Consider the following 55,974-nt stretch of genomic DNA (forward strand, 5'->3'; position numbering starts at 1 on the left):
CGGGGTATCAACATATCTGGCGTTGATTTTTGGCACGCTGTTGAGTTCTCAAGGAACGGACGCTTCCTTTGTACTCACCCTCTCGGGCTTTCCTCCGGGCGCTTCCCTTCGGTCTTGCTGTCTTGCGTTTCCGACTCTATCAGACTCTTTCGTGTCCGATTTCCTCGGTGCTTTCCAGGTTCTCGCTTTCGCGTTTCCCTTTCCGGCGGTTCCGACTCTATCAGATCCTTTCGGGCCTGATTCCCAGTCAGGGGGTTTGTCGTCGCGGCTGTTGGGCCGTTCCGACGAGTGAGACTTTAGCGGAATCCCGAGCCCCGAGCTAATCGGGGCCGGCGTCCTTTCGAACGCCGATTCCTCATTTCGCAAACGCGCGCCAAAACAAGCCGACGAAGAGTCGACGTGCGTGGAGTGCTTGCTGCAGAATGACTGTCCGGGGACCGACCGGAGTCGGCGCTCACGTCGGACAGCCCGGAGAACATTACGGAGCGGGCAGGGGCGTGTCAACTTCACTCCGCGCTGCCCCCCGGGAGGCGTAGGCTGGATCCCATGACTACGCGTACGTGCACCCAGCTGTGGTGGGCCGCCTGACGGCGGCCGTACTCACGTATGTACTCAACGGCCGCCGCCTCGGCGGCCGTTCTTGTGTCTCCCTCCCGGAGAGCCGGCCGCCCGGTGCGGCGGCCTCGACCAGGAGGTGGAGAGATGACGCGCATCTTCAGCGGGGTCAAGCCGACCGGGCATCTGACGCTGGGGAACTATCTGGGGGCCGTGCGGCGGTGGGCCGACGTCGACCAGCGCCGGGCCGACGCGCTGTTCTGTGTCGTCGACCTGCACGCGCTCACGGTGGACCACGACCCGGCGCGGGTGCGGAGACTCAGCAGGCAGGCCGCGACGCTGCTGCTGGCGTCGGGACTGGATCCACGGCTGTGCACCGTGTTCGTGCAGAGCCATGTGGACGAGCATGCCCGGCTGTCGTATCTGCTGGAGTGCGTCGCGACCGACGGCGAGATGCGGCGGATGATCCAGTACAAGGAGAAGTCGGCGCGTGAGCGGGAGCGGGGCGGGAGCGTCCGGCTGTCGCTGCTGACGTATCCGGTGCTGATGGCGGCGGACATCCTCGCGTACGGGACCGACGAGGTGCCGGTCGGCGACGACCAGGCGCAGCACGTGGAACTGGCGCGGGATCTGGCGGTGCGGTTCAACCAGCGGTACGGGCACACGTTCGTGGTGCCGCGGGCCACCCGGCCCGCGGTTGCCGCGCGGGTCATGAACCTTCAGGAGCCCACGTCGAAGATGGGCAAGTCGGAGGACGTCGGGCCCGGGATCGTCTATCTGCTCGACGAGCCGGACGTGATCCGGAAGAAGGTCATGCGGGCGGTGACGGACAGCGGGCGGGACGTCGTCTACGACAGGGAGGCCGGCCCCGGGGTGGCCAATCTGCTGGAGATCCTGGCGGCCTGCGGCGGCGGGGACCCGGAGGCGCTGAGCGGTACGTACGCCTCGTACGGGGCTCTGAAGAAGGACGTCGCCGACGCGGTGGTCGAAGTGCTCCGGCCCGTGCAGCAGCGGCACAAGGAGCTGTGCGCCGATCCGGCGTACGTGGAGGACGTGCTGCGGCAGGGCGCGGAGAAGGCCAGGAAGACGGCGCGGCCGACGGTCGACGAGGCGTACGCCGCGATCGGGCTGCTGCCGGCGGGGTGAGCGGTGACGGGGAGCCGGGTGCGGCCCGGCCCCCCGGCCCCCGGCCCGCCGCCCCGGCGCGGCTCACGCACGGCCGGTGCTGCTAGCTGTTGCCGGAGGCGAGTTCGCGGCTGCGGTCGCGGGCCGCCTCCAGGGCGGCGATGAGCGCGGCCCGTACCCCGTGGTTCTCGAGTTCGCGGATGGCGTTGATCGTGGTGCCCGCGGGGGACGTGACGTTCTCGCGGAGCTTCACGGGGTGTTCGCCGCTGTCGCGGAGCATCACGGCGGCGCCGATCGCGGACTGGACGATGAGTTCGTGGGCCTTGTCGCGGGGCAGACCGAGCAGGATGCCCGCGTCCGTCATCGCCTCGACCAGGTAGAAGAAGTACGCGGGCCCCGATCCGGAGAGGGCGGTACAGGCGTCCTGCTGGGACTCGGGCACGCGGAGGGTCTTGCCGACGGCGCCGAAGATCTCCTCGGCGTGGGCGAGGTGGGCGCCGGTGGCGTGGCTGCCGGCGGAGATGACGGACATCGCCTCGTCCACGAGGGCGGGGGTGTTCGTCATGACCCGGACGACGGGGGTCCCCGGGGCGAGGCGCTCCTCGAAGTAGGAGGTCGGGATGCCCGCCGCACCGCTGATGATCAGGCGGTCGGTGGGGGTGTGGGGGACGAGCTCGTCGAGAAGGGTGCCCATGTCCTGCGGCTTGACGGTCAGGATCAGGGTGTCGGCGGTCTTGGCCGCCTCGGCGTTGGTCACCGGTGTGACGCCGTAGCGCTGCTGGAGTTCCTTGGCGCGCTCCGGGCGGCGGGCCGTGACCAGGAGGTCGGCGGGGGCCCAACCGGACCGAATCACTCCGCTGAGCAGGGCTTCGCCGATCTTGCCGGTGCCGAGGACTGCGACTTTCTGCGTCATGTGCGGGTGCCCTCCGAGAGATGCGTCGTCCGGGGTCCATCGTCGCACCGGGGGGTCCGGCGGGGCCGGGGTGTCCGCTGGATGAACGGTCACACCGGCCGGCGTCGGGTCAGACGGTGCGGCGGCGCAGGGTCGCGGCGCCCAGGGTGAGAACGAGGAGGGCGCATCCGGCGACGATCAGGACGTCGCGGACGAAGGTGCCGGTCATCTCGGTGTGCCTGAGGACCTCGTTCATGCCGTCGACGGCGTACGACATGGGCAGGACGTCGGAGATGGCCTCGAGGGCGGGGTGCATGTGGGAGCGGGCGGTGAACAGTCCGCACAGGAGGAGCTGGGGGAAGATCACCGCCGGCATGAACTGGACGGCCTGGAACTCGGAGGCCGCGAAGGCGGAGACGAAGAGGCCGAGGGCGGTGCCGAGCAGCGCGTCGAGGAGGGCGACCAGGAGCAGCAGCCAGGGTGAGCCGATGACGTCGAGCCCGAGGAACCAGACGGCGAGGCCCGTGGCGAACGCGGACTGGACGATGGCGAGGGCCCCGAAGGCGAGGGCGTACCCGGCGATGAGGTCGCCCTTGCCGAGGGGCATGGCGAGCAGGCGTTCGAGGGTGCCGGAGGTGCGCTCGCGCAAGGTCGCGATGGACGTGACCAGGAACATCGTGATCAGCGGGAAGATGCCGAGGAGCGACGCTCCGATGGAGTCGAAGGTGCGCGGGCTGCCGTCGAAGACGTAGCGGAGCAGCAGGAGCATCAGGCACGGGATGAGAAGCATCAGTGCGATGGTGCGCGGATCGTGGCGGAGCTGGCGCAGGACGCGGCTCGCGGTGGCGGTGGTCCGGGAGAGGTTCATCGGGCGTTCTCCTCGCGGGTCTCGTCCCCGGCGTTCCGTAGGCCGCCGGACTGCCCGGGGTCCTCGGCGCTTCCGGTGTTTCCGGTGCTTCCCCCACTTCCTGTGCTTCCGGCGGCCACCGCCTCGTCGACCAGGCGGAGGAAGGCGGCCTCGACGGTGTCCGAGCCGGTGCTGTCGCGCAGGGCGTCCGGGGTGTCGTCGGCGAGGATCCGGCCCTCGCGCATCAGGAGCAGGCGGTGGCAGCGCTCGGCCTCGTCCATGACGTGTGAGGAGACGAGGAGCGTGGCGCCACGGTCGGCCGCGATGGAGTGGAAGAGGTTCCACAGGTCGCGGCGGAGCACGGGGTCGAGACCGACGGTGGGTTCGTCGAGCACGAGCAGTTCGGGGCTGCCGAGCAGGGCGACGGCGAGGGAGACGCGGTTGCGCTGTCCGCCGGAGAGGTTGCCCGCGAGGGCGTCGGCGTGCGAGGTGAGGTCGACGTCGGCGATGGCCCGGGTGACGTGCTCGTGGCGGCGTCCGGCGGCTGCCCGGCCGGGGTCGAGGACGGCGGCGAAGTACTCCAGGTTCTGCCGGACGGACAGGTCGTCGTAGACGGAGGGGGCCTGGGTGACGTAGCCGATGCGCGAGCGGAGCGCGGGGTCGCCGGCGGGGCGGCCGAGGACTTCGAGGGTGCCCGAGACCTTGGCCTGGGTGCCGACGGTGGCGCGCATCAGGGTCGACTTGCCGCAGCCGGAGGGGCCGAGCAGGCCGGTGATCTGTCCGCGCGGGACGGCGAAGTCGAGGCCGCGCAGGACGGTGCGGTTGCCGCGTACGACGGTCAGGCCCTCGGCGCGTACGGCGGGGCCCCCGTCGGGTGAAGGGGCGCTTATATTCATCACGTGATGATTATGACTCCACCCGCGGGCCGTCCGTCAAGCCCGGTGGATCACGGCCTGCGGGCCACGACGAGGATCACGTCGTAGACCTCCTCCACGAGCCCGCCCGGGAAGGTCCCCAGGAGTTGGGCGCGCTCCTCGGCGACGAAGGCGGCCGTGCGCTCCTTGCCCGCGACGAGGAAGATCGAGTGGCTGGCGATGTTCGCGAGGTGGGTGTCGACGGGGACCGTGCGGCTCCAGCGCACCCGCCGTTCGGTGGGGTGGGGGACGTACGGGGCGCCGGCGAAGGCGAGTTCGGCCGGGGAGCGCGACGCGCCCTGCTTGCCGGTGTGCTCGCCGTCGAAGTGCCGGTTGACGCGCTCCGACTGGGCGGCGATCCAGGGGACGTCCATGGCGTCCGTGTTCCACCAGAGGGCGAGCGCGCCGCCCGGCCGCAGCACGCGCATCGTCTCCGGGACGGAGCGGGCGGGCTCGGTCCAGTGCCAGGCCTGCGCGTACGTGAGGAAGTCGGCGCTCGCGTCGGCCAGCGGGAGGCGGTCACCGCTGCCGCGCACGATCGGCACGCCCGGGAGGCTTCGGCGGAACTGGGCCGCCATGCCCTCGCCCGGCTCCACGGCGATCACCTCCGCGCCCCGCTCGCGCAGCAGAGCGGTCGCGATGCCCGTACCCGCGCCGACGTCGACGGCCCGGGCGCCGGTCAGCGGACGGCCGCCGAGTTCCTCGACGGCGTCGAAGAGGGCGGGCGGATAGGAGGGGCGGTTCGCGGCGTACTGGGCCGCGGCGGCGTTGAAGGAGTGGGCGCGGGCGGAGTGGGTGCGGGAGGAGTCGGCGTGAGGGGAGTCGGCGTGAGGGGAGTCGGTCGTCGTCATGCGCCCATGGTGGCGAGCGCGGGAGGCACGGACCAGGGGATAACGCACCGCGGCACGCGGCGCGCTCCCCTCAGCGCTTGCGGCGTTTGCGGGAGGGGTTCTTGGTGCGGCGGGACGTGCGGCGCTCGTGGTTCTCGCGGGCCACGCGGTACTCCTCGCGATGGAGCGCCTCCCCCGGGGCCTCGGTGAGGGAGCGGAAGAAGTACGCGAGGAGGGAGCCGATGAAGCCGATGGCCAGCAGGCCGCGCAGGGAAGCCTGCCGCTCGGGGTCGGGCCGCCTGCCGAACGAATCCCAGGTGTGGCGGAACGCGAGCGCGCTGCACACGGCGAACATCACCACGACCAACACCGCCACGGCGCTGCCGACGTCCGCGATCCGCAGCCCCTGGTAGGCGAAGCGGAGCACGAGGCAGGCGGCGGCCGCGGCGGCCAGTGAGCCCGCTGCGACGGCGGCCCGCCGGCCCGCGTAGCCCCCGTCGTGCTCCACCCAGGTCGTCCCGAAGAAGCGGATGGGCTCGGGCCGGGGGCCCGCCGGGGTCTCTGACGGGCGGCCCGCGGGGGTCTCGGACAGAGGGCTCGCGGGGGTCTCGGTCTCGTCGCTCACACGACGATTATCGCTCCGCGGCCCCCGCGCCCCGTATCCTCCGTGCCCCCCCCGTGCTCTCCGCGGTCGGCTCAGCCGCAGCGCGGGGCGATGTAGCCGTCGCTGCCCGTCTTCACGTAGGCGTCGGCGACGAACTTTCCGTTGGCGATGTTGTCCCAGATGTCCGACGTGCCGTAGGGGCCGCTCACGGACTCCCCCGGGCACTGGCACCTGACCGGGACGCTGGAGCCGGCGGGCAGGATGCCCAGGATCCTGTAGTGCGTCCCCGGGCCGCTGCGGATGTTGAGGCTGTAGCCCGGTGCCACCGGGTAGGTGCGGATGGCCGACGTGCTCAGGGACTCGGCGTCCGCCGTCTCCCCCGCCTCCGCGATCTCAATGTCCTCCGTGGCCATACCGGCCTCCCCCGTGATCGGTTCGCGTGATCGGTTCACGCCAAAATGTCGCTGGGCGCGCAGGCTAGCAAGCCGCAGGGGTTTCGCACTAAGCATCGACTAGGCTCTGCGCGTCGCGCATGGGGACGTTCACACGGGGGTGAGTGATGCCGCCACAGCGCAGCGCCGGTACGGACCCGGAAGCGGAACGACCGCGTTATGCCGGGCAGTACGTGCTGGAGGCCGAGCTGGGCTCCGGTGGCATGGGCATCGTGCATCTGGCCCGGTCGGCCTCGGGGCTGCGGCTCGCGGTCAAGGTCGTGCACGCCGAGCTGGCGCAGGACCCCGAGTTCAGAGGGCGGTTCCGGCAGGAGGTCGCTGCCGCGCGCCGGGTGAGCGGCGCCTTCACCGCACCCGTCGTGGACGCCGATCCCGAGGCCGCTCGCCCGTGGATGGCGACCCTGTTCATACCGGGCCCGACACTGGCCCAGCATGTGAAGCGGAACGGCGCCCTGCCCCCGGCGCGGCTGCGTCACCTGATGGCGGGGCTCGCCGAGGGGCTGCGCGACATACACCGCGTCGGTGTCGTGCACCGCGACCTCAAGCCGAGCAACGTCCTGCTGGCCGACGACGGGCCGAAAGTCATCGACTTCGGCATCTCGCGGCCCTCGGACAGTGAACTGCGCACGGAGACGGGGCGGTTGATCGGCACGCCGCCCTTCATGGCTCCGGAGCAGTTCCGCAGGCCGCGTCAGGTCGGTCCGGCGGCCGACGTCTTCGCGCTGGGTTCGGTGATCGTGCACGCCGCCACCGGCAGCGGGCCGTTCGACTCCGACAGTCCGTATCTGGTCGCCTATCAGGTCGTGCACGACGAGCCGGACTTGACAGGGGTGCCGGACGAGCTGGCCGATCTGGTGGCCCGCTGTCTGGCCAAGGAGCCCGAGGACCGGCCGACGCCGGACGAGGTGATGTCGGCGCTGCGGTCGGTGTCCGCCTCGTACGACACCCAGGCGTTCGTCCCGGCGCAGCGCGGTCCGGACGCTTCGGCGGCGCGGTCCGCGACGACGCACGTCTCGAAGCGGCGGGACGGTGGCCCCCACGAGCAGGACGGCGGCCGGGCCGACGGCGGTGACGGCGCGCACGAGAGCGGCCAGGACGGCGAGGGCGGCAAGGGCGGCGAGGGCGGCGAGGGCGGCAAGGGCGGCAAGGGCGGCGAGAACAGCGAGGACGGCGTGGACGGCGTGGACCCGTCGCCCGGTTCGCCCGCCGGGAGGACCCGTGGCCGGCGCCGCTGGGTCCCGGTCGCCACCGCCGTCGCGGTGCTCGCCCTGGGCGCGGGCGCGTTCGCCTCGTTCGGCGGGTCGCGGGGGCCCGCGCCGGAGCGGGGCTCCGCCCGGAGCGCGGCCGGTGTCTTCCGGCCGTGGGACGTCGCGCCGAGCGCGGCCGGTACGAAGGCCACCGGCCAGCCGCACTGCACGTACGCCTCCCGCGTCCTGTACTGCGCCCGGCCCGGGCTGCTGGCCGCCGCGGTCGATCCGGCCGACGGTGACGTGCTGTGGGCGCGGGGCGACGCGGGAGGCCGGGGCACGGACGTGACGGCCGCGCCGGTGCTGTCGGGCGGGCTCCTCCAGGTCGTCACCAGGGGCGGCAAGCGGCTGACAGCCCTGGAGCCCGGCACGGGCGCGACCCGGTGGAGCCGGGACATCGGCCGTTACGCGGGCCGTGTCGCCCATGCCGGCGGTGTCGTCCTGCTCACCGGCGCCGACTCCGAGGTCACCGCGCTGGACGCGCGGACGGGCGAGGAGAAGTGGCACCACGCGATCGACGGGCAGGCGCTGCCGAGCTTCTTCTCGTACGGCGACGGGCTCGCGTACGCCGTGGCCCCGGCCGGCGAGGGGACGCTGGTGACGGCGGTGGACCCGGAGACCGGGGGCACCCGGTGGCAGCGGCGGCTGGCGGGGACGCTGAGCATCCTCGGCGCCCACGACGGGATGGTCTGGTTCGGTTCGGCCGCCGCGGACACCTTCACCGAGGCGGTCGTGCGCTACGACGTCGCGCGGCGGGAGGCCCGTCGGGTGCCGCTGCGTTTCCCGCTTCCGGGGGCGCAGGCGGTGGTGCGCGGCGACACGGTGTACCTGCTGGCCGACGGAGGCGCGCTGGTGGCGGTGGACACCGGGAAGGCGGCGCAGACCTGGCGGGCGGAGACGTCCGTCGCCTGGGCGTCCGCGCCGGTGGCCGTGGGGCGGCGCCTGTATCTCGCGTCCGGGGACGGGCGTCTCCTGGCCGTCGACGCCGTCCACGGCGAGCTGCTGGGGCAGACGAAGGCGCGGCCGGGTGGCGGGCGGGGCTCGCTGGTCAACGCGCTTCCCGCGCCGGTCGCCGCCGGCGGGAAGGTCTACGCGTCCGCTCCCGACGGCACACTGTTCGCGGTCGACGCACGGCGGCCCGAGAGCTGGTGAACGGCTCCGGGCCGCCCCGGTGGTGAACGGCCGCGGGCCGCCCCCCGGTGGGGAGCGGCCCGCGGCCGGAGCGGCGTGATTCAGCCGAGCTTGGAGACGTCGCGGACGGCGCCCTTGTCCGCGCTGGTGGCCATCGCGGCGTAGGCGCGGAGGGCCGCCGAGACCTTGCGGTCGCGGGCGGCGGGGGCGTAGACGCCGTTCAGGGCCTCGCGGCGGGCGGCCAGCTCCTGCTCGCCGACGAGGAGCTCGATGGTGCGGCCCGGGATGTCGATGCGGATGCGGTCGCCGTCGCGGACGAGGGCGATCGTGCCGCCGGACGCCGCCTCCGGGGAGGCGTGGCCGATGGACAGGCCCGAGGTGCCGCCGGAGAAGCGGCCGTCGGTGACGAGCGCGCAGGTCTTGCCGAGGCCCCGGCCCTTGAGGAACGAGGTCGGGTAGAGCATCTCCTGCATTCCGGGGCCGCCCTTGGGACCCTCGTAGCGGATGACGACGACGTCGCCGTGCGTGATCCGCTTGTTGAGGATCTTCTCGACGGCCTCCTCCTGGGACTCGCAGACCACCGCGGGGCCCTCGAAGGTCCAGATGGACTCGTCGACGCCGGCCGTCTTCACGACGCAGCCGTCGACGGCGAGGTTGCCCTTGAGGACGGCGAGGCCGCCGTCCTTGGAGTAGGCGTGCTCCGCGGAGCGGATGCAGCCGCCCTCGGCGTCGTCGTCGAGCGCCTCCCAGCGCTCGGACTGGGAGAACGCCTCGGCGGAGCGCTTGCAGCCGGGCGCCGCGTGCCAGAGCTCGACCGCCTCGGGAGAGGGGGAGCCGGCCCGCACGTCCCAGGTCTTGAGCCAGTCCGCGAGGGACGGGCTGTGCACGGAGTGCACGTCCTCGTTGAGCAGGCCCGCGCGGTGCAGTTCGCCGAGAAGGGCGGGGATGCCGCCGGCGCGGTGCACGTCCTCCATGTAGTACGTGCGGTCCTTGGCGACGTTCGGGGCCACCTTGGCGAGGCAGGGCACGCGGCGGGAGACCTCGTTGATCTCGTCCAGGCCGAAGGGGACGCCCGCCTCCTGGGCGGCGGCCAGCAGGTGCAGGATCGTGTTGGTCGAGCCGCCCATCGCGATGTCCAGGGCCATGGCGTTCTCGAAGGCCGCGAGGGTGGCGATGTTGCGGGGCAGGACCGTCTCGTCGTCCTGCTCGTAGTAGCGCCGGGTGATGTCGACGACCGCGCGGGCCGCGTCCTCGTACAGTCCCTTGCGGGCGGTGTGCGTGGCGAGGACCGAGCCGTTGCCCGGCAGGGACAGGCCGATGGCCTCGGTCAGGCAGTTCATCGAGTTGGCGGTGAACATGCCGGAACAGCTGCCGCAGGTCGGGCAGGCGTTCTCCTCGATACGGAGGATGTCCTCGTCGGAGATCTTGTCGTTGACCGCGTCCGAGATCGCGTCGACCAGGTCGAGCGTGCGGACCGTGCCGTCGACGAGGGTCGCCCGGCCGGACTCCATCGGGCCGCCGGAGACGAAGACGGTCGGGATGTTCAGGCGCAGCGCCGCCATCAGCATGCCCGGGGTGATCTTGTCGCAGTTCGAGATGCAGATCAGGGCGTCGGCGCAGTGCGCCTCGACCATGTACTCGACGCTGTCGGCGATCAGGTCGCGGGAGGGCAGGCTGTACAGCATGCCGCCGTGGCCCATCGCGATGCCGTCGTCGACCGCGATCGTGTTGAACTCGCGCGGGATGGCCCCGGCGGCGGTGATGGCCTCGCTCACGATCCGGCCGACCGGCTGGAGGTGGGTGTGGCCGGGCACGAACTCCGTGAACGAGTTCGCCACCGCGATGATCGGCTTCCGCCCGATGTCCGCACCGGGTACACCGGAGGCGCGCATCAGGGCGCGGGCGCCCGCCATGTTGCGGCCGTGGGTGACTGTGCGGGACCTCAGCTCGGGCATCGTCGCTCGCTCCTTCGGAGAGTTGTGACTCCCGTCGAGCCTACGCCGGTGCTCCAGGATCCGGACAGGGTGTCCGGCATGCGGGACGCGTGTCTCGGTCAACGGCCGGTCGGCGGCCGGTCGGGTTCCGGTGGGCCGGCAGCCGACCGGCCCACGGCGTGTCGCGGCCCGGTCACCGGCCCCTCCGCACCCCTCAGTGGCCCGTCAGGTGGGCCTGGACGACGGGTGCCACCCGGCGGACGATCTGCTCGGGGTCCGCCGACGCCAGGGGCTCGACCTTGATCACGTACCGGAGCATCGCGATCCCGACGAGCTGGGCCGCCGCGAGCTCGGCGCGCAGCTCGCCGTCCGGGACGTCCAGTGCCCCGGCGATGCGGCGCAGCAGCTGGGCGGCGACGAGCCGGCGGAAGACGGCGGCTGCGGTCTCGTTGTTCACCGCCGAGCGGACGATCGCGAGCAGTGGCGTACGGGTCGCCGGGTTCTCCCAGATGCCGAGGATGAACCTGGTCAGGCGCTCGCCCACCCCGTCGAGCGGGCCCTCCTCGAGGGCGGCCGGGGCGTCCAGGGCGGGGGCGAAGGCGACCTCGATGGCCGCCTCGAAAACCTGCTCCTTGGTGCCGAAGTAGTGGTGCACCAGCGCGGAGTCGACCCCGGCGGTCTTGGCGATGCCGCGTACGGACGTCTTCTCGTAGCCCCGCTCGGAGAACTCCTCGCGGGCCGCCTCCAGGATGCGGTCCCGGGTGGCCGGGCCCGTCTCCGTCTGCGTGCGCGAGGGCCGTCCCCTGCGGCGGGGCGTGCGGGGCGCGGGAGCGGCCGCCGTCACGGGCGGCGCACCCGGGCCGCCGAGGCGAGGTGCAGCCGGGTGAAGGCCAGGGCCTCCGCGAGGTCGGCCTCTCGTTCGGCGCTGGACATGGCCCGGCGGGTGTTGACCTCGATGACGACGTGGCCGTCGAAGCCGGTGGCCGCGAGCCCCTCCAGCAGCTCGGCGCAGGGCTGCGTGCCCCGGCCGGGGACGAGGTGCTCGTCCTTGTTGGAGCCGTTGCCGTCGGCGAGGTGGATATGGCCGAGGCGGTCGCCCATGCGGCCGATCATGTCGAGTGCGTCCGTGCGGGCGGTCGCGGTGTGGCTGAGGTCCACCGTGAAGTGCCGGTAGTCCTCCTTGGTGACGTCCCAGTCCGGGGCGTACGCGAGCATCTCGCGGTCGCGGTAGCGCCAGGGGTACATGTTCTCGACCGCGAACCGCACGTCCGTCTCGTTCGCCATCCGCCAGATCCCGGCGACGAAGTCGCGCGCGTACTGGCGCTGCCAGCGGAACGGGGGGTGGACGACGACCGTGCCCGCGCCGAGCTTCTCGGCGGCCGCCTGGGCGCGCGTGAGCTTGGTCCACGGGTCGGTCGACCAGACGCGCTGGGTGATGAGCAGGCACGGGGCGTGCACGGCGAGGATCGGCATGCGGTGGTGGTCGCTGAGTCTGCGCAGCGCCTCGATGTCCTGGCTGACCGGGTCGGTCCACACCATGACCTCGACGCCGTCGTATCCGAGGCGCGCGGCGATCTCGAAGGCCGTCGCCGTCGACTCCGGGTACACGGACGCCGTGGACAGCGCGACCTTCGCATCCGGGATGCGCACGACTGGTTCTGCCACGAGGCACAGGGTATCTCCGGCGGGCCCGCGGTCCCCGGCACGGGGCCCCGGCGGGCGGGGCCGCGGGGTGCGGTCACGTCGTGGGCATGTGGTCCAGGCGGCGCAGGATCACGCCCTCTCTGAGGGCCCAGGGGCAGATCTCCACGGAATCGACGCCGAGCAGGTCCAGCGCGGCCTCCGCGACCAGCGCGCCCGCGAGGAGCTGGCCGGCGCGGCCCTCGGAGACCCCGGGGAGTTCGGCGCGTTCGGCGTGGGTCATCGCGGCGAGCCGGGGGACCCAGTCCTCCAGGGACTTCCGCTTGAGCTCGCGCAGGACGTAGGGGCCCTCGGTGGAACGCGCGGCGCCGGTGAGCCGGGCGAGCTGCCGGAAGGTCTTGGACGTGGCGACCACGTGGTCCGGCGCCCCGAACCGGGCGAACTCCCCGACCGTACGGGCGATCTCGGTCCGCACGTGGCGGCGCAGCGCCTTCACGTCGCCCGGGTCGGCGGGGTCGGTCGGCAGCCAGCCCGCCGTCAGCCGTCCGGCGCCCAGCGGCAGCGACACGGCGGCGTCCGGCTCCTCGTCCATCCCGTAGGCGACCTCCAGGGAGCCGCCGCCGATGTCCAGGACGAGCAGCCTCCCGGCCGACCAGCCGAACCAGCGGCGGGCGGCGAGGAACGTGAGGCGGGCCTCCTCCGGGCCGGCCAGCACCTGGAGCTCGACGCCGGTCCCCGCCTTGACCCGGGCCAGTACGTCGTCCGCGTTGCCCGCGTCGCGCACGGCCGAGGTGGCGAACGGCAGCAGTTCCTCGACGCCCTTGTCCTCGGCGGCCTCCAGCGCCTCCTGGACCACGGATATCAGTCTCTCGATCCCCTCGGGGCCGATCGCTCCGTCCGCGTCGAGGAGTTGGGCGAGCCGCAGCTCCACCTTGTGCGAGTGCGCGGGCAGCGGGCACGCGCCGGGGTGTGCGTCCACCACCAGCAGATGCACCGTGTTCGAACCCACATCGAGGACACCGAGTCTCATGCGGGAAAAGCTACTGCCCGGACGGCGTCTCCCGGGGGCCCGCCGGGAGTCTCGTCCCGGTCCGCGGCGGCCGTCCCCACCGTGGCCTCCGGCGACTTACCCTGGACGGGTGCCAAAGACGAAAAAGGCAAACCGGGACGAATTCGTCAAGTCGTCCGAGAGTTCTGCGCAGAAGGCCGTCACGCCCAAGAAGTACGAGAAGCCGGTGAAGCCGCGGAAGTCCCCGAAGCCCGACGACGAGAAGGGGCTCGACTTCGCCCGCGCCTGGGTGGAGTTCCCCGACCCCGCCGACGACGAGCAGGTCTTCCGCTGCGACCTGACCTGGCTGACCTCGCGCTGGAACTGCGTCTTCGGAAGCGGCTGCCAGGGCATCCAGGCGGGCCGGGCCGACGACGGCTGCTGCACGCTGGGCGCGCACTTCTCCGACGAGGACGACGAGAAGCGGGTCGCCGGCCATGTGGCGAGGCTCACGCCCGACATCTGGCAGCACCACGCCGTGGGCACGAAGACCGGCTGGGTCTCCGAGGACGAGGACGGCGAGCGGCAGACCCGCCCGTACAAGGGCTCGTGCATCTTCCAGAACCGTCCCGGTTTCGCGGGCGGCGCCGGGTGCTCGCTGCACATCCTCGCGCTGCGGGAGGGCCGCGAACCGCTGGAGACCAAGCCGGACGTCTGCTGGCAGCTTCCCGTGCGGCGGACGTACGAGTGGATCGACCGGCCCGACGACACCCGGGTGCTGCAGATCTCCATCGGCGAGTACGACCGCAGGGGATGGGGGCCCGGCGGCCACGACCTGCACTGGTGGTGCACCTCGGCGACCTCGGCGCACGGCGCCGGTGACCCGGTGTACGTCTCCTACCGGCCCGAGCTGGTCGAGCTGATGGGCAAGGAGGGGTACGACCGGCTGGCGGAGCTGTGCGAGGAGCGGCTGTCCTCGCAGCTGCCGCTGCTGGCCCCGCACCCCGCCGACCCGGTCGGCTGACACCGGGAGCGGGAGGGGAGCGGGAGCGGCAGGGGATTCAGGACGGGTCCGGGCCGCCCTGCGGCGGTGCGGAGGTTCCCGGGTCGGCCGGCGCCGGGTGCGAGGGGGTGGGGCCGGGTGTGGCCGGGCCGCCGGACGCCGGATCGGAGGCCGACGGGGTGGGACCGCTCGGGGTGGGGCGGGGTTCCGAGGGGGTGGGTGTGCCCGCCGTGGGGCGGGGTCCGGGGGCGGAGGGCCCGGCGTGCCCGTACCCGCGGATGGTGATCACGTCGTCCGTCGGCGCGACGCGCAGACGCGCGCTCCACGGGCCGGCCGGCTGGCGCAGATGGTCCACGTACACCTTCACGGTCAGGGAGTCGCCCGGCTTCAGGGTGCCCTGGGACCGGCTGAGGTAGAGCCAGTCCGCGCCGGTGCGCACCGACCAGCGGACCGGCGAACCGCCCGCCGCGGTCAGCGTGACGAGGGTGGTGTCCCCGGCGTTCCCGGCCGTCACCGACAACCGGCCCCTGCCCGCGGCGCCGACGACCTCCACGGAGACGTCGGCCCCGTGGGGGCCCTTGCCGAAGCGGGTGTCCGGCCGCGCGCTGGCGTTGCCCGCGTTCTCGTACCCGCCGGCCGGTTCGCCGTCGGCGCCGTCGGTCCCGTGCGCCTCGCTCGCGGTCACCGGGCGGCCGTCGGTGCCCTCGCCGGTGAGCGGAGCGCCGCGGTAGGCCGCCCAGAGGGCCAGTACGGGTGCCGCGACCACGGTGGCGACGACGGTCGTGGTGACGGCACGCGCGCGCAGCCGGTCGCGGCGCGCCGCCCGGTCCTTGGGGTCCATCGGGAAACCGCGCCGGTCGAACCGCGGGACGGCACCCCGCGCACGCGGGACGCACGCCATCGCGCCGTGCAGTGCCGCGCGCGGGGCCGCCAGCACGGGGAGCGCGGCGGGGGTGACGCTGGTGCCGGGCCAGCTGCCGGGGACGGCGCGCTCGGCGGTGCGGCGGCAGCGGGGGCAGTCGTCGACGTGCCGGACCAGTTCGCGGCGCAGGGCGGTGCTGAGGACGAGCTGGTGGTCGCCGGTGAGACGGGCCACGCTCGGGCAGGCGCCGGTCTCCACCACGGCGAGGGCGGCGCGGGTGCGCTCCACCTCGCAGGCGGCGGAGGCGAGGAGTTCGCGCGCGGCGGCCAGGGGCATGCCGAGGACGGCGGCGACCTCGTGGGCGGCGAGCTGGTGGCGCACGGCGAGTTCGAGCGCCTCGCGCTGCTCGGGGGTGGTGCCGGCGGCCTCCGGCCACGCGAGCAGGGCGAGTTCGCGGCGGCGCCGGTCCCGGACCTCCTCGGGGACCGGGGCGGCGCTCAGGGCCTGGGCCGCGCGGCGGTCGGCGGCGTGGGCCGCCGTGCGGGCGGCCGGACCACCGCGGACGCCCCGGGCGGCCTTCGCGCTCCTCGGGGCCGCGCGCCGGCCGTGCGCCGCCTGGCGGCCGCGTCGCGCCTCGGCGAGCCCGCGCAGACACGACCAGCGGGCCAGCGCGTACAGCCAGGCCCTGCGGTCGTCGTCGGCGTCCGGGCCGCGGCTGCCGCGCCGCTCGGCGAGGGACAGGGCGTCGCCGAGCGCGGCGGTCGCCGCCTCGTGGTCGCACAGGACGGACAGACAGTAGGTGAACAGCCCGTCGAGGTACGGCTCGTAGCACGCGGGAGGATGCTGGACCAGGGTGCCGGCCGACGCGCCGCGGGGCGCGGCCACCCGCTCGTGCGCGTCCGCGTGCGCCCGGTGTGCGCCGGTTGGGTGCGTGGAGGTCTGCGGACTGCTGCTCATCACCCGTGCGACCGTAGGCGCCCGACGGCGGCCCCTTCCCGCGCCTTGCGCACATTTAATCCATACGGGTGAAACGATCCCTCATACGGGGACAGCGGCCCCCGATTCCCTCGCCCTCACCCGCACCGGGGACGCTAAAGGGCAGGTCACAGGGGTGGAACGGCGCACCGGGGCCCGTTGTCGGCGGGCTCGGCTACGGTTTCACGCATGGCTGCCCGTACGAAGACCGCGAAGGACCGGCCGTCCTACCGCTGCACCGAGTGCGGCTGGCAGACGGCCAAGTGGCTCGGCCGCTGCCCCGAGTGCCAGGCCTGGGGGACGGTCGAGGAGTACGGCACGCCCGCGGTGCGGACCACCTCGCCGGGCCGCGTCACCACGTCGGCCGTGCCGATCGGCCAGGTCGACGGCCGTCAGGCGACCGCGCGGAGCACCGGCGTGCCCGAGCTGGACCGGGTCCTCGGCGGCGGGCTCGTACCGGGCGCCGTGGTGCTCGTCGCGGGCGAGCCGGGTGTGGGCAAGTCCACGCTGCTGCTCGACGTGGCCGCCAAGTCGGCGAGCGACGAGCACCGCACGCTGTACGTGACGGGTGAGGAGTCGGCGAGCCAGGTCCGGCTGCGCGCGGACCGCATCAAGGCGATCGACGACCACCTGTATCTGGCGGCCGAGACCGATCTGGCCGCCGTCCTCGGCCACTTGGACGCCGTGAAGCCGTCCCTGCTGATCCTCGACTCCGTGCAGACGGTGGCCTCCCCGGAGATCGACGGGGCCCCGGGCGGCATGGCGCAGGTCCGCGAGGTCGCCAGCGCCCTGATCCGGGCCTCCAAGGACCGCGGCATGTCCACGCTGCTCGTGGGCCACGTCACCAAGGACGGCGCGATCGCCGGCCCCCGGCTGCTGGAGCACCTCGTGGACGTGGTGCTCCACTTCGAGGGCGACCGGCACGCGCGCCTGCGGCTCGTGAGGGGCGTCAAGAACCGCTACGGGACGACGGACGAGGTCGGCTGCTTCGAGCTGCACGACGAGGGCATCACCGGCCTCGCCGACCCGTCGGGGCTCTTCCTCACCCGCCGTGCGGAGCCGGTGCCGGGGACCTGTCTGACCGTCACCCTGGAGGGCCGCCGTCCGCTGGTCGCCGAGGTGCAGGCGCTCACCGTCGACTCGCAGATCCCCTCGCCCCGGCGCACCACCTCCGGCCTGGAGACGTCCCGTGTCTCGATGATGCTGGCGGTGCTGGAGCAGCGGGGCCGGATCAGCGCCCTCGGGAAGCGGGACATCTACTCGGCGACGGTCGGCGGTGTGAAGCTCTCGGAGCCCGCGGCCGACCTCGCGATCGCGCTCGCCCTCGCCTCCGCCGCGAGTGACACCCCGCTCCCGAAGAACCTGGTCGCGATCGGCGAGGTGGGCCTGGCGGGCGAGGTCAGACGGGTCACCGGCGTGCAGCGCAGGCTCGCCGAGGCACACCGGCTGGGCTTCACGCACGCCCTCGTCCCCACCGATCCGGGCAAGGTCCCGTCCGGCATGAAGGTCCTGGAAGTGGCCGACATGGGGGACGCGCTGCGGATGCTGCCGAGGTCCCGTCGGCGAGAGGCCCCACGGGAGGCCGAGGAGCGCCGGTAGACTTTGCCCTGGTCTCGCCCATCCGTACGAAGCGGGGGCGCCCCAGAGAACCCGACCGGAGGAGTGCAGTGGCAGCCAACGACCGGGCGACAGCTCCCGGAAAATCCGGTGGGAGCTCCGGTGCCGACGGGCTGATGCGCGCCTCGCTGAGCGCCGTGGCACCCGGCACGGGGCTCCGGGACGGGCTCGAGCGGATCCTCCGCGGCAACACCGGCGGGCTCATCGTGCTCGGCTGGGACAAGACCGTCGAGTCGATGTGCACGGGCGGCTTCGTCCTGGACGTCGAGTTCACGGCGACCCGGCTGCGCGAGCTGTGCAAGCTCGACGGCGGCATCGTGCTCGACAAGGACATCACCAAGATCCTGCGGGCGGGCGTCCAGCTGGTGCCCGACCCGACGATCCCCACGGAGGAGACGGGCACCCGGCACCGTACGGCGGACCGCGTCAGCAAGCAGGTCGGCTTCCCGGTCGTCTCGGTCTCCCAGTCGATGCGCCTGATCGCCCTGTACGTGGACGGCCAGCGCCGCGTGCTGGAGGACTCCGCCGCGATCCTCTCCCGTGCCAACCAGGCCCTCGCCACCCTGGAGCGCTACAAGCTGCGCCTCGACGAGGTGGCGGGCACCCTCTCCGCGCTGGAGATCGAGGACCTGGTCACCGTCCGGGACGTGTCGGCGGTGGCGCAGCGCCTGGAGATGGTGCGCCGCATCGCGACCGAGATCGCCGAGTACGTCGTCGAGCTGGGCACCGACGGCCGGCTGCTGGCGCTCCAGCTCGACGAGCTGATCGCGGGCGTGGAGCCCGAGCGCGAGCTGGTCGTGCGGGACTACGTGCCCGAGCCGACCGCCAAGCGCTCCCGCACCGTCGACGAGGCGCTCTTCGAGCTGGACGCGCTGAGCCACGCGGAGCTGCTCGAAATGTCCACCGTCGCCAAAGCGTTGGGCTACACCGGCTCCCCCGAGGCACTCGACTCGGCCGTCTCCCCGCGCGGTTTCCGGCTGCTCGCGAAGGTGCCCCGGCTGCCCGGCGCGATCATCGACCGGCTCGTGGAGCACTTCGGCGGGCTGCAGAAGCTGCTCGCCGCCAGCGTCGACGACCTCCAGACCGTCGACGGGGTCGGCGAGGCGCGGGCCCGCAGCGTCCGCGAGGGCCTGTCGCGCCTCGCGGAGTCGTCGATCCTGGAGCGGTACGTCTAGGCCCTGTCTGACCATTCCCGTCTGCCGCGCGACGCCATGCACGCACTCTCGCCGCACCGGCCCCAGACCCGAGTACGTCCAGTACGAGGGCCTGGAGCCGGCACGCCGAGAGCACGCACCTGACGCCGCGCGGCCGCCCTTCGGGCGACGACGCGAAGGGTCAGACAGGTCCTAGGACCTTCTCGTTCGGATCGTGCGGGGTTCGCGGGGGCCGCCGGCCCCCGCGTCAGTCCTTCGCGAGGACGAACGACGTCCGGGCCTTGGCGAGTCCGGGCGCCTTCGCCTCCACCAGGTAGGTGCCCGCGCCCGCCGAACCCGCCGCGGGCGTGGCGCACTCGGGGGCGCTCGCCTTCCGGTCCCACTTCACCGTGTACGTCACGCGTCCGTCGGCCGGCACGCGCAGCAGCAGGCTGCCGGAGCCCTCGGGGCAGTCGTCCGAGGCCCAGATGTCCTCGTCGCTGCCGGCCTGGGTGATCGTCATGACGGCGTTCTCGGGGCCGAGGTCGACCTTGCAGTCGCTGCCGGAGGAGTTCTCGGCGATCAGCTCGAACTCGGGCCGCTCCCCGGGCGCGTACCTGTTGTGGACGCTGCGCAGGGTCAACGTGACCGCGCCGGACGTGCAGTCGGGGACCGCTGACCCGGCGGGGAGCCGTTCCGCGGAGCCCGCGTCGCCGACGACCCCGCTGCCCGTGCCGCCGGCCGAACCGCCGCCGGAGCCACCGGAGTCCCCCGCGCCGGAGCCCGGTCCCGTGCCCGAACCGGACCCCGTGCCGGTCCCGGAGTCGCCTCCGCCGCCCGACTCGTCGCGCCCGCCGGGGTGTTGGCTGATCGCGGGGCCGGAGCTGGAGGGTCCGGGAGTGATCGAGGGCGCGGGATTCTTCCCGTTCGCCCCGTTCCCGCCGCCCTTTCCTCCTCCGCCGGAGGTCACCACCCACACGACGACGAGCGCCAACAGGCCCAGCACGGACAGCAGAACGGCCCTCCGACGCCAGTAGATGGTGGAGGGAAGCGGCCCGACAGGATTGCGCAGAGATCCCACGGCCCAAACTCTACGAGAGATCCAGGCCATCACTCGCCCCACCCGCCGCCCTGTCCTCATCTTTTCCGGATCATCATTCCGGTCGGTCGTCGTCGGGCCCCCGTGAGCGGCGGACCGGACCCCCGGAATGCGCAGGATGTGACCATGGCCGTTCGTCGAGTACCGTCCGTCACCATGGACTCCGATCTCTACCGCGACATCAGCGATTTCGCCCACGGCACACCGACGTGGGTTCAGCACCTCGCCGAGGTGTGGACCGAGGCAGGACTGCTGCTGTTCGGTGTGCTCTTCGTCGCCGCGTGGTGGCGCGGCCGCCGGGGCGACACCCACGCGTTCGCGATCGCGGTCCTCGCCCCGCTCGCCACGGCGCTGGCGTACGTCGTCAGCGAGGGCCTCAAGTCCCTCATCGACGAGGAGCGCCCGTGCCGGGCCGTGGCCGGGGCCCCGAAGCCGCTCATCGAGTGCCCCGCGTACGGGGACTGGTCCTTCCCCAGCAACCACTCGACGATCGCGGGAGCCGGAGCGGTGGCCCTGCTGCTCGCCTGGCGGGGCCTTGGCCGGCTGACGGTGCCGATGGCGCTGCTCATGGCCTTCTCCCGGGTGTTCGTCGGTGTCCACTACCCGCACGACGTGGCCGCCGGTCTCCTGCTCGGCACGGTGATCGCCCTCGCGGTCGTGCGTCTGGGCACGCCGTCCGCGGCACGAGTGGCCGAGGCGATGCGGCAGTCCACGGCACTGAGCTGGTTCACGGGGCCCGGCCCCCGCCGTCACGCCGCCGCTCCCCGGCCGGGCCACGCCCCCGGCGCCTCCCCCGTCGCGGCTCCCGCCCCCTCCTCCGTGCCCCCGGCCTCCGCGCCTCCGGCCTCCGCGCCCCCGACCGCGCCCCGGCGCTGAGCACCCGGACGCCGGACCGCGGCGACCCGCCACCCCGGGGTGGGCGGTCTCGCCGCCCGTACGTGGCAGGATCGGAAGGGCCATGACTGCACCCACCAAGCCCACACCCCGCACCCCGTCCCACGCCCCCGGCGAGGACCTGCACACACCGGTCATCGCGTGGTTCGAGGCGAACGCCCGTGACCTGCCCTGGCGCCGGCCCGAGGCCGGCCCCTGGGGGGTGATGGTCAGTGAGTTCATGCTTCAGCAGACGCCGGTGAGCCGCGTGCTGCCCGTCTACGAGCAGTGGATCGCCCGCTGGCCCCGCCCCGCCGACCTGGCCGCGCAGGCGCCCGGCGAGGCGGTCCGCGCCTGGGGCCGCCTCGGCTACCCCCGCCGCGCGCTGCGGCTGCACGGCGCCGCGGTCGCCATAACGGAACGGCACGGCGGCGACGTACCGACCGAGCACGCGCAGCTGCTCGCGCTGCCCGGGATCGGCGAGTACACGGCCGCGGCGGTCGCCTCGTTCGCGTACGGGCAGCGGCACCCGGTGCTCGACACCAACGTGCGGCGGGTCCTCGCCCGCGCGGTCACCGGCGTCCAGTACCCGCCGAACGCCACCACGGCCGCCGAGCGCAGGCTCGCCCGCGAGCTGCTCCCCCACGAGGACGGCACGGCGTCCCGCTGGGCCGCCGCCTCCATGGAACTCGGCGCACTCGTCTGCACCGCGAAGAACGAGAACTGCGCGCGCTGCCCGATCGCGGCGCAGTGCGCCTGGCGGGCGGCCGGAAAGCCCGCGCACGACGGTCCGCCGCGGCGCGGGCAGACGTACGCGGGGACGGACCGGCAGGTGCGGGGGCGGCTGCTCGCCGTGCTGCGCGACGCGGTGGCTCCGGTTCCGCAGGGAGTGCTCGACCGGGTGTGGGACGAGCCCGTGCAGCGGGCCCGCGCGCTCGACGGTCTGGTGGCGGACGGGCTGGTGGAGCCGCTCGCCGGCGGGATGTACCGGCTGCCTGTCGCCTGACCTCCGGGGCGGGGGCGCGACGGTTTCCCGTTTCGCCCCTTTCCCCCCTTCTTGGGGGGCCGGATCTTAGCCGTCTCCTACTTTCGTTACACAACCGACGGACAGCCGAGTGTTTGTCGCAGGCTCGTTCGGACAGGGCCGTGACAACGCCTCCGTAGCTTCTTCTCAGGCAACGGACATGGAGGCGGTTGATCATGGCGCACGGTGAGGTGCTCGAGTTCGAGGAGTACGTCCGCACCCGGCAGGACGCGCTGCTGCGCAGCGCCCGCCGTCTCGTCCCCGACCCGGTCGACGCCCAGGATCTCCTGCAGACCGCGCTCGTACGGACGTACGGCCGCTGGGACGGCATAGCGGACAAGCGGCTGGCCGACGCGTATCTGCGCCGCGTCATGATCAACACGCGCACCGAGTGGTGGCGGGCCCGCAAGCTGGAGGAGGTCCCCACCGAGCAGCTCCCGGACGCGAGCGTCGACGACTCCACGGAGCAGCACGCGGACCGCGCTCTGCTGATGGACGTCATGAAGGTGCTGGCTCCGAAGCAGCGCAGTGTCGTGGTGCTGCGACACTGGGAGCAGATGTCCACGGAGGAGACGGCCGCGGCCCTCGGCATGTCGGCGGGTACGGTCAAGAGCACGCTGCACCGGGCGCTCGCCCGGCTCCGCGAGGAGCTGGAGAGCCGCGATCTGGACGCACGCGCGCTGGAGCGTGAGGAGCGGGAGCGTTGCGCGGCCTAGAAGCACGGGCCAGGCGGGGGATGAAGGCGGGGGGTTCGGCGCTGGCCGTGCTCGCCGCCGTCGGCCTTTCGGCGACCGCCTGCAGCACGGGGGGCACCGGCGCCCGGGACGAGGGACCGGCCCTGAGCGACACGGTGGCCGCCGGAGCCGCCACCCCGTCCTCCTCGCCCTCCCCCACCCGGCAGCCCGAGCGCGTCGACGCGGTCGAGCTCGTCCGCCGGGACCCGAAGGTCAGCGCGGAGGTCAAGCGCGACCTGAAGCCGTGCGTCGGAGACGAGTACCCGGTCGACGTGTCCTACGGCGACCTCACCGAGTCGTCCGCGAACGACATCGTGGTGAACGTGATGACCTGCGGAGACGCGGTCGGTATCGGCTCGTACGTCTACCGCGAGGAGGGCCACTCGTACCGGAGCGTGTTCCGGGCGGAGGTGCCCCCGGTGTACGCGGAGATCGACCGGGGCGACCTGGTGGTCACCCAGCAGCTGTACGACAAGGGCGACCCGGTGTCGTACCCGTCCAGCGAAGAGGTGATCACGTACGCCTGGTCGACCGGCCGGTTCACCGAGGTCTCCCGGATGCACCACGACTACAGCAACGCCGTGGGCGGCACCGCCGCGCCCACCACCGCGAACTGAGAGCAGAGGGATGGCAGAGCAGACCCACGTCCTCTTCGTCGAGGACGACGACGTCATCCGTGAGGCCACGCAGCTCGCCCTGGAGCGCGTCGGCTTCGCGGTGACCGCCATGCCCGACGGGCTGTCGGGTCTCGAGGCGTTCCGTGCGGACCGCCCGGACATCGCCCTGCTGGACGTCATGGTGCCCGGTCTCGACGGGGTGAGCCTGTGCCGCCGTATCCGCGACGAGTCCACCGTCCCGGTCATCATGCTGTCCGCGCGCGCCGACTCGATCGACGTGGTGCTGGGCCTGGAGGCGGGCGCCGACGACTACGTGACGAAGCCGTTCGACGGCGCCGTGCTCGTCGCCCGGATCCGTGCGGTGCTGCGGCGCTTCGGGCACGCGAGCGGTCCGGCGGGCCGGGGCGCGGCGGACGACGCCGCGGCCGGGGGCGGCGTGCTCTCGTTCGGCGACCTGGAGGTCGACACCGAGGGCATGGAGGTGCGGCGGGACGGCCGGCCGGTGTCGCTGACACCCACCGAGATGCGGCTGCTCCTGGAGTTCTCCTCGGCACCGGGTACGGTCCTGTCGCGCGACAAGCTGCTGGAGCGCGTGTGGGACTACGGCTGGGGCGGTGACACCCGCGTCGTCGACGTCCATGTGCAGCGGCTGCGCACGAAGATAGGCCAGGACCGCATCGAGACGGTCCGTGGCTTCGGCTACAAGTTGAAGGCCTGAGCGGGGACATGCGGGGGATCTTCCGACGCTTCACGCGGCGCGGCACGGACCTGAGGACCGGTATCCGCTGGAAGCTCAGCGCGGCGATCGCGCTGGTCGGCGCGCTGGTGGCGATCGCGCTGAGCCTGGTCGTGCACAACGCGGCACGGGTGTCCATGCTCGACAACTCGCGCGACCTCGCGGACGAGCGCATCCAGGTCGCCCAGCGCATGTTCGAGTCCGGCCGGACCCAGACCTTCGGGCTGAAGGTCGACGACCCGGCCCTTCCGCAGGACCTGCTGGCGAAGGTCTCGCAGGGGCGGCGGGCCACGTACGTCGCCGAGGGGCCGCAGGGCGTACCGGACATCTGGGCCGCCGTCCCGCTCAAGGACGGCAGGGTGCTGTCGCTGCGCACGCGGTTCACGGACCGCAGTTCGACCGTGATGAAGGACCTCGACCGGGCGCTGCTCATCGGTTCCATCGCGGTGGTGTTCGGCGGCTGCGCGCTCGGCGTGCTGATCGGCGGCCAGCTGTCGCGCCGGCTGCGCAAGGCGGCGGCCGCGGCGAACCAGGTGGCCAAGGGCGAGACCGAGGTACGGGTGCGGGACGCCATCGGCGGGGTCGTGCGGGACGAGACGGACGACCTGGCGCGGGCCGTGGACGCGATGGCGGACGCGCTCCAGGAGCGCATCGAGGCCGAGCGGCGGGTGACCGCGGACATCGCGCACGAGCTGCGCACCCCGGTGACCGGTCTGCTGACGGCGGCGGAACTGCTGCCGCCCGGCCGGCCGACGGAGCTGGTACGGGACCGGGCGCAGGCGATGCGCACGCTGGTGGAGGACGTCCTGGAGGTCGCGCGGCTCGACGGGGCGTCGGAGCGGGCCGAGTTGCAGGACATCATGCTCGGCGAGTTCGTCAGCCGCCGGGTGGCCGCGAAGGACCCGGACATCGAGGTGCTCGTGGTGCACGAGTCGGAGGTCACCACGGACCCCCGGCGCCTGGAGCGTGTCCTGTTCAACCTGCTCGCCAACGCGGCCCGGCACGGCAGGCCCCCGGTCCAGGTGAGTGTCGAGGGCCGGGTGATCCGGGTGCGCGACCACGGTCCCGGGTTCCCGGAGAAGCTGCTCCGGGAGGGGCCGAGCCGGTTCCGCACCGGCAGCAGCGACCGCGCGGGGCGCGGGCACGGGCTGGGGCTGACCATCGCGGCCGGGCAGGCCCGGGTGCTCGGCGCCCGGCTGACCTTCCGCAACGTACGCCCCGCCGGGGCGCCTGACGACGTGCCGGCGGAGGGCGCGGTCGCGGTCCTGTGGCTCCCGGAGCACGCCCCGACCAACACGGGCAGCTACCCGATGATCCCGCTGCCCCCGAAGTGAGCACGCGGGCGGACCCGGCCCGGACGTGAAAGGAGAGACCCCCCGGGGCGGACACTCCGGGGGGTCTCTCGGACCGAGGATCGGACGGGTCGGTCAGACGGCCTCTGCAACCGTGCGCCTCGCGTCCGCGGCGTCCCCAGCCGCTTCCTCGGCCGCGTCGTCGGCCCGCGTGTGCGGCGCCCGCTCCCGCAGTGCCCGCTCCCGCGGCGCCCGTTCGCGCCGGGCCTGCCGCGGTGGCGCCTACTCCTGCGGCGCCGGCTTCTGCGGACCCGCGCCCTTGAGCGGGACCTCCTTCACGAACACCGCGCCGGCCAGGGCGAGCACGGCGACGACCGAGCCCAGCAGGAACGCGGAGTGCGTACCGGAGGAGACCGCGTGCTGGTACGCCTCACGGGCCGCGTCGGGCAGCTTCGCCAGGCTGGCCGCGTCGAGCTGCGCGGACTGCTCGGTGACCTTCGAGCCGAGCGCACCGGCACGCTCGGACATCACGTCCTGCACGCGGTTGTTGAACAGCGCGCCCATGATCGCGACGCCGAAGGACGAGCCGAGCGTACGGAACAGGGTGGTCGACGAGGACGCGACGCCCATGTCCTTCATCTCGACACTGTTCTGCGCGACCAGCATCGTGATCTGCATCAGGCAGCCCATGCCCGCACCGAGGACCGCCATGTAGAGGCCCGAGGTCAGCCGGGTCGTCTCGGTGTCCATCTGGGAGAGCAGGAAGAGGCCGACCGTCATCAGCACGCTGCCGACGACGGGGAAGACCTTGTACTTGCCGCTGTTGGTGGTGACCCGGCCGGCGACCATCGAGACGACGAGCATCGCGCCGAGCATCGGCAGGAGCAGCAGACCCGAGTTGGTCGCGGAGGCTCCCTGCACGGACTGCTGGTACAGCGGGAGGAACAGCACGGCGCCGAACATCACGAAGCCGGTGATGAAGCCGATGACGGACATCAGCGTGAAGTTGCGGCTGCGGAAGATGTGCAGCGGCACGATGGGAGCGGCGGCCTTGGTCTGCCAGAAGACGAATCCGACGAGCGCGGCGACGCCGATCCCGATGAGCTCCATGATGACGGCCGAGCCCCAGGCGTACTCGGAGCCGCCCCAGGTGGTGACGAGCACGATGGAGGTGATGCCGAGCGTCAGCAGCGCGGCGCCCGGGTAGTCGATCCGGCCCTCGGCACGCTTCTTCGGCAGGTGCAGCACGGCCCCGACGGCGAGGAGCGCGACGATGCCGAGCGGCAGGTTGATGTAGAAGGACCAGCGCCAGCCCCAGTGGTCGGTGATGGTGCCGCCGACCAGCGGTCCGGCGATCATGGCGAGCGCCATCACGCCCGCGATCATGCCCTGGTACTTGCCGCGCTCGCGGGGCGGTATGAGGTCACCGATGATCGCCATGACGCCGACCATGAGACCGCCGGCGCCCAGGCCCTGGATGGCGCGGAAGCCGATGAGCTGGCCCATGTCCTGGGCCATGCCGCTGAGCGCGGAGCCGATCAGGAAGATGACGATCGACGTCATGAAGGCGCCCTTGCGCCCGTACATGTCGCCGACCTTGCCCCAGATGGGGGTGGAGGCGGCGGTGGCGAGGGTGTACGCGGTGACGACCCACGAGAGGTGTTCGAGTCCGCCGAGTTCACCGACGATCGTGGGCATCGCGGTGCCGACGATCATGTTGTCCAGCATCGCGAGAAGCATCGCGATCATGAGCGCGAGCAGGACGACCCGCACGCTCCGTGGTGGTTTCGCGGGCTGCTCCCCCGCCTGCACATCGGTCTCGGTGACCGTTTTGGTGTCCGCCATCGTTCCTACTCCCCGAAGTGCCCCTCGGCACATCCCCACTACTTACTTGCCGACCGGCAAGCTGACTACACTGAGCGAAGGTAGTCGCGGAACTAGCCGGGCGTCAAGTAAGTTTTCAGGGAGCGTGAGGAGTAAGAGGATGGGCTACACCATGGACGGCACCAAGCGACCGCGCCGCGGGGAGACCCGCCAGCGCATCCAGGACGTAGCCCTGGAACTCTTCTCCGAGCAGGGCTACGAGAAGACCTCCCTGCGTGAGATCGCCGAGCAGCTCGACGTCACGAAGGCGGCGCTCTACTACCACTTCAAGACCAAGGAAGAGATCCTCATCAGTCTCTTCCAGGACCTGACGCGGCCCATCGACGAGCTGATCGACTGGGGCAAGGAGCAGCCGCACACGCTGGGCACCAAGCAGGAGGTCCTGCGCCGTTACAGCGACGCGCTCACCGAGGCGGCGCCGCTCCTGCGCTTCATGCAGGAGAACCAGGCGACGGTGCGGGAGCTGAGCATCGGCGAGACGTTCAAGCACCGGATGCTCTCGATGATGGACATCATCAAGGACCCCCAGGCACCGCTGCCCGACCAGGTCCGCTGCATCAGCGCGCTCTTCACGATGCACGCCGGCATGTTCGTGCTCCGGGAAGTCGAAGGCGACCCCGAGGACAAGCGCAAGGCGGTCCTGGAGGTCGCGATCGATCTGGTGACCCAGGCGCACGGCGGCGAGGCGACGGTCTAGCCGGCCGTCGGTGGCGCGGCGAATCCGCGCAGGCGTGAGCCGGTCCACGGCGGCGCGGCCGGTACGCGCACGCGTGAGCCGGTCCGCCTGAGCGGACCGGCTCACGTCACCTCACGGCGTCACGTCACCTCACGGCGTCACGGCGCCCCGGGATCGTGCGGCGGAGGTCAGACCTTGACGCCCTTGGCGTGCAGGAAGGCGACCGGGTCGACGGCCGAGCCGTAGTTCGGGGTCGTACGGATCTCGAAGTGCAGGTGGGGACCGCTGGAGTTGCCGGTGTTGCCGGACAGCGCGATGTGCTGACCCGTGGCCACGACCTGGCCTATCCGCACGTCGATGCGCGACAGGTGGGCGTACTGCGAGTACGTGCCGTTGGCGTGCTTGATGACGATGGCGTTGCCGTACGCCGGACCGTCACCGGCGCCGTTGCCGCCGGCCTTGACGACGGTGCCGCCGTGCGTGGCGACGACGCTCGTGCCGATCGACACCGCGAAGTCCTGGCCGGAGTGCTTGTGCGACCACATGCCGCCGGCCTGGTTGAAGCTCGCGGAGAGCGCGTACTTCTTGACCGGGTCCACCCAGGAGGTGGCCTTCTTGGCCGCCTTCTTGGCGGTCGCCTGCTGAACCGCCTTCTTGGTCTGCGCGGCGCTCTTCGCCTTGGCCGCGGCCTTGGCCTGCACCTGGGCCTGCGTCTGCACGGCGTTGGCGGCCGTGTGGACCCCCGCCTCGACACTGGTGCCGGCGGCAGCCGCGACCCCGGTCCCCAGCACGGCCGAGGCACCCAGGCCGACGGCCAGGACGGTCGCACGTGCACGGAGCTGGGACGTACGGGAGTTAAGGGACGTGGTGCGCTTGAACATCAGTGACCTCATGGGGACGGGAACAAGGGAAACCATCCGGCGCGACAGTCACCCGCCGAATGGACTCTCCATTGGTAACCCGCCCCCCAGGTCATCCCAAAACGCCCCATCTACGAAGCCAAGCCGTAGGACGCCGCAAAACTTTACGAACCTTGACAGCCGGGACAGCAGCATCACCGCCTTCCGGACTTCACCTCCGAAATCACACCCAACCGCACATCGGAGGGCCGAATCCGGGCGAAAGGCTCCCTGAGCCCACGGTTCACCCGGCCCGGACAGGCGCCTTGCCACCACACGAGCCGAACGTCCGTTTTGTCCGTTGCGCCCGCTCCACTATTCCACCTAGTAAGGGGCGGAATGCCTGTGCCCCATGTCACCGGGGAGCCGCATTTCGGGGGGCCGGAATGTGACGGCGGCTACTCGGGGAATGTGACCGGGGCTACTCGGCGAATGCGGCGCATGTGACGGGGGCTACTCGAATTCCCCATTCCGGGGGTGCGCGAGGGGCGCACACGGCGCACGGGGGAGGGCATCGGGCCCTCGACAGTTACCCATCAGTAATCACTTCGTACCCCTCCGTCCACTCTCACCCGTGACCATGCAGTCGTCATGCACCCGACATGTGGTGCACCCCAGCTCTCCAAGGTGAGAGGACCCCCCATCCCATGACACGCACCTGGACGCGTCTCGCCGGTACGACCGCCGTCGCCACGGCCGCCCTCGTGGCCCTGGCCGCCCCGGCCACCGCGCAGACCACGACGGCCGCCCCCGCCGCGCCCGCGGTCACGGCCCGGGCGGCGGCCGCCGCGGACGTCGACTACGACACCTGGCAGAAGGACTGCCGGGCCGTGATGGCCGACGCCCTCCCCTACCTCCAGGCACGGATCGCCGACAAGCGTGACGGCGAGAAGCAGGCAGTCGTCCTCGACATCGACAACACGACGCTGGAGACCGATTTCGGCTTCAGCTACCCGCAGCCCGCGAACGCGCCCGTGCTCCAGGTCGCCCGCTACGCGCAGGAGCACGGCGTCGCCCTGTTCTTCGTGACCGCGCGCCCCGACATCATCAAGTCGGTGACCCGCTACAACCTCCAGCACGTCGGCTACGACGTCTCCGGGCTCCGCGTACGCGGCTTCCTCGACCTCTTCCGCGACGTGGCCGACTACAAGACCGCTCAGCGCGCCGACATCGAGTCGGACGGCTACACGATCATCGCGAACATCGGCAACAGCGCCACCGACCTCTCCGGTGGCCACGCCGAGAAGACGTACAAACTCCCGGACTACGACGGCCAGTTGTCCTGACCCCGGCGCCGGGAGAACCGGGGCCCCGGCCACCCCGCCCCCATTACGCTGAGCCGCGGGACACGGACTACGGGGGTGGCGGATGGATCCGGCGGTGCTCGGCACCAAGCTGGCGTCGAGCCTGATCGGGCCGGCGGTGCGCAAGCTCTTCGTACGGGAGGAACCGGGCGCGGGACTGACGGACAAGCCCGTCCGGCTGACCGCCCTGGTCTCCTTCCGCGGGGAGAAGCGGACCCTGGACGAGAAGGGGGTGCGCAGGCTCGCCGCCCATCTCGTCCGGCAGGCGGCCGGCTCCCCGGGCGAGCCGCCCTTCCCCGCCGACGAGGAGACGGCCGTCGGGGAGGCGTTGGCCCGCAAGCTGCTCGCCCTCGGCGACCTCGACATGGACGACGTCCAGGCCGTCCGCCTCGGTCACCGCGAGCTCGCCCGGCTGCTCCACACCGGCGCTCCCACCCCGGCGCACCTCTGCGCCGACTCCTCCTTCTTCCTCGACTCCGCCACCGAGTGGGCCTGCGTCCACATCCTCGACTTCTTCACCCGGCGCTCCACCTTCGTCGCCCGCACCCTGGTCGAGCAGACCCGGGGCCAGACCGAGCTGATCGCGAAGGTCGACGAACTGATCACGCGCAGCCCCCGCCCGGACGCACGCGACGCCGCCTTCGAGCGCCGCTACCTGCCGTACACGGCGAAGAAGCACGGCCGGCTCACCATCTACGGCATCGACCTCACCAACTCCCCCGGCAAGTGGCCGCTGGACGTGGCGTATCTGAGTCTGGAGGTGACGCGGGCGCGCGGGCCCGAGCCCGGAGACACCGGGAAGCCGATCGGTGTCGAGGAGGTGCTCGCCGGGCTGCGGAGGCTCACGGGCTACGAGGACGCCTACAGCGCACGCGCACCCCGCCCCGCCGACCAGGCCCTGGCCGACCACGACCGGATCCTGCTGCGCGGAGTGGCGGGCTCCGGCAAGACGACGCTCGTCCAGTGGCTCGCCGTCTCCGCCACGCGCGCGGAACCCGACGGGCCGATGGCGTACCTCCACGGCCGTGTCCCCTTCGTCCTGCCGCTTCGCTCCCTGACCCGGCACGGCGAGCGGCTGCCCGGCCCCGGCCGGTTCCTGGACGCTGCCGGCTGCCCGCTCACCGGGGCACAGCCGGAGGGCTGGGCGGACCGGGTGCTGTCCGCCGGCCGCGGCCTCGTCCTGGTCGACGGCATCGACGAGATCCCCGACGACGAGCGGAACCGGGCCCGCGCCTGGCTCGGCGACCTCATCGGTGCCTACCCCGGCAACCGCTGGCTCGTCACCTCCCGCCCCTCCGCCGTACGGGAGGGCTGGCTCGCCGACGAGGGCTTCACCGAACTGGTGCTGACCGCGATGAGCCCGTCCGGCGTGGCCGCGTTCATCCGCCGCTGGCACTCCGCCGCGCGCACCGGCGACCCGGAGGAAGAGACGGCGCTCGCCGCGTACGAGGAGCAGTTGCTCGAAGCCGTACGCGGCAAGGCGGACCTCGGGCGGCTCGCCACCAACCCGCTGATGTGCGGGCTCATCTGCGCACTGCACCGCGACCGCCGCGGCCATCTGCCGCACCGCCGCCACGAGTTGTACGAGGCCGGGCTCGCGATGCTGCTGACCCGCCGGGACCGCGAACGCGACATCACCGCGGGACGCCTCGCCGAGCTGGATCAGGGCCCGCAGATCCAGCTGCTGCAACGGCTGGCGTACTGGCTGATCCGCAACGGCCGTACGGAGCTGGACCGCGAGCGGGCCGAACGCATCGTCGGCGAGGCCCTCCCGTCCGTACCGGCCGCGGCGGCCCTCGGCGACGCGGCGACCGTCTTCCGCCATCTCCTGCTGCGCAGCGGGCTGTTGCGGGAACCGGCGCCGGGGACCGTCGACTTCGTCCACCGCACCTTCCAGGACTACCTGGGTGCCCGGGCCGCCGTGGAGGCCTGGGACATCGGGCTGCTCATCGAGCACGCGGCCGACGACCAGTGGGAGGACGTCATCCGGATGGCCGTCGCACACGCCCGCCCCCGGGAGCGCGCCGACATCCTCACCGAGCTGATCAGCGCGGGCGACCGGGCCGCCCGGGGGCCGCAACGCGACCGGGCCTTCCTCCTCGCGGCCGCGAGCCTGGAGCACGCCACGGAGCTGGACCCATCGGTGCGTGCGGCCGTGGAGCGCCGCACCGGCCTGCTGATCCCACCGCGCTCGGCCTCGGCGGCACGCGAACTGGCCACGGTGGGGCCCTTGATCCTCGACCTGCTGCCGGCCCCCCTGACCCTCCACCCCGACATGGCGGAGAGCGCCGTCATCGCTGCCTCGAACGTGGCGTCCGAGGCAGCGATCCCCTATCTCGCCCGATGTGCCCTTCATCCCTCGCTCAGGGTCCGCGCCCAGCTCGTCTGGGCCTGGAGGCGCTTCGACACCGACCGCTACGCCCGGGAGGTCATCGCCCGCGTCGACCCCGTGGGCCTGTATTTCACCACCTCCAGCCCCGAGCAGCTCAGAGCACTGCTCGCCCTGGGCGGACGTCCGTGGGTTGATCTGCGAGGTGACATGCCCCCGGAACTGCTGACGGAGTACGCGGTGAGGGCGACCGCGCGGCCCGAAGCACTGCGGGTGCGCGGCGCCGAGCGCCTGAGCGACCTCGCGTTCCTCACCGGCCTCACACAGCTTCAGTCCCTCATCGTCTCCAGGTGCCCGGAGCTCACCGATCTGTCGGCGCTCCGTGGACACGCCCTGCGAAGCGTGACGCTCGCCGGCCTGAGCCCCTCGGCGAACCTGGAGTTCCTCACCTCCCTGAACGAGTTGGCGGAGTTGACCCTCCTCCCGCACAAGGACGCGGAGTGGACCCTGGACGTCCTGCCGCCCCGGGCCCCGCTCACCGTGCTCGATCTCTTCGGCGGCCCCGGCCCCGGCCCCCGCGGGCTGCGGGGAATCAGCCGCTGGCCCCGGCTGGCCTCACTGGCCCTGGGCGAGCACAGCAGTCCCCGGTCGGCGGCCGAGTGGTCGGAGATCGCCCGTCTCCCGGCGCTGACCAGCCTCCGTGTGTCCTCCTCGGCCCTTTCCTCGTGCCCGGAGTCGGTGACGCTTTCCTCCGTCGAGGATCTGTCGTTGTCGGTGGAGGATCCTGTGGATCTGGGCCGGGTCGTGCGGATGTTCCCCCGAGTCACCACCCTGTTCGTCGACGGTGACACCGCGTACGAGCACCTCGATCTCTCGCCCCTCGCCGACCTCCCGAACCTTCGGAAGGTGGTCTACACCCCGAGGATTCTCCCCGCCCAGGGCGCCGGGCGACTCCCCGGTCACGTGCGCGTCGTCGAGTCGCACGACGCCACGTGACCACGCGAAAGGGGCTGCCCCGGGACCGGAGTCCCGGGGCAGCCCCTCACTGGTCGTATCCCCGGAGGGCTACGCCTCCTTGCTCAGGTTGGGACCGGCGCCGCCGGCCGCCTGCTCGATCGGGGGGACGTCGGGCAGCGCCGACTTCTCCTCGCCGCGGAAGGTGAAGGTCTTGGTCTCGCCCTCGCCCTCCGTGTCGACGACCACGATGTGGCCCGGACGCAGCTCGCTGAAGAGGATCTTCTCCGAGAGCGTGTCCTCGATCTCGCGCTGGATCGTCCGGCGCAGCGGCCGGGCGCCCAGGACCGGGTCGTAACCCTTCTTCGCGAGCAGCGACTTGGCGCTCGCGCTGAGCTCCAGGCCCATGTCGCGGTCCTTGAGCCGCTCGTCCACCTTGGCGACCATGAGGTCGACGATCTGGATGATGTCTTCCTCGGTGAGCTGGTGGAAGACCACCGTGTCGTCGACACGGTTCAGGAACTCCGGGCGGAAGTGCTGCTTCAGCTCGTCGTTGACCTTGGCCTTCATGCGCTCGTAGTTGGTCTTCACGTCACCCGTGGCCGCGAAGCCGAGGTTGAAGCCCTTGGAGATGTCCCGGGTGCCGAGGTTGGTCGTCATGATGATGACCGTGTTCTTGAAGTCCACGACCCGGCCCTGGGAGTCGGTCAGACGACCGTCCTCCAGGATCTGCAGCAGCGAGTTGAAGATGTCCGGGTGCGCCTTCTCGACCTCGTCGAACAGGACGACCGAGAACGGCTTGCGGCGGACCTTCTCCGTCAGCTGGCCGCCCTCTTCGTAACCCACGTAGCCGGGGGGCGAACCGAAGAGACGGGACACCGTGTGCTTCTCGCTGAACTCCGACATGTCGAGGGAGATCAGCGCGTCCTCGTCACCGAAGAGGAACTCGGCGAGGGTCTTCGACAGCTCGGTCTTACCGACACCCGACGGGCCCGCGAAGATGAACGAACCACCGGGGCGCTTCGGGTCCTTCAGACCGGCGCGCGTACGGCGGATCGCCTGCGAGAGCGCCTTGATGGCGTCCTTCTGGCCGATGACCCGCTTGTGCAGCTCGTCCTCCATGCGCAGCAGACGCGAGGACTCCTCCTCGGTCAGCTTGAAGACCGGGATGCCGGTGGCGGTCGCGAGGACCTCGGCGATCAGCTCGCCGTCGACCTCGGCGACGACGTCCATGTCGCCGGCCTTCCACTCCTTCTCCCGCTTGGCCTTGGCGGCCAGGAGCTGCTTCTCCTTGTCGCGCAGGGAGGCGGCCTTCTCGAAGTCCTGCGAGTCGATCGCGGACTCCTTGTCGCGGCGGACGCCGGCGATCTTCTCGTCGAACTCGCGGAGGTCCGGCGGCGCGGTCATCCGGCGGATGCGCATCCGCGATCCGGCCTCGTCGATCAGGTCGATCGCCTTGTCCGGCAGGAAGCGGTCCGAGATGTACCGGTCGGCGAGCGTCGCCGCCTGCACCAGGGCCTCGTCCGTGATCGAGACGCGGTGGTGCGCCTCGTACCGGTCGCGCAGGCCCTTGAGGATCTCGATCGTGTGGGGTAGGGAAGGCTCCGCCACCTGGATCGGCTGGAAGCGGCGCTCGAGGGCCGCGTCCTTCTCGAGGTGCTTGCGGTACTCGTCGAGCGTGGTGGCACCGATGGTCTGCAGCTCACCGCGGGCCAGCATCGGCTTCAGGATCGAGGCGGCGTCGATGGCGCCCTCGGCGGCACCCGCACCGACCAGCGTGTGCAGCTCGTCGATGAACAGGATGATGTCGCCGCGGGTGCGGATCTCCTTGAGCACCTTCTTCAGGCGCTCCTCGAAGTCACCGCGGTAGCGGGAGCCGGCGACCAGCGCGCCCAGGTCCAGGGTGTAGAGGTGCTTGTCCTTGAGGGTCTCGGGCACCTCGCCCTTGACGATGGCCTGCGCCAGGCCCTCGACGACGGCGGTCTTGCCGACGCCGGGCTCGCCGATGAGCACCGGGTTGTTCTTGGTGCGGCGGGACAGCACCTGCATGACCCGCTCGATCTCCTTCTCGCGACCGATGACCGGGTCGAGCTTGGACTCACGAGCGGCCTGGGTGAGGTTGCGGCCGAACTGGTCGAGGACCAGGGACGTGGAGGGGGTGCCCTCGGCAGGACCGCCGGCGGTGGCGGTCTCCTTGCCCTGGTAACCGGAGAGCAGCTGGATGACCTGCTGCCGCACCCGGTTGAGATCGGCGCCCAGCTTGACCAGGACCTGGGCGGCGACGCCCTCGCCCTCGCGGATCAGGCCGAGCAGGATGTGCTCCGTGCCGATGTAGTTGTGGCCCAGCTGAAGGGCCTCGCGGAGCGACAGCTCCAGGACCTTCTTGGCACGGGGGGTGAAGGGGATGTGGCCGGACGGGGCCTGCTGCCCCTGCCCGATGATCTCCTCCACCTGCTGGCGGACCGCCTCGAGCGAAATCCCGAGGCTCTCCAGGGCCTTAGCGGCGACACCCTCACCCTCGTGGATCAGGCCCAGGAGGATGTGCTCGGTGCCGATGTAGTTGTGGTTGAGCATCCGGGCTTCTTCCTGAGCCAGGACGACAACCCGCCGCGCGCGGTCGGTGAACCTCTCGAACATCGTTAATCGCTCCTCAGAGCGGTCAGGCAGTGAGGGGACGCTCCCCTCACTGTCCTTCCGCAGCTTAGTCCCGCAAGCGGGGACCGCTCATTCCAACTGCCGACACCGTCCTTGGCCTCCTGACCCCGAACGCCGACATCTGCTCCAACCCGATGGTGCGAGACGATGTTCCCGCAGGCCAGGCAGATACCCGCACCGGCTGTACGCCGATGGCGAACGTGAGATGCCCGATCCGTGCGTGTCGCCCCTCCCACTAGGGATGTCTTACCCGCGGGCACGGACACTCCATGCCGCGTGCCCCCCGTCCCTCCGCTACGGGCGAACAACCTTGCGCCGGTGAACGCCCCCGCGCGCCTCCGATTCCGGTACGCAGCGCACTCGGGACGCCACCCAGCGTAACCCCGGGGCCGTCGCGGTGGTTGCTCCTGGCATGACAGCCTCCGTCCCTCCCCCGCGCCGGCCCCCCTGCCCCGGGGAGCCCGCCGACGCCGGGCCGGCCGGTGCCGTCGATCCGGTGCGGCGCTGGTACGAGGAGGAGCTGGGCTGGGCGACCGCCCCGGGCGCTCCCGTACGCCTGCTGACGGGGCTGCGCTTCGACGTCCTGGACGTCCCGGAGCGGGCCGGCCGTGCCGCGCTGCGGCTGCTGGGGCCCGCGACCCCGGTGGCACTGCACGGGGACCGGATGCGGGTACTGGTGGCCGCGGGCGGCGCCGACGAGCTGCCGGGGCTGCTGGAGTGGCTGGAGTGGGGCACCCTCGCCGTGGATCTCAGGGCGATCGGCGCGGGCGGGCACATCGAGGCACCGCCGCCGGGGCCGGCCGCCGCGGGCCCGCTCCCGGGCCGGTCCGGTGATCAGGGGGCCGCCGTATGGCTGCGGCCCCCCGGGCCGGGACGCGAGGCCGAGGACTCGCTGCCGAGACTGTCGGCCGTCGGAGGCGCTGGAGGCGCCCCCGGTCTCGTACGGCTCGTGGACGCGCTGGCGACGCACTGCCACCGCGTCCGGCTGCTGCGCGCGTGCGCTCAGCCGTTGGCCTTCTCGTAGGCCTCGCGGATGGACGCGGGAACACGGCCACGGTCGTTGACCTCGTAACCGTTCTCCTTCGCCCAGGCACGGATCTGCGCGGTGTCCTGGCTGCCGCCGGAAGCGGCACGCGTCTTTCCTCGGCCTCCCGAAGCGCGGCCTCCGGTACGACGGCCACCCTTGACGTACGCGTCGAGAAGGCCACGGAGCTTGTCCGCATTGGCGGTCGTCAGATCGATTTCGTACGTCTTGCCGTCCAGCGCGAACGTCACGGTCTCGTCGGCCTCGCCACCGTCGAGGTCGTCGACAAGAAGGACCTGAACCTTCTGTGCCACCGGATTTCCTTTCATCGATAACTTCAGGGCCGTCCCGCGGCGCCCGCCGCCGTTTCGAGTCCCCTGTTATATGCAGTACTGCAGTACGTCGGAAAGCAAACCGCTTTTGCTGGAAAAACACAAACCCCTGGGGAAGACCGCACAGCGCGGGAAGACCGGAAACGTGCGCGTTTCGGACATAGGGAACCTGGGCAAGACGGCAGCAGCAAGACGATCCGCAAGACCGCTCGGCGGAATAGCCGCCGACGATCACAGATGGAGAAGCATCCGGCTGTTGCCCAAGGTGTTCGGTTTCACCCGTTCGAGACCCAGGAACTCCGCGACGCCCTCGTCATAGGAACGCAGCAGCTCGGTGTAGACATCCGTGTCGACGGGCGTCTCACCGATCTCCGTGAAGCCGTGCTTGGCGAAGAAGTCGACTTCGAAGGTCAGACAGAAAACCCGTCGAACGCCGAGCCAGCGCGCGGTGTCCAGCAACTTCCCGAGCAACTGGTGACCGACGCCCGCGCCCCTGACCGTGGGGTTCACCGCGAGCGTGCGGACTTCCGCCAGGTCCTCCCACATCACGTGCAGCGCGCCGCAGCCGACGACCTCGGCGTTGTCGTCGCGTTCGGCGACCCAGAACTCCTGGATGTCCTCGTAAAGCGTGACGGTCGCTTTGTCGAGCAGGATGCGGCGCCGGACGTACGAGTCGAGGAGCCGGCGCACGGCGGCGACATCGCTGGTCCTGGCCCGCCGGACCGTGATGGCTTTCGCGGTGACTTCCCGATCGTCCGCGGGACTCGCCGCCGGCTGCTGCGCGGGATGCTCTGCTGACATGAGCGGACGCTATCGCCCGCGGCCGTCCCCGGCGGAGGCGGGGTTCTCGCCCGGGTTCTCTCCCGGCCCCTGCACCATGCGTACGGCGTCACTCAGCGCGACGCGCTGTTCCTCGCTCATCATGCCGAAGAAGGCGACGAGAGCGGCCGCGGGGTTGTCGCTCTGCGACCAGGCTTCGTTCATCAGTGCGGCCGCGTACGCGGCACGCGTGGAGACCGCCTCATATCGATAGGCCCGGCCTTCGGCCTCTCGCCGCACCCAGCCCTTCTGATGGAGATTGTCCAAAACGGTCATCACCGTGGTGTACGCGATCGACCGTTCCCGCTGGAGGTCTTCCAGGACTTCTCGGACGGTCACCGGGCGGTTCCACTTCCACACCCGCGTCATGACCGCGTCTTCGAGTTCTCCCAATGGTCGAGGCACAGTTCATAACAATAGTGGAGAAGTCACCCACCGGCAGATGGACATGGCCCTCCTGTGCCATATGACAACAAAAAGGGCGTACGACTCGAAAAAATCATGAGTCGTACGCCGACACGAAGGGCTGAAGAGGGAGGGCACTGGAGGGCGGAACCGGAACCGCGGGGGCGTCCGGAGGGATCAGGCCTCGGGGCCGCGGGCGGCCCCCGGGCCGCCCTCCGCGCGCGCGAGGGCGGCGTCGACGACCGCGTCCTCCTTGGCCTTGTTGGCCCCCCCCTGGGTCTTCACGATCGTCACGATCAGCCCGACGAAGAACACGGCCATCACTACCGGGGGTACGAGCGCGGAGACGTAGTCCATGCCCCCAGGGTAGCCAGGCCGTGTCCGATGGGTCCCGGTCGGGTGGGTTGGTTCCGGAGGATCCGGCCGGGCCGGCCGGAGGGGGCGCGCCGGTCAGCCGGCCGCGAGCTGCTCCGGCGGGTTCGCCGGAGGTTCGGCAGGTTTGCGGCGGGGCGGGAAGACCTCGCCCGGGGTGGGGACGGGACGGCCCGGCCGCGGGGCGTCCGCCGGGGGCTTGGGCGGCGCGGGGGCGGGCCGCTCGTCCGGCCGGTCCGCCGGCTTCTCGGCGGGCTGCCGGGACGGGCGCCCCGCAGGGGTGTCCGCCGCGTCCGCCACGGGCATCCGTGCCGACGCCGCTCCCGGCCCCGGATCACGCGCGGGTCCCGGCTCGCCGGGCCGCTCGTGGCTCCCGTCGGGCCGCACGGGGCGCACCGGCCGCACCGGGCGGACGGCGGGGCCGCGGCCGTCCTCCGAACGGCCGCCGGGGAGGGCCGTGAGGCGGGCGCGGGCCGCCGGGACGACGGGCGAGGTGCGGCGGGCCGGGGGCAGCCGTACGTCCTCGTCGGCGGCGGGCGGGCCGCAGCGGCCCAGCAGGGCGGCCGCCGCCGGGTTGCCGCGCAGCGCGCGCAGGGCGGCGAGGTCGTCGGGGTGTGCCGGGAGGCCCGCGCCGAGGGCCTCCTCCAGCAGCGTGAGGTAGCCGCTGAGGGTGCCCGGCAGGGCGGCCCGGTAGCGAGCGAGGTCGGCCAGCAGAAAGGCCCTGAGCCTGGCCCCCTCGCGGGCCGCCTCGTCGACGGACTCGGCGAGCCGGAGACAGTCCTGGACGTCCTCGGCGGAGGCGGGGCTGGGGTGGAGGGCAAGGGCGAGAGCGCGACGGAGCACACGCAGCTCCTCCGCACCGAACGCCATGCCGCCGCGGGATCCGTATGGCGTGGGCATGCGGCGACCATACGCGCTAATCAGACAAAACTCGCAGATCGGTCATGCGTGGCGTTTCGCCGGCCCGCTGACGTTCCCGGCCGGCCGCCGGCCATATTCCCGGGTGACCGTCTCCGAGCCCCGGCGGTGACCGTCTCCGGTCCCGGTGACCGTCTCCGGACCCGGCCCGGGTGCGCGCCGCCCCTCTGTGCCGGGCGGCGCGCGACGGAACACCCCGGCGGGCGTCAGGTGCGGGAGACGTTCCGCTCGTAGACCAGGCGGAGGCCGATCAGGGTGAGCCAGGGCTCGTGCTCGTCGATGACGGAGGCCTCGCCGAGCACCATCGGCGCCAGTCCGCCGGTGGCGATGACCGTGACGTCGTCCGGGTCGTCGGCGAGCTCGCGTGCCATGCGGTTGACGACCCCGTCGACCTGCCCGGCGAACCCGTACACGATGCCCGCCTGCATGGCCTCCACGGTGTTCTTGCCGATCACCGCGCGCGGGCGGGCCAGCTCGATCTTGCGGAGCTGGGCACCGCGCACCCCGAGGGCCTCGACGGAGATCTCGATGCCCGGGGCGATCACACCGCCCGCGTACTCGCCGCGCGCCGAGACCGCGTCGAACGTCGTCGCCGTGCCGAAGTCCACGACGATCGCCGGGCCGCCGAACAGCTCGACCGCGGCCACCGCGTTGATGATGCGGTCGGCGCCGACCTCCTTGGGGTTGTCCATCAGGATCGGCACGCCGGTCTTGATGCCCGGCTCGACCAGGACGGCGGGCACGTCGCCGTAGTAGCGGCGCGTCACCTCGCGCAGCTCGTGCAGGACCGAGGGGACCGTGGAGCAGATGGCGATGCCGTCGATGCCGTCGCCGAGCTCGTCGCCGAGGAGCGGGTGCATCCCCATCAGCCCCTGGAGGAGCACGGCGAGCTCGTCGGCGGTGCGGCGGGCGTCCGTGGAGATGCGCCAGTGCTCGACGATCTCCTCCCCGTCGAAGAGGCCGAGGACCGTGTGCGTGTTGCCGACGTCGATGGTGAGGAGCATGCGCCCTACTCCGCCCCGCCCGTGACCGGCTCGTCCGTGGACGCCGCGTCCGTGACCTCGCGCAGGTCGAGGCCGATGTCCAGGATCGGCGAGGAGTGGGTCAGCGCGCCCACGGCGAGGTAGTCCACGCCGGTGGCGGCGTAGGCCGCCGCGTTGTCCAGGGTGAGGCGGCCCGAGGCCTCCAGGAGCGCCCGGCCGTCGACCAGGGCCATGGCCTCCTCGCACTCGGTCGGCGTGAAGTTGTCCAGCAGGATCAGGTCGGCGCCCGCGTCGACGACCTCGCGCAACTGGTGCAGGGTGTCGACCTCGACCTCGACGGCCAGCTCGGGGAAGGCCTCGCGGACGGCCTTGAAGGCCTGCGCCACACCGCCCGCGGCCAGCACGTGGTTGTCCTTGACCAGGGCCGCGTCCGAGAGGGACATGCGGTGGTTGACCCCGCCGCCCATCCGCACGGCGAACTTCTCCAGGGAGCGCAGTCCGGGCGTCGTCTTGCGGGTGTCGCGGACCTGGGCCTTCGTGCCGGCGAGCACGTCGGCCCACGCGCGCGTGGCCGTCGCGATGCCCGAGAGACGGCACAGGATGTTGAGCGCGCTGCGCTCGGCCGTCAGCAGGTCGCGGGTGCGGGTCGTGACGCTGAGCAGCTTCTGTCCGGCCTCGACGCGGTCGCCGTCCAGGACGTGCCGCTCGACCTCGAACTCGTCGGTGCAGACCACGGAGATGACGGCCTCCGCGACCCTGAGGCCGGCGACGACGCCGGCGTCACGGGCGGTGAAGTCGGCCGTGGAGACGGACTCCTCGGGGATCGTCGCGACGGTCGTGACGTCCACGCCGTGGTCGAGGTCCTCCTGGATCGCCACGTTGGCGATGTCCTCGATCTCGACGGGGTCGAGCCCGGCGTCGAGGAGGAGCTGGGCGAGCGCGGGGTCGAGACCGCACTCCATGTACGTCTCGTCGGCGTACGTCTCGTCCGCGTCGGCGCCGCAGCCGCAGCCGTCGCCGCAGCCACCGCTCTGGGCGAGGGGAAGATCGGGGGTGCTCACTTCTGTCACTGCTCCTGTGGACGGGACGCCGGCTGGGGCTCGCGGGTTTCCCCGGCTCGACCGGGGTCGAGAGCGCCGGGGCGGGTCGGGGGGAAGTCTGCTGTGTCGGTGGTGCGCACGGCGAGCGACCGGTCCGGATTCAGCCGTACGACGATGTGGCGCCGCCAGTGCGTGTCGTCCCGGTCGGCGTGGTCCTCGCGCCAGTGGCAGCCGCGGGTCTCCTCGCGCAGCCCGGCGGCGGCGACCAGGACGCGGGCCACGCACAGGAGGTTGGTGGCCTCCCAGGTGTCGACGCCGGGCTCGGCCGTCTTGCCGTTCTCGTCGAGGGCGTCGCGCGCGTCGGTGTGCAGGCGCTGGAGCCGTTCGGCGGCCTGTCGCAGCGACGCCTCTGAGCGCAGGACGCCCGCCCCGTCCGTCATGATCCGCTGGATCGCGAACCGGGTCTCGGCACCGAGGAGCGGGTGCTCCGGCGTCTCGGGGTGCTCCACCGGAGCGGGCACGCGCGCGTGCAGACGGTCGTCCTCGTGGCGGGCGGCGATGTCGGCGGCGATGCGCTCGGCGTAGACCAGACCCTCCAGGAGGGAGTTGGAGGCGAGCCGGTTGGCGCCGTGGACGCCGGTGCAGGCGACCTCGCCGCACGCGTACAGGCCCGGCACCGTCGTACGGCCCCGCGCGTCGGTGCGTACGCCTCCGGAGGCGTAGTGGGCGGCCGGGGCGACCGGGACGGGCTCGGTCACCGGGTCGATGCCGTGGGCGCGGCAGGCGGCGAGGATCGTCGGGAAGCGGTGCTCCCACATCTCGGCGCCGAAGTGGCGGGCGTCGAGGAACATGTGCTCGGCGCCCTTCTCCTGCATGCGCCGCATGATGCCCTTGGCGACGATGTCCCGGGGCGCGAGCTCGGCCAGCTCGTGCTGCCCGGTCATGAAGCGCACGCCGTCCGCGTCGACGAGGTGGGCGCCCTCGCCGCGTACCGCCTCGGACACCAGCGGCTGCTGGCCCTCGGCGTCCGCGCCGAGGAACAGCACGGTCGGGTGGAACTGCACGAACTCCAGGTCGGAGACGTCGGCCCCGGCGCGCAGGGCGAGCGCGACGCCGTCGCCGGTGGAGACGGACGGGTTGGTCGTCGCCGAGTACACCTGGCCCATGCCGCCGGTCGCTAGCACGACGGCCGGAGCGTGCACCGCGCCGACGCCGTCGTGCTGGCCCTCGCCCATGACGTGCAGGGTGACGCCGGCGGTGCGGCCGTCGGCGTCCGTGAGCAGGTCGAGCACGAGGGCGTTCTCGACCGTGCGCACGCCCCGCTCGCGCACGGCCTCGACCAGCGCGCGGGAGATCTCGGCTCCGGTCGCGTCGCCGCCCGCGTGCGCGATGCGGCGGCGGTGGTGGCCGCCCTCTCGGGTCAGCTCCAGGCCGCCCCCGGCCGACTCGTCGAAGTGCGCGCCGGTCGCGATGAGCCGCCGTACGGCGTCGGGGCCCTCGGTGACGAGGATGCGCACGGCCTCCTCGTCGCACAGGCCCGCGCCCGCCACCAGCGTGTCGTCGAGATGCTGCTCAGGGGTGTCGCCCTCGCCGAGGGCCGCGGCGATGCCGCCCTGCGCCCAGCGCGTGGAGCCGTCGTCGAGACGCGCCTTGGTGACGACGACGGTCCGCAGGCCGGCGGCCTCGCAGCGCAGGGCCGCGGTGAGCCCGGCGACCCCGGAGCCGACGACCACGACGTCGGCGGCGAGGGCCCAGCCGGGGGCGGGGGCATGCAGTCGTATGCCAGTACCTGTGCCGGTCACGAGGCGGCTCCGAAGGTGAGGGGGATGTTGTCGATCAGCCGGGTCGTGCCGACCCGGGCGGCGACGGCGAGGACCGCCTCGCCGGTGAAACCGTCCGCGATCTCGGTGAAGTCGGACGGGTCGACCAGGGCCAGGTAGTCCAGGGCCAGCGGCGGCTCGAGGCGGGCCGCCTCGTCCAGGACGAGGCGGGCGGCGGCCCGGACGGCGGCGGGGCCGCCGGGCGCGGCCTTCGCGACGGCGTGCGCGTCGGCGGCGGCGCGGGACTCGCCGAGGGCGCTGAGTCCCTCGGCACGCGCCCGCGTGGCGGGCACTTCGAGGGCTCGCGCGCGCAGCGCCTCCTGGGCGGCGTGCCGGTCGCGGCCGGCGAACAGCGCCCTGGACAGCGCGAGGGCGGTGCGCCGCTCGGCGGACGACAGGTAGCGGTTGCGGCTGGAGAGGGCCAGTCCGTCGGGCTCGCGCACGGTCGGCACGCCGACGATCTCCACCCCGAAGTTCAGGTCGCGCACCATGCGCCGGATCAGGGCGAGCTGCTGGGCGTCCTTCTGCCCGTACAGCGCCACGTCGGGACGGGTGAGGTGCAGCAGCTTGGCGACGACGGTGAGCATCCCGTCGAAGTGGCCGGGCCGTGAGGCGCCCTCGCAGAGCTCGCCCATGGGCCCGGCGGTGATCCGGACCTGGGGCTCGCCGCCGGGGTAGACCTCGTCCACGGAGGGGGCGAACACGGCGTCGGCCCCGGCCACGGAGGCGATCTTCACGTCGGCGTCGAGGGTGCGGGGATAGCGGTCGAGGTCCTCTCCGGCGCCGAACTGGAGGGGGTTCACGAAGACGGTGACGACCACCTCGCCGGTGCTCCCGGCGATCTCCCGGGCGGCGCGGACCAGGGTGGCGTGCCCCTCGTGCAGGGCGCCCATGGTCATCACGACGGCGCGGCGGCCCTCCGGCACGCGCGCGTGCAGCTCGGCGGCGGTGCGCAGGATGTCGGTCACTTCTCGCTCCCGTCGTCGGGAAGGGTCGCACCGTCGGCGAGTACCCCCAGCAGGTCCTCGGCGAGCTCCGGCTTGAGCATGCCCCGGGCCAGCGCGCGGTCGGCGGTCGCCCGGGCCATGGCCAGATAGCCGGCGACGGTCTGCGGGGCGTGCCTGCGCAGCTCCGTCACGTGCGCGGCGACCGTACCGGCGTCACCGCGTGCGACGGGGCCGGTGAGGGCCGCGTCACCCGACCTGAGGGCGTTGTCCAGGGCGGCGCCGAGGAGCGGGCCGAGCATCCGGTCGGGGGCCTCGACACCGGCCGTGCGCAGCAGCTCCATGGACTCGGCGACCAGGGTCACCAGGTGGTTGGCGCCGAGCGCGAGGGCCGCGTGGTAGAGCGCCCGGGACTCCTCGGCGACCCACTCCGGCTCACCGCCCATCTCGATCACCAGCGCCTCGGCGGCCAGCCGCAGCTCCTGGGGCGCGGTGACCCCGAACGAGCAGCCGGCCAGCCGCTGGACGTCCACGGGGGTGCCGGTGAACGTCATCGCCGGGTGCAGGGCGAGCGGCAGGGCGCCCGCGCGCAGGGCCGGGTCGAGCACCCGTGCGCCGTACCGCCCCGAGGTGTGCACGAGCAGCTGGCCCGGCCTGACGGCGCCGGTCTCGGCGAGGCCCTCGACGAGGCCGGGCAGGGCGTCGTCGGGGACGGTCAGCAGGACGAGCTCGGCCCGCTCCATGACCTGCGCCGGGGTGACCAGCGGGACGTCGGGCAGCATCGACGCGGCGCGCCGTACGGAGGCGTCGGAGACCCCGGAGACGGCCACCGGGCGGTGTCCGGCGAGCTGGAGCGCGGCCGCCAGCGCGGGGCCGACACGGCCGGCGCCGACGACGCCCACGGTGAGCCGCGCCGGGCGGTTGCTCGGGTCCGACGGGGGGTCTGGCTGATGGAATGTACTCACTCGACGGCGGCCTTCCCGTTCCAGTCCGCTCGGGGTACCGGACGATTTCTCGTCATGTTAACGCGATTGGTTCCGCGGGCGTCCGGTTGTCCACAGGCTGTGGGTCACGGCACGCCCGACAGCGGACGGGACGGGGTGCCCGGCGGGCCCCGGGCGACGTGTCGTGGGCAGGCCGGGACGGCCACGGGAGGCCGGAAACCGGGTGCCGCCGTGCCACGGCGCGGGGCATGATCCGGGGATGAGCGAAACAGCGGGCGAGCCGGCGGAGCAGGTCGAGCAGCGGATGGCCGAGCAGGTGGCGGACGAGGCGGCGGACGAGGCGGCCAGGAGACGCGAGCGCCGCACGGCCGCCGCGCGGGGCGCCGAACGCGCCCTGTGGCAGCCCTCCTTCCAGCTGGCCGTCCGGGAGCGGCTCGCCTGGCTGGCCGAGGGCGCGGAGGACGTGTACGACCTCGACCGGCCGGCCGACATGTACGGCGACGGCATCGTCGAGACCCTGGAGGAGCGCGTCGCGGGCCTGCTCGGCAAGGAGGCCGCCGCGTTCTTCCCGACCGGCACCATGGCCCAGCAGGCCGCCCTGCGCTGCTGGGCGGGCCGCACCGGCGACCCGACGGTCGCGATGCACGCGCTCAGCCATCCGGAGACGTACGAACGCCATGCGTTCAGCCAGCTCAGCGGCCTGCGGCCGGTCCGGGTGACGGACGAGCCCCGGCTGCCGACCGCCGACGAGATACGGGACTTCGCGGAGCCCTTCGGCGCCCTGATGCTGGAGCTGCCCCTGAGGGACGCCGGTTTCGTGCTGCCGACCTGGGAGGAGCTGGAGGCCGTCACGGAGGCGGCGCGCGAACGGGACGCCGTGGTCCACTTCGACGGGGCCAGGCTCTGGGAGTGCACCACGCACTTCGGCCGCCCCCTGGACGAGATCGCGGGGCTCGCGGACAGCGTCTACGTCTCGTTCTACAAGTCGCTCGGAGGGTTCGGCGGAGCCGCGATCGCGGGTCCGAGGTCCCTGGTCGAGGAGGCGAAGACCTGGCGGCACCGCTACGGCGGCATGATCATCCACCAGTTCCCGACCGTCCTGTCCGCGCTGATCGGTCTCGACCGGGAGCTGCCCCGGCTCCCGGAGTACGTGGCCCACGCGCGCGTGGTCGCCGCCGCGCTGCGGGAGGGGTTCACCGAGGCCGGGGTGCCGTGGGTGCGGATCCATCCGGAGGAGCCGCACACGCACCAGTTCCAGATCTGGCTCCCGTACGCCCCGGACGTCCTCACGGAGGCGGCGACGCGCCACGCCGAGGAGACGAAGACCGCCCTCTTCCCGCAGTCCTGGGCCCGTGGCGGCCCCGGCCTCGCGCACACCGAGGTCACGGTGGCACAGCCGGGCCTGGAGTGGACGGCGGACGACGTGCGGGCGGCCGTCGCGGACTTCTGCGAGCGGCTGCGGGAGGTGGCGGCGGGCTGAGGCCCGGGGTGCGGGGCCGGGGCCTGGGGCGGGGGCGGGTCTTCAGCCGCTCGGGTGGGCCCGCGCGCGCAGGCCGCGCACCAGCGCCTCCCGGATCCTGCCCCGGGCCGGGTGGCCGGCCAGGACCGCCCTGAACCGCCGGTAGTCGCGCAGCTCGCGGGCGGCCCTCAGGTCGTGGGTGCCGGGCGCCGGCGGGAGAGGGTCGCCGTGCTGCCGGGCGCGGTAGGTGTCGAGGAGGTACTGCTGGGTGACGCTCATCGCGGATCGCCTCTTCGTGACGGGGAGACGGGGATCCGTGGGCCCCGCGGTTGCCCCGGTGGTCCAAGCCTGCACCCGCCCGGGGCCGGCGTCGTCCCGATTGACGGCTCCCGTCAATCGGCGGCGGTCCTGTCGGTGGCGGGGTGCACCATGAGGTCATGAGTGTGCGCATCGACATCACGGGACTGCGGCCGGAGGGGATCGCCGTCGTGCCCTCCCCCCTGGCCGAGCTGGGGATGGCCCTGCACGCGCTGTCCGAGCCCGGCCACCACCCGGGGCTGCAGGGCTGGGCCACCACCGTGACCGCCGGCCTCGACGCGCACCTCGCCGACCGGATGTGCGAGGCCGACTTCCTGTGGCGCACGACGTTCTCGGACCTCTTCCTGCCCGCCGCGGGCGTCCCGGGCGGGACCACACTGCCCGGAGCGACGCTCGCCGACGACCTCGATCTGCTGGACAAGCTCTCCGACGAGCAGTTCGTGGACGCGGCGCTCGAGTTCAGCTGCGCCCTCGCCTACGACACGCAGGGCCCCGACGCGCTCTCCGACCCCGAGGTGCGCGAGCGCGCCCTCGAACTGGCCGCCTCGCGCGGGCCGCGGCAGGTCCGGTTCACCCGGCGGCTGCTGGACGACCCGCCGAGCGTCAGGGCCTGGCTGCGGCAGTTCCTGCGCGACTGCGACGACGCCTTCTTCGCCGAGACCTGGTCCCGGCTGCGCCACCCGCTGGCGGCGGACGCCCGGCACAAGACGGACCTCCTGCGCCACAAGGGGCTCGCGGAGGCGCTGTCCTCGGTCTCCCCCGCGCTGTCGCTGGACGAGCCCGCCGGCCTCATCACCGTCGACAAGCTGACCGACGGCCGCACCGTCACCGCGGACGGCGGTCTCCTGCTGGTGCCGACCAGCCTCGGCCGGCCGCACCTGATGGTGCTCCACCGGTATCGCTGGCAGCCCGTGCTGCACTACCCGGTCGCCTCGCCCGAGCTCGCCGCGCCGCCCTCGGTCGAGCAGCTGACCCTGCGGATGACCGCGCTCTCGCATCCGGTCCGGATGCGGATCTGCCGCCATCTGGCGCGCACCGCGTACACGACCGGCGAGCTGGCGCGGGTGCACGGGGTGACGGCGCCCGAGATATCCCGGCATCTGTCCGTGCTGAAGAAGGCGGGCCTGATCACCACGCGCCGCCGCGGACGGTACGTGCTGCACCAGCTCGACGTGAGCGTGGTGGCCCGGCTGGGCAGCGACTTCCTCGAGGGCCTGCTGCGCTGACCGCCCGAGGCCGGCGGGTCAGTCGAAGCGGATGTGCTTCGCGCCGGTCCAGGTGCGCCGCAGCCGCCCGCGCAGCGCGCCGTCCGTGTTCGGCGTGAGGGTCAGCCCCGCCAGTACGGCGATCCGGTCGGCGGTCCTGGCGACCGTGGTGTGGTCGGTCCACAGATGCTCGGCGAACTCGGGTTCCCGCAGCCGCTCCAGGCAGTGGTCGAGCTGCTGGACGGCCCAGCTCTCCCGGCGCAGCGGGGCGTCCTTCCCGCCGACGTACCGCAGCAGGTGCCCGAAGCCGCGCTCGCGCAGCCGGTCCATTACGGTCTCGCGCTCGGCGAGGAGCGCGAAGTGCCGGACGTCGTGGCCCTGTTCGCGCAGGCGTCCGACCGTCTCGTCGAAGTAGCCGGAGTCGGTGACGGTCATGGGGGCGATCACCACGCCGTCGTGCCGGGTGAGAGCGAGGTCGAGCACCTCGAACACGCCCTGCCGCCAGGAGGCCAGGTCCTGGAAGTCCCCGCGCAGCTCGGGCGGCATCATGCGGCGCAGACCGAACCCGGCGTGTTCCGGATCGCAGATGACACTGCCGGGCAGCCGTCGCCGGATCTCGTGTGCGGTCTGTGTCTTGCCGCCCCCGAAAGGGCCGTTGATCCACAGGAGCATGCGCAGACCCTACCGACCCCGCGAGGCCCCGGTCAGGCCGTCCGGCCGACCGCGCCCGTCGACGGTTCCGCTCGGCCGTTGCCGTTGCCGTTGCCGTTCCCGGCAGCCGGTGCCGTCAGGGCTGTCCGCCGGCCCGGACGAGGCCCGTCTCGTAGGCGAGGACGACGACCTGAACGCGGTCGCGCAGCCCAAGCTTCGTCAGGATGCGGCCGACGTGCGTCTTCACGGTCGCCTCGGACAGCACGAGCCGGGCCGCGATCTCACCGTTCGACAGGCCCTGCGCGACGAGCACCATGACCTCGCGCTCGCGGTCGGTGAGCCGCTCCAGCCCCTTGTGCCGGGGCTCCCCTCCGGTGCTGGGCAGCATCGGCGCGAAGCGGTCGAGCAGCCGCCGGGTGGTGGAGGGCGCGACCACGGCGTCGCCGCTGTGCACGGAGCGGATGGCCGTGAGCAGCTCGCCGGGCGGCACGTCCTTGAGCATGAACCCGGACGCGCCCGCCTTCAGCCCCGAGAACGCGTACTCGTCGAGGTCGAAGGTGGTCAGGATCAGCACCTTCGGCGGCTCGGGGTCGGAGCAGATGCGGCGGGTCGTCTCGACGCCGTCCAGCTTCGGCATCCGGACGTCCATGAGGACCACGTCGACCGGCGTCCCGCGCAGCACCTGGAGGGCCTCGACGCCGTCGCCCGCCTCGGCCACGACCTCCATGTCCGGCTGGGCGGCGAGCACCATCCGGAAGCCGGTGCGCAGCAGCACCTGGTCGTCGACGAGCATCACGCGGATCGCCATCGGGGGTCGGTCCTTTCGGGGGGAGCGGGTACGGGGAGGGGCGGGGGCCGGGTCGGTAGGGGGCGGAGGGCGGGTTCGACGGGTGGTCGGAGGGCGGATGTTCGACGGGGTGGTCAGAGGGCGGGCTTGAGCGGGAGCAGGACGCTGACGCGGAAGCCGCCGCCCGGCCGCGGTCCCGCGTCCAGGGTGCCGCCGACCATGCCGACCCGCTCGCGCATACCGATCAGGCCGTGCCCCTGGCCGTCGGCGCCGCCCTCCTCGTACAGCTCGTGCGGGGCGCCCTTGCCGTCGTCCTCGACGAGCAGTCCGAGGCCGTCGTCGAAGTAGACCAGGCGCACGCTCGCTCCCGCGTTCGCGCCCCCGTGCTTGCGGGTGTTGGTCAGAGCCTCCTGCACGATGCGGTACGCCGTGAGCTCGACGCCGCTCGGCAGCGGGCGGGGGGTCCCCTCGACCTTGAAGTCGACGGGGAGACCGGCGGTGCGCACCTGCTCGATGAGGTCGTCGAGCTGCTCCACGTCCGGCTGGGGCACGTACTCGCCGCTCTCCTGGTGCTCGCCGGTGCGCAGCACGCCGAGCAGGCGGCGCATCTCGGCGAGGGCCTGCCTGCCGGTCGAGGAGATGGTCTCCAGGGCCTTCTTGGCCTGGTCGGGGGCGGCGTCCAGCACATAGGCGGCACCGTCCGCCTGCACCACCATCACCGACACGTTGTGCGCGACGACGTCGTGCAGCTCGCGGGCGATCCGGGCGCGCTCGGCGGCGACCGCCACCTTGGACTGCGCCTCCCGCTCCTTCTCCAGCCGGGCGGCGCGCTCCTCCAGCTGGGCGAGGTAGGCGCGGCGGGTGCGGATCGAGTCGCCGAGGACCCAGGCGAGCACGAAGGGCACCGCCTGGAACACCGCTATCAGGACGTTGCCCCAGGGGTTCACGTGGTCCTGCGGCCAGCGGATCTGGGAGAGGGGCGCCGCGAGCAGGCCGCAGGTCAGGGCCGCCCGCGAGGCCCAGCGGGCCCCGTCCGCCGCGACGGTGTAGATGATCACCAGCATCGCGAAGTCGGCCGGTGTCACCGCCACGTCCAAGACCAGCTGGGCCAGGCCGAGCACGCCGGTGAGCAGCAGCATCTTCTCGGGCATGCGCCTGCGCAGCGCGATCACCAGGCAGAGCAGCACGGTGACCGGCACCGTCAGGCAGGGGTTGTCCGTACCGCCGGACTCCCGGTTCATGGCTCCGCCCACCATGGAGATCCCGAGCAGGACGAGGGCCCAGAAGCCGTCGACCCATGTCGGGTGCCTGCGGAGGAAGTCATAGAGACGCTGCACGTAACCCAGAGTAGGGAAGCGTGCAGGGTGCAGGGGTCAACCGAAGGGCCGATCCCAGGGCGCCCCGCGTACTCCGCAAGGTGGAGAGGGCATCCGGAATCCCGCGTACGGGAGGCCCTAGCCTGGCGTGATGGGACGTGGGGCGGCGGACGGGTGGCGTGGGTGGCGTGCGGCGACGGAGGACGCGCTGTACGGGCCCCGGGGCTTCTACCGCAGGCCCGAGGGCCCCGCGGGTCACTTCCGCACCTCCGTGCACGCCTCGCCGCTCTTCGCGCGGGCCGTGGCCCGGCTGCTGTGCCGCGTCGACGAGGCGCTGGGCCGTCCCGCGGAACTGGCGTTCGTCGACATGGCGGCGGGCAGGGGCGAACTGGTGACCGGCGTACTCGCCGCGCTCCCGGCGGACGTGGTCTCCCGCACGCGGGCGTACGCCGTCGAGCGCGCCGGCCGGCCCACGGGCCTCGACCGGCGCGTCACGTGGCTGGCCGAGCCGCCCCCGGGTGTGAGTGGTCTGCTGTTCGCCAACGAGTGGCTGGACAACGTCCCCCTGGACGTCGCCGAGGTGGACTCCGACGGCGTGCCGCGCCTGGTCCTCGTGGCACCGGACGGGACGGAACGCCTCGGCGCTCCGGTGACCGGGGCGGACGCGGCGTGGCTGGCCCGCTGGTGGCCCGCCGCGCCGGGGGCGGCGGGGCCGGAGGGGACGGAGGACGCGGGCGGGCCCCGTACGGGGCCCCTTACGGAGACTCTCGACGCCGTGGCGACCGGCGCCCGGAGGGAGCCCGGCACCGGGAAGGAGTGCGGTACCGGGAGCGGGGCCGAGTCCGACGACGTGAGCGAGTCCGACGCCGGGGCCGGATCCGACGGCCGCGCCGAGTCCCGCGCCGGGACCGGATGCCGCGTGGAGATCGGGTGGCCCCGGGACCTCGCCTGGGCCGGGGCCGTCGGCTCGCTCGGGCGGGGGCTCGCCGTGGCCGTCGACTACGCGCACCTCGCGGCGGCACGGCCGCCCTTCGGTACGCTCACCGGCTTCCGGGAGGGTCGCGAGACGGCGCCCGTGCCGGACGGGTCGTGCGACATCACGGCCCACGTCGCGCTGGACGCGTGCGCGCTGCCCGGCGGGTCGCTGACGACCCAGCGGGCCGCCCTGCGCGCCCTCGGCGTGCGCGGCGGGCGGCCGCCGCTGTCCCTGGCGGCGACGGACCCGACGGGGTACGTACGGGCCCTCGCGGCCGCCGGTGAGGCCGCCGAGCTCACCGCGCCCGGCGGGCTCGGGGACTTCGGCTGGCTCCTGCAGCCCGTCGGCCTGCCGGACGCACCGCCCGAGGCGCTACTTGTCGATGTCGCCGACCACGAAGAACAGTGACCCCAGGATGGCCACCATGTCCGCGACCAGCGTGCCCGGCAGCAGTTCGGTGAGCGCCTGGATGTTGTTGAAGGACGCGGAGCGCAGCTTCAGCCGGTACGGGGTCTTCTCGCCCTTGCTGACGAGGTAGTACCCGTTGATGCCGAGCGGGTTCTCGGTCCACGCGTACGTGTGCCCCTCGGGCGCCTTGAGGACCTTGGGGAGCCGCTGGTTGACGGGGCCGGGCGGCAGGTGTGCGAGGCGGTCGAGGCAGGCGTCCGCGAGGTCGATCGCGTTGTGCGTCTGCTGCAGCAGGCACTCGAAGCGGGCGAGGCAGTCGCCCTCCTGGCGGGTGACCACCTTCAGGACGTCGCCCAGCTCCCCGTACGCGAGGTACGGCTCGTCGCGGCGCAGGTCGAAGTCGACCCCGGACGCACGGGCGATCGGCCCGCTCACCCCGTAGGCGTGCACCGCCGCCGGCGTGAGGACGCCCACGCCCCGCGTGCGGGCCCGGAAGATCTCGTTGCCGAGGACCAGGTCGTCGTACACGTCCATGCGCGAGCGCAGCGCGGCGACGGCCCCGCGCGCGCGGGATGCCCATCCGGCGGGGAGGTCCTCCTTGAGGCCGCCCACGCGGTTGAACATGTAGTGCATCCGCCCGCCGGAGATCTCCTCCATGACGGCCTGGAGATCCTCGCGCTCCCGGAAGGCGTAGAAGATCGGGGTGATACCGCCCAGTTCGAGGGGGTACGACCCCAGGAACATCAGGTGGTTCAGGATCCGGTTGAGCTCCGCGAGCAGCGTGCGCATCCACACCGCGCGCTCGGGGACCTCCATGCCGAGCATCCGCTCCACGGCGAGGACGACGCCCAGCTCGTTGGAGAAGGCGGAGAGCCAGTCGTGACGGTTGGCGAGCATGACGATCTGGCGGTAGTCGCGCGCCTCGAAGAGCTTCTCCGCGCCGCGGTGCATGTAGCCGATGACCGGCTCGGCGTGCTGGATCCGCTCACCGTCGAGGACGAGGCGCAGCCGCAGCACGCCGTGCGTGGACGGGTGCTGAGGCCCGATGTTGAGCACCATGTCGGTGCTCTCCGCCGCGCCGCCGATACCGACCGTGGTCTCCGTCGTAGGAGTCATGGCACCAGTCTGTCCTACGTACGCTTGCGGCATGGAGACGGGGACCACTCGGGGCACCGGGGACGGCGGGCACGGCGACGGCACGGCGGACGGTCCGGTGTGGACGGGACTGCCTCCCGGGCTGCTGCGGATGCGGCGGCTGCTGCTCGTGGTGTGGCTGGGGCTGCTGACGGTGGCCGTGGCGCTGGTGCCGGGGCTGCTCGCCGGACCGGAATGGGCGGTCTTCGCTCTGTTGCCCCTGGCCCTGATGCCGTGGGGGTGGGTGATGCTCGGCCGCAACTGGCGCTCCTGGCGGTACGCCGAGCGCGCCGACGACCTGCTGATCAGCCGGGGCGTGCTGTGGCGGGAGGAGACGGTCGTGCCCTACGGACGGATGCAGCTCGTCGAGGTCACCTCGGGTCCCGTGGAACGGCACTTCGGGCTGGCCGGCGTCCAGCTGCACACGGCGGCGGCCGCGACGGACGCCCGCATCCCCGGCCTGGACCCCGAGGAGGCCGAACGGCTGCGGGACCGGCTGACGGAACTGGGCGAGGCCCGATCGGCGGGACTGTGAGCGACGGGGACGGGCGGGGAGGCGGGGACGGCCCGGAGGGCGAACGGGAGGACGGGGCCCACCTCCGCCCCCGGGCGGACGGCCGCGCGCGGGAGCCGGAGCAGAAGTCCCCGGGCCGTGAGGCGCACGAGACGCCTGAGGCGCCTGAGTCGCCTGAGTCGCCTGGAGCGCACGTCCGCCCCGAGGCGGACGGCCGCGCGCGGGCGCCGGAGCCGGAGCCGCACGAGCGGCGGCTGCATCCGGTGACGCCGCTGCGCCGCGCCTGGGCGCCCGTCGCCGTCATCATCGGCTGGGCGGCGCACGACCCCGACCAGGCACAGCGGCAGCTGAACCGGCTCTCCTCCACGACGCTGCTCCTGGGCTTCGCCGTCTTCCTCGCGGGCGGCGCCCTCTACGGCTTCTTGACCTGGTGGTTCACCCACTTCGCCGTGACCAGGACGGAGCTGCGCATCCGTACGGGCCTGCTGTTCCGGCGTACCGCGCACATCCGGCTCGAACGGCTCCAGGCCGTCGACGTCACCCAGCCCCTGCTGGCGCGCGTCGCCGGCGTCGCCAAACTCAGACTCGACGTCATCGGCACCGACAAGAAGGACGAACTCGCCTACCTCGGCGAGGCACAGGCCCGCGCCCTGCGCGCCGAACTGCTGGCCCGGGCCGCCGGATTCGCCCCCGAGACCGCCCACGAGGTCGGCGAGGCGCCGTCCCGGCGGCTGCTCCACGTCCCGGCGGGCGTCCTGGCCGTCTCGCTCCTCCTCACCGGCGCCACCTGGGGCACCCTGACCGCCGTCCTCGTCGTGCCACCGCTGCTCTGGCTGGCCACGCACAGCGTGTGGACGGTGCTCGCGGCCGCGCTGCCGCTGCTCGGCGCGGCGGGCGCGAACAGCGTGGGGCGGTTCGTCACCGAGTACGACTGGACGGTCGGCGAGTCACCGGACGGTCTGCGGATCGACCACGGGCTGCTGGACCGGGCGCACGAGACGGTGCCACCGGGGCGCGTGCAGACCGTACGGATCGTCGAGCCGCTGCTGTGGCGGCGGCGGGGCTGGGTCCGTGTCGAGCTGGACGTGGCCGGATCGTCCAACTCCGTGCTGCTGCCCGTCGCTCCGCGCGCGGTCGCCGAGCTGGTGGTCACGCGGGTGCTGCCCGGTGTCACGGTGCCGTCCGCGCTGTCCCGGCCGCCGCGCCGGGCCGGCTGGTGCGTTCCCCTGTGGTGGCGGGGGTACGGGCTCGCCGTCACCGACACCGTCTTCGCCGCGCGGCGCGGGCTGCTGCGCCGCAGCCTCGCGCTCGTCCCGCACGCCAAGGTGCAGAGCGTCCGGCTGAGGCAGGGGCCATGGGCGCGGCTCAGGCGGGTGGCCGACGTCCATGTGGACACGGGGGCCGGCAAGACGGTGACGGCGCGGCTGCGGGACGCCGGGGAGGCGGCGGACCTGCTCCGTTCCCAGGCCGACCGCTCCCGCACCGGACGACGCCACGCGCCGCCGGACCGCTGGATGCGGGAGGAGTGACCGGAAGCGACCGCCCGGGGCCGCCGCTGGACGAAGGCAGGCGGGGGCCGACGGGGACGCCGGACCGGCGGACCGGCGTGAGTTGACCGGTACCTCTGGGCGCGGGCGCGGCCGACTCCGGGCCGCGGTCCGCAGGCCGCAGCCCGCCTGGTAGCGATGGCCTGGGGGCCGCCCGCGCCGCCGCCGCTCGCGGGTGGCGAACGCACCGAGGCCCGCACCCCGGAGGGTGCGGGCCTCGGCCGGGGTGCCG

At 72.7% G+C, this 55,974-nt stretch carries 50 protein-coding genes; 20 read left to right on the plus strand and 30 right to left on the minus strand.

The genetic code is table 11. The features are described 5' to 3' along the window. Positions 1-702 precede the first annotated feature (702 nt). Positions 703-1,701, plus strand: a complete 999-nt coding sequence (trpS, locus tag ACFY93_RS22800) for a tryptophan--tRNA ligase (RefSeq protein ID WP_391361948.1) — start codon at positions 703-705, stop codon at positions 1,699-1,701. Between the two features lie 82 nt (positions 1,702-1,783). Here the strand turns inward: trpS and proC are convergent, their stop codons facing one another. From proC to ACFY93_RS22830, 6 genes are all read right to left on the minus strand, one after another. Continuing rightward, on the minus strand, positions 1,784-2,593 hold the full coding sequence (gene proC / locus ACFY93_RS22805) for a pyrroline-5-carboxylate reductase (protein WP_391361951.1): 810 nt from the start codon (positions 2,591-2,593) through the stop codon (positions 1,784-1,786). Between the two features lie 109 nt (positions 2,594-2,702). After that, on the minus strand, positions 2,703-3,440 hold the full coding sequence (locus tag ACFY93_RS22810; RefSeq protein WP_391361954.1) for an ABC transporter permease: 738 nt from the start codon (positions 3,438-3,440) through the stop codon (positions 2,703-2,705). Continuing rightward, positions 3,437-4,315 (minus strand): ATP-binding cassette domain-containing protein, encoded by an 879-nt coding sequence (locus ACFY93_RS22815; RefSeq protein WP_391362301.1) that lies wholly within the window; start codon positions 4,313-4,315, stop codon positions 3,437-3,439. The genes ACFY93_RS22810 and ACFY93_RS22815 overlap by 4 nt, the downstream gene beginning before the upstream one ends. 50 nt (positions 4,316-4,365) lie before the next feature. Next, the gene (locus ACFY93_RS22820) at positions 4,366-5,184 is read right to left on the minus strand and encodes a methyltransferase domain-containing protein (protein ID WP_391361957.1); all 819 of its coding nucleotides are present in this window, start codon (positions 5,182-5,184) and stop codon (positions 4,366-4,368) included. Between the two features lie 70 nt (positions 5,185-5,254). Next, on the minus strand, positions 5,255-5,788 hold the full coding sequence (locus tag ACFY93_RS22825) for an EamA/RhaT family transporter (protein ID WP_391361960.1): 534 nt from the start codon (positions 5,786-5,788) through the stop codon (positions 5,255-5,257). Between the two features lie 71 nt (positions 5,789-5,859). Beyond that, positions 5,860-6,180 (minus strand): peptidase, encoded by a 321-nt coding sequence (locus ACFY93_RS22830; RefSeq protein WP_391361963.1) that lies wholly within the window; start codon positions 6,178-6,180, stop codon positions 5,860-5,862. A gap of 146 nt (positions 6,181-6,326) precedes the next feature. On the opposite strand from ACFY93_RS22830, the gene ACFY93_RS22835 reads away from it, so the two are divergent. Further along, the gene (locus ACFY93_RS22835; RefSeq protein ID WP_391361966.1) at positions 6,327-8,618 is read left to right on the plus strand and encodes a PQQ-binding-like beta-propeller repeat protein; all 2,292 of its coding nucleotides are present in this window, start codon (positions 6,327-6,329) and stop codon (positions 8,616-8,618) included. Between the two features lie 80 nt (positions 8,619-8,698). On the opposite strand, the gene ilvD is transcribed toward ACFY93_RS22835, so the two are convergent. The 4 genes from ilvD to ACFY93_RS22855 all read right to left on the minus strand — a co-directional run bounded on the left by ilvD (position 8,699) and on the right by ACFY93_RS22855 (position 13,202). Continuing rightward, entirely contained in the window at positions 8,699-10,552 is a 1,854-nt protein-coding gene (gene ilvD, locus ACFY93_RS22840; RefSeq protein WP_391361968.1) for a dihydroxy-acid dehydratase, read from the minus strand. Between the two features lie 193 nt (positions 10,553-10,745). Continuing rightward, entirely contained in the window at positions 10,746-11,375 is a 630-nt protein-coding gene (locus ACFY93_RS22845; protein WP_391361971.1) for a TetR family transcriptional regulator, read from the minus strand. Further along, the gene (locus tag ACFY93_RS22850; RefSeq protein ID WP_391361974.1) at positions 11,372-12,196 is read right to left on the minus strand and encodes a TIM barrel protein; all 825 of its coding nucleotides are present in this window, start codon (positions 12,194-12,196) and stop codon (positions 11,372-11,374) included. Before ACFY93_RS22850 ends, ACFY93_RS22845 begins: the two co-directional genes overlap by 4 nt. 73 nt (positions 12,197-12,269) lie before the next feature. Next, positions 12,270-13,202: a Ppx/GppA family phosphatase gene (locus tag ACFY93_RS22855; RefSeq protein WP_391361976.1), complete on the minus strand. Its 933-nt coding sequence runs from the start codon at positions 13,200-13,202 to the stop codon at positions 12,270-12,272. Between the two features lie 109 nt (positions 13,203-13,311). Between ACFY93_RS22855 and ACFY93_RS22860 the strand changes: the two genes are divergently transcribed. Next, positions 13,312-14,184: a hypothetical protein gene (locus ACFY93_RS22860; protein WP_391361978.1), complete on the plus strand. Its 873-nt coding sequence runs from the start codon at positions 13,312-13,314 to the stop codon at positions 14,182-14,184. 37 nt (positions 14,185-14,221) lie between these two features. Here the strand turns inward: ACFY93_RS22860 and ACFY93_RS22865 are convergent, their stop codons facing one another. Then, positions 14,222-15,985 carry a hypothetical protein gene (locus ACFY93_RS22865; protein ID WP_391361981.1) on the minus strand — a complete coding sequence of 588 codons (1,764 nt, stop codon included), beginning with the start codon at positions 15,983-15,985 and terminating at the stop codon, positions 14,222-14,224. A gap of 204 nt (positions 15,986-16,189) precedes the next feature. Between ACFY93_RS22865 and radA the strand changes: the two genes are divergently transcribed. Further along, positions 16,190-17,599 (plus strand): DNA repair protein RadA, encoded by a 1,410-nt coding sequence (gene radA / locus ACFY93_RS22870; RefSeq protein WP_391361983.1) that lies wholly within the window; start codon positions 16,190-16,192, stop codon positions 17,597-17,599. Between the two features lie 68 nt (positions 17,600-17,667). Further along, complete coding sequence (disA, locus tag ACFY93_RS22875) at positions 17,668-18,792, plus strand: DNA integrity scanning diadenylate cyclase DisA (protein WP_391361986.1); 1,125 nt, start codon at positions 17,668-17,670, stop codon at positions 18,790-18,792. A 226-nt stretch (positions 18,793-19,018) separates the two neighbouring features. On the opposite strand, the gene ACFY93_RS22880 is transcribed toward disA, so the two are convergent. Continuing rightward, positions 19,019-19,831 (minus strand): hypothetical protein, encoded by an 813-nt coding sequence (locus tag ACFY93_RS22880; protein ID WP_391361988.1) that lies wholly within the window; start codon positions 19,829-19,831, stop codon positions 19,019-19,021. 144 nt (positions 19,832-19,975) lie between these two features. Here ACFY93_RS22880 and ACFY93_RS22885 point away from each other — a divergent pair, with 144 nt between their 5' ends. The 6 genes from ACFY93_RS22885 (at position 19,976) to cseC (ending at position 25,167) form a co-directional block, all read left to right on the plus strand. Beyond that, entirely contained in the window at positions 19,976-20,725 is a 750-nt protein-coding gene (locus ACFY93_RS22885; RefSeq protein ID WP_391361991.1) for a phosphatase PAP2 family protein, read from the plus strand. A gap of 82 nt (positions 20,726-20,807) precedes the next feature. Then, entirely contained in the window at positions 20,808-21,728 is a 921-nt protein-coding gene (locus tag ACFY93_RS22890) for an A/G-specific adenine glycosylase (protein ID WP_391361993.1), read from the plus strand. 194 nt (positions 21,729-21,922) lie between these two features. Further along, positions 21,923-22,462, plus strand: coding sequence for a SigE family RNA polymerase sigma factor (locus tag ACFY93_RS22895; protein ID WP_391361996.1), 540 nt, complete (start codon positions 21,923-21,925; stop codon positions 22,460-22,462). Beyond that, positions 22,450-23,097 carry a hypothetical protein gene (locus tag ACFY93_RS22900; RefSeq protein ID WP_391361998.1) on the plus strand — a complete coding sequence of 216 codons (648 nt, stop codon included), beginning with the start codon at positions 22,450-22,452 and terminating at the stop codon, positions 23,095-23,097. Before ACFY93_RS22895 ends, ACFY93_RS22900 begins: the two co-directional genes overlap by 13 nt. A gap of 10 nt (positions 23,098-23,107) precedes the next feature. Continuing rightward, positions 23,108-23,815 carry a two-component system response regulator CseB gene (gene cseB / locus ACFY93_RS22905; protein WP_391362001.1) on the plus strand — a complete coding sequence of 236 codons (708 nt, stop codon included), beginning with the start codon at positions 23,108-23,110 and terminating at the stop codon, positions 23,813-23,815. Positions 23,816-23,823: 8 nt separating this feature from the next. Further along, the gene (cseC, locus tag ACFY93_RS22910; protein ID WP_391362003.1) at positions 23,824-25,167 is read left to right on the plus strand and encodes a two-component system sensor histidine kinase CseC; all 1,344 of its coding nucleotides are present in this window, start codon (positions 23,824-23,826) and stop codon (positions 25,165-25,167) included. Positions 25,168-25,407: 240 nt separating this feature from the next. On the opposite strand, the gene ACFY93_RS22915 is transcribed toward cseC, so the two are convergent. Further along, the gene (locus ACFY93_RS22915; protein WP_391362004.1) at positions 25,408-26,970 is read right to left on the minus strand and encodes a DHA2 family efflux MFS transporter permease subunit; all 1,563 of its coding nucleotides are present in this window, start codon (positions 26,968-26,970) and stop codon (positions 25,408-25,410) included. A 139-nt stretch (positions 26,971-27,109) separates the two neighbouring features. Between ACFY93_RS22915 and ACFY93_RS22920 the strand changes: the two genes are divergently transcribed. Then, a complete protein-coding gene (locus ACFY93_RS22920) occupies positions 27,110-27,706 on the plus strand; it encodes a TetR family transcriptional regulator (RefSeq protein WP_391362006.1) in 597 nt (198 codons plus the stop codon). Between the two features lie 167 nt (positions 27,707-27,873). Here ACFY93_RS22920 and ACFY93_RS22925 read toward each other — a convergent pair whose 3' ends face one another. Beyond that, complete coding sequence (locus tag ACFY93_RS22925) at positions 27,874-28,566, minus strand: peptidoglycan DD-metalloendopeptidase family protein (RefSeq protein WP_391362008.1); 693 nt, start codon at positions 28,564-28,566, stop codon at positions 27,874-27,876. A 665-nt stretch (positions 28,567-29,231) separates the two neighbouring features. Between ACFY93_RS22925 and ACFY93_RS22930 the strand changes: the two genes are divergently transcribed. Beyond that, positions 29,232-29,870 (plus strand): HAD family acid phosphatase, encoded by a 639-nt coding sequence (locus tag ACFY93_RS22930; protein ID WP_391362010.1) that lies wholly within the window; start codon positions 29,232-29,234, stop codon positions 29,868-29,870. Between the two features lie 82 nt (positions 29,871-29,952). Then, positions 29,953-33,213 carry an NACHT domain-containing protein gene (locus tag ACFY93_RS22935; protein WP_391362012.1) on the plus strand — a complete coding sequence of 1,087 codons (3,261 nt, stop codon included), beginning with the start codon at positions 29,953-29,955 and terminating at the stop codon, positions 33,211-33,213. A 69-nt stretch (positions 33,214-33,282) separates the two neighbouring features. On the opposite strand, the gene ACFY93_RS22940 is transcribed toward ACFY93_RS22935, so the two are convergent. Beyond that, positions 33,283-35,808 carry an AAA family ATPase gene (locus ACFY93_RS22940; RefSeq protein ID WP_391362016.1) on the minus strand — a complete coding sequence of 842 codons (2,526 nt, stop codon included), beginning with the start codon at positions 35,806-35,808 and terminating at the stop codon, positions 33,283-33,285. 430 nt (positions 35,809-36,238) lie between these two features. Between ACFY93_RS22940 and ACFY93_RS22945 the strand changes: the two genes are divergently transcribed. Beyond that, positions 36,239-36,850 (plus strand): SCO3374 family protein, encoded by a 612-nt coding sequence (locus ACFY93_RS22945; RefSeq protein ID WP_391362018.1) that lies wholly within the window; start codon positions 36,239-36,241, stop codon positions 36,848-36,850. Here ACFY93_RS22945 and ACFY93_RS22950 read toward each other — a convergent pair. The 10 genes from ACFY93_RS22950 to ACFY93_RS22995 all read right to left on the minus strand — a co-directional run bounded on the left by ACFY93_RS22950 (position 36,829) and on the right by ACFY93_RS22995 (position 45,448). Continuing rightward, positions 36,829-37,164: a histone-like nucleoid-structuring protein Lsr2 gene (locus ACFY93_RS22950; protein ID WP_391362021.1), complete on the minus strand. Its 336-nt coding sequence runs from the start codon at positions 37,162-37,164 to the stop codon at positions 36,829-36,831. The genes ACFY93_RS22945 and ACFY93_RS22950 overlap by 22 nt on opposite strands. A 249-nt stretch (positions 37,165-37,413) precedes the next feature. Beyond that, positions 37,414-37,983: an amino-acid N-acetyltransferase gene (locus ACFY93_RS22955; RefSeq protein ID WP_391362022.1), complete on the minus strand. Its 570-nt coding sequence runs from the start codon at positions 37,981-37,983 to the stop codon at positions 37,414-37,416. Between the two features lie 9 nt (positions 37,984-37,992). Continuing rightward, positions 37,993-38,394 carry a BlaI/MecI/CopY family transcriptional regulator gene (locus ACFY93_RS22960; RefSeq protein WP_391362023.1) on the minus strand — a complete coding sequence of 134 codons (402 nt, stop codon included), beginning with the start codon at positions 38,392-38,394 and terminating at the stop codon, positions 37,993-37,995. A 189-nt stretch (positions 38,395-38,583) separates the two neighbouring features. Then, positions 38,584-38,763, minus strand: coding sequence for a hypothetical protein (locus tag ACFY93_RS22965; RefSeq protein WP_391362025.1), 180 nt, complete (start codon positions 38,761-38,763; stop codon positions 38,584-38,586). A 93-nt stretch (positions 38,764-38,856) separates the two neighbouring features. Then, entirely contained in the window at positions 38,857-39,648 is a 792-nt protein-coding gene (locus tag ACFY93_RS22970; RefSeq protein WP_391362303.1) for a hypothetical protein, read from the minus strand. A 254-nt stretch (positions 39,649-39,902) separates the two neighbouring features. Beyond that, the gene (locus ACFY93_RS22975; RefSeq protein WP_391362028.1) at positions 39,903-40,700 is read right to left on the minus strand and encodes a type III pantothenate kinase; all 798 of its coding nucleotides are present in this window, start codon (positions 40,698-40,700) and stop codon (positions 39,903-39,905) included. A gap of 5 nt (positions 40,701-40,705) precedes the next feature. After that, complete coding sequence (gene nadC, locus ACFY93_RS22980; protein WP_391362031.1) at positions 40,706-41,740, minus strand: carboxylating nicotinate-nucleotide diphosphorylase; 1,035 nt, start codon at positions 41,738-41,740, stop codon at positions 40,706-40,708. A gap of 5 nt (positions 41,741-41,745) precedes the next feature. Continuing rightward, positions 41,746-43,521 (minus strand): L-aspartate oxidase, encoded by a 1,776-nt coding sequence (locus tag ACFY93_RS22985; protein WP_391362033.1) that lies wholly within the window; start codon positions 43,519-43,521, stop codon positions 41,746-41,748. Further along, positions 43,518-44,507 carry a pantoate--beta-alanine ligase gene (gene panC, locus ACFY93_RS22990; protein ID WP_391362035.1) on the minus strand — a complete coding sequence of 330 codons (990 nt, stop codon included), beginning with the start codon at positions 44,505-44,507 and terminating at the stop codon, positions 43,518-43,520. The genes ACFY93_RS22985 and panC overlap by 4 nt, the downstream gene beginning before the upstream one ends. After that, positions 44,504-45,448 (minus strand): DUF2520 domain-containing protein, encoded by a 945-nt coding sequence (locus tag ACFY93_RS22995; protein ID WP_391362038.1) that lies wholly within the window; start codon positions 45,446-45,448, stop codon positions 44,504-44,506. Before ACFY93_RS22995 ends, panC begins: the two co-directional genes overlap by 4 nt. Before the next feature lie 238 nt (positions 45,449-45,686). On the opposite strand from ACFY93_RS22995, the gene ACFY93_RS23000 reads away from it, so the two are divergent. Then, the gene (locus ACFY93_RS23000; RefSeq protein WP_391362041.1) at positions 45,687-46,907 is read left to right on the plus strand and encodes a beta-eliminating lyase-related protein; all 1,221 of its coding nucleotides are present in this window, start codon (positions 45,687-45,689) and stop codon (positions 46,905-46,907) included. 42 nt (positions 46,908-46,949) lie between these two features. On the opposite strand, the gene ACFY93_RS23005 is transcribed toward ACFY93_RS23000, so the two are convergent. Beyond that, on the minus strand, positions 46,950-47,165 hold the full coding sequence (locus ACFY93_RS23005) for a hypothetical protein (protein WP_391362043.1): 216 nt from the start codon (positions 47,163-47,165) through the stop codon (positions 46,950-46,952). Between the two features lie 158 nt (positions 47,166-47,323). Between ACFY93_RS23005 and ACFY93_RS23010 the strand changes: the two genes are divergently transcribed. After that, positions 47,324-48,430 (plus strand): DUF5937 family protein, encoded by a 1,107-nt coding sequence (locus ACFY93_RS23010; RefSeq protein WP_391362045.1) that lies wholly within the window; start codon positions 47,324-47,326, stop codon positions 48,428-48,430. 18 nt (positions 48,431-48,448) lie between these two features. On the opposite strand, the gene ACFY93_RS23015 is transcribed toward ACFY93_RS23010, so the two are convergent. The 3 genes from ACFY93_RS23015 to ACFY93_RS23025 all read right to left on the minus strand — a co-directional run bounded on the left by ACFY93_RS23015 (position 48,449) and on the right by ACFY93_RS23025 (position 51,184). After that, positions 48,449-49,081: an AAA family ATPase gene (locus tag ACFY93_RS23015; protein WP_391362047.1), complete on the minus strand. Its 633-nt coding sequence runs from the start codon at positions 49,079-49,081 to the stop codon at positions 48,449-48,451. Positions 49,082-49,196: 115 nt separating this feature from the next. Next, positions 49,197-49,868 (minus strand): response regulator, encoded by a 672-nt coding sequence (locus ACFY93_RS23020; RefSeq protein WP_391362049.1) that lies wholly within the window; start codon positions 49,866-49,868, stop codon positions 49,197-49,199. A 113-nt stretch (positions 49,869-49,981) separates the two neighbouring features. Beyond that, positions 49,982-51,184 (minus strand): histidine kinase, encoded by a 1,203-nt coding sequence (locus ACFY93_RS23025; RefSeq protein WP_391362051.1) that lies wholly within the window; start codon positions 51,182-51,184, stop codon positions 49,982-49,984. Between the two features lie 130 nt (positions 51,185-51,314). Between ACFY93_RS23025 and ACFY93_RS23030 the strand changes: the two genes are divergently transcribed. After that, positions 51,315-52,547, plus strand: a complete 1,233-nt coding sequence (locus tag ACFY93_RS23030) for an SAM-dependent methyltransferase (protein ID WP_391362053.1) — start codon at positions 51,315-51,317, stop codon at positions 52,545-52,547. Here the strand turns inward: ACFY93_RS23030 and ACFY93_RS23035 are convergent. Next, on the minus strand, positions 52,512-53,696 hold the full coding sequence (locus ACFY93_RS23035) for an NADH-quinone oxidoreductase subunit D (protein ID WP_391362055.1): 1,185 nt from the start codon (positions 53,694-53,696) through the stop codon (positions 52,512-52,514). The two genes, ACFY93_RS23030 and ACFY93_RS23035, sit on opposite strands and share 36 nt — an antisense overlap. On the opposite strand from ACFY93_RS23035, the gene ACFY93_RS23040 reads away from it, so the two are divergent. Both ACFY93_RS23040 and ACFY93_RS23045 read left to right on the plus strand, forming a co-directional pair. Further along, the gene (locus ACFY93_RS23040; protein ID WP_391362057.1) at positions 53,695-54,216 is read left to right on the plus strand and encodes a PH domain-containing protein; all 522 of its coding nucleotides are present in this window, start codon (positions 53,695-53,697) and stop codon (positions 54,214-54,216) included. The two genes, ACFY93_RS23035 and ACFY93_RS23040, sit on opposite strands and share 2 nt — an antisense overlap. A gap of 233 nt (positions 54,217-54,449) precedes the next feature. After that, on the plus strand, positions 54,450-55,724 hold the full coding sequence (locus tag ACFY93_RS23045) for a PH domain-containing protein (RefSeq protein ID WP_391362306.1): 1,275 nt from the start codon (positions 54,450-54,452) through the stop codon (positions 55,722-55,724). Positions 55,725-55,974: the final 250 nt, after the last annotated feature.

Source organism: Streptomyces sp. NPDC008313 (genome assembly GCF_042956125.1).
Lineage (GTDB): Bacteria > Actinomycetota > Actinomycetes > Streptomycetales > Streptomycetaceae > Streptomyces.

What these genes read in the sequence shown, in the direction of transcription:
- trpS (WP_391361948.1), top strand. Translation starts at nt 703, where the DNA reads ATGACGCGCATCTTCAGCGGGGTCAAGCCGACCGGGCATCTGACGCTG.
- proC (WP_391361951.1), bottom strand. Translation starts at nt 2,593, where the DNA reads ATGACGCAGAAAGTCGCAGTCCTCGGCACCGGCAAGATCGGCGAAGCC.
- ACFY93_RS22810 (WP_391361954.1), bottom strand. Translation starts at nt 3,440, where the DNA reads ATGAACCTCTCCCGGACCACCGCCACCGCGAGCCGCGTCCTGCGCCAG.
- ACFY93_RS22815 (WP_391362301.1), bottom strand. Translation starts at nt 4,315, where the DNA reads ATGAATATAAGCGCCCCTTCACCCGACGGGGGCCCCGCCGTACGCGCC.
- ACFY93_RS22820 (WP_391361957.1), bottom strand. Translation starts at nt 5,184, where the DNA reads ATGACGACGACCGACTCCCCTCACGCCGACTCCCCTCACGCCGACTCC.
- ACFY93_RS22830 (WP_391361963.1), bottom strand. Translation starts at nt 6,180, where the DNA reads ATGGCCACGGAGGACATTGAGATCGCGGAGGCGGGGGAGACGGCGGAC.
- ACFY93_RS22835 (WP_391361966.1), top strand. Translation starts at nt 6,327, where the DNA reads ATGCCGCCACAGCGCAGCGCCGGTACGGACCCGGAAGCGGAACGACCG.
- ilvD (WP_391361968.1), bottom strand. Translation starts at nt 10,552, where the DNA reads ATGCCCGAGCTGAGGTCCCGCACAGTCACCCACGGCCGCAACATGGCG.
- ACFY93_RS22855 (WP_391361976.1), bottom strand. Translation starts at nt 13,202, where the DNA reads ATGAGACTCGGTGTCCTCGATGTGGGTTCGAACACGGTGCATCTGCTG.
- radA (WP_391361983.1), top strand. Translation starts at nt 16,190, where the DNA reads ATGGCTGCCCGTACGAAGACCGCGAAGGACCGGCCGTCCTACCGCTGC.
- ACFY93_RS22885 (WP_391361991.1), top strand. Translation starts at nt 19,976, where the DNA reads ATGGCCGTTCGTCGAGTACCGTCCGTCACCATGGACTCCGATCTCTAC.
- ACFY93_RS22890 (WP_391361993.1), top strand. Translation starts at nt 20,808, where the DNA reads ATGACTGCACCCACCAAGCCCACACCCCGCACCCCGTCCCACGCCCCC.
- ACFY93_RS22895 (WP_391361996.1), top strand. Translation starts at nt 21,923, where the DNA reads ATGGCGCACGGTGAGGTGCTCGAGTTCGAGGAGTACGTCCGCACCCGG.
- cseB (WP_391362001.1), top strand. Translation starts at nt 23,108, where the DNA reads ATGGCAGAGCAGACCCACGTCCTCTTCGTCGAGGACGACGACGTCATC.
- cseC (WP_391362003.1), top strand. Translation starts at nt 23,824, where the DNA reads ATGCGGGGGATCTTCCGACGCTTCACGCGGCGCGGCACGGACCTGAGG.
- ACFY93_RS22915 (WP_391362004.1), bottom strand. Translation starts at nt 26,970, where the DNA reads ATGGCGGACACCAAAACGGTCACCGAGACCGATGTGCAGGCGGGGGAG.
- ACFY93_RS22920 (WP_391362006.1), top strand. Translation starts at nt 27,110, where the DNA reads ATGGGCTACACCATGGACGGCACCAAGCGACCGCGCCGCGGGGAGACC.
- ACFY93_RS22925 (WP_391362008.1), bottom strand. Translation starts at nt 28,566, where the DNA reads ATGTTCAAGCGCACCACGTCCCTTAACTCCCGTACGTCCCAGCTCCGT.
- ACFY93_RS22930 (WP_391362010.1), top strand. Translation starts at nt 29,232, where the DNA reads ATGACACGCACCTGGACGCGTCTCGCCGGTACGACCGCCGTCGCCACG.
- ACFY93_RS22935 (WP_391362012.1), top strand. Translation starts at nt 29,953, where the DNA reads ATGGATCCGGCGGTGCTCGGCACCAAGCTGGCGTCGAGCCTGATCGGG.
- ACFY93_RS22940 (WP_391362016.1), bottom strand. Translation starts at nt 35,808, where the DNA reads ATGTTCGAGAGGTTCACCGACCGCGCGCGGCGGGTTGTCGTCCTGGCT.
- ACFY93_RS22945 (WP_391362018.1), top strand. Translation starts at nt 36,239, where the DNA reads ATGACAGCCTCCGTCCCTCCCCCGCGCCGGCCCCCCTGCCCCGGGGAG.
- ACFY93_RS22955 (WP_391362022.1), bottom strand. Translation starts at nt 37,983, where the DNA reads ATGTCAGCAGAGCATCCCGCGCAGCAGCCGGCGGCGAGTCCCGCGGAC.
- ACFY93_RS22965 (WP_391362025.1), bottom strand. Translation starts at nt 38,763, where the DNA reads ATGGACTACGTCTCCGCGCTCGTACCCCCGGTAGTGATGGCCGTGTTC.
- ACFY93_RS22970 (WP_391362303.1), bottom strand. Translation starts at nt 39,648, where the DNA reads ATGGCGTTCGGTGCGGAGGAGCTGCGTGTGCTCCGTCGCGCTCTCGCC.
- ACFY93_RS22975 (WP_391362028.1), bottom strand. Translation starts at nt 40,700, where the DNA reads ATGCTCCTCACCATCGACGTCGGCAACACGCACACGGTCCTCGGCCTC.
- ACFY93_RS23000 (WP_391362041.1), top strand. Translation starts at nt 45,687, where the DNA reads ATGAGCGAAACAGCGGGCGAGCCGGCGGAGCAGGTCGAGCAGCGGATG.
- ACFY93_RS23005 (WP_391362043.1), bottom strand. Translation starts at nt 47,165, where the DNA reads ATGAGCGTCACCCAGCAGTACCTCCTCGACACCTACCGCGCCCGGCAG.
- ACFY93_RS23010 (WP_391362045.1), top strand. Translation starts at nt 47,324, where the DNA reads ATGAGTGTGCGCATCGACATCACGGGACTGCGGCCGGAGGGGATCGCC.
- ACFY93_RS23015 (WP_391362047.1), bottom strand. Translation starts at nt 49,081, where the DNA reads ATGCTCCTGTGGATCAACGGCCCTTTCGGGGGCGGCAAGACACAGACC.
- ACFY93_RS23020 (WP_391362049.1), bottom strand. Translation starts at nt 49,868, where the DNA reads ATGGCGATCCGCGTGATGCTCGTCGACGACCAGGTGCTGCTGCGCACC.
- ACFY93_RS23030 (WP_391362053.1), top strand. Translation starts at nt 51,315, where the DNA reads ATGGGACGTGGGGCGGCGGACGGGTGGCGTGGGTGGCGTGCGGCGACG.
- ACFY93_RS23040 (WP_391362057.1), top strand. Translation starts at nt 53,695, where the DNA reads ATGGAGACGGGGACCACTCGGGGCACCGGGGACGGCGGGCACGGCGAC.
- ACFY93_RS23035 (WP_391362055.1), bottom strand. Translation starts at nt 53,696, where the DNA reads ATGCCGCAAGCGTACGTAGGACAGACTGGTGCCATGACTCCTACGACG.